This is a genomic window from Bowmanella dokdonensis (genome assembly GCF_017254865.1).
GTDB classification, from domain to species: domain Bacteria; phylum Pseudomonadota; class Gammaproteobacteria; order Enterobacterales; family Alteromonadaceae; genus Bowmanella; species Bowmanella dokdonensis.
This window is the reverse complement of the sequence record NZ_JAFKCV010000008.1, coordinates 1-57,671: the sequence shown is the minus strand read 5'-3', so window position 1 is coordinate 57,671 and position 57,671 is coordinate 1. Positions and strand designations below refer to the sequence as shown.

Below are 57,671 nucleotides of genomic sequence, written 5' to 3'. Positions count from 1 at the left end.
GGATAATGCGGCGGTCATGGAAGGCTCCTTCGCCGGCCGCTTCTTTCCCGAACATAGTTCTGCCGAGTATCGGTACCATCAGGAAAATATCGATATCCTGATGAAGGTGGAAACCCACAATCACCCCACAGCGATTTCTCCCTTTCCCGGAGCCGCGACCGGGTCGGGAGGAGAAATCCGTGATGAAGGGGCCACCGGCAGAGGCGCTAAGCCCAAGGCGGGGTTGGTGGGCTTTTCCGTCTCCAACCTGAAAATTCCCGGCTATACCCAGCCCTGGGAGCAGGAGCACGGCAAACCGGCCCATATCGCCAGTGCCCTGGACATCATGCTTGAAGGCCCTTTGGGAGGCGCCGCGTTTAATAACGAGTTCGGCAGACCGGCTATTCTCGGTTACTTCCGCACCTATGAACAACAGGTCAGCAGTTTCAACGGCATGGAGGTTCGTGGCTACCACAAGCCTATTATGCTGGCGGGCGGTATCGGCAATATCCGGGCTGATCATACGCAAAAGGCCGAGATTCCGGTGGGTGCCAAGCTGATCGCTCTGGGAGGGCCGGCCATGAATATCGGCCTCGGTGGCGGGGCCGCTTCTTCCATGGCCTCCGGCCAGTCCAGCGAAGCACTGGATTTTGCCTCGGTGCAAAGGGATAACCCGGAAATTGAACGTCGCTGCCAGGAAGTGATCGACCGCTGCTGGGCGCTGGGTGACAAGAACCCCATCCAGTTTATCCATGATGTGGGGGCAGGCGGCCTGTCCAATGCCTTCCCTGAATTGGTCAATGACGGTGGTCGTGGTGGTAAGTTTGATTTGCGCGCTATTCCTAATGATGAGCCGGGCATGTCGCCCATGCAATTGTGGTGCAATGAATCACAGGAACGTTATGTGCTCGCCGTTGCGCCGGAAAACCTCGAACTGTTTGCTTCTATCTGTCACCGGGAGCGGGCGCCCTTTGCTGTAGTGGGAGAGGCCACGGCCGAACCGCACCTGACCCTGAGTGACGAGCATTTCGGCAACAAGCCGGTGGACATGCCCCTCGAAGTGCTGCTGGGCAAGCCGCCCAAGATGCACCGTGATGTGACGTCCAGCAAGGCAACTGGAGAAATGCTGCACACCGACGCCATCCGCCTGGATGAAGCAGCCGAGCGACTGTTGGTTTTACCGGCCATTGCCGAAAAGACCTTTTTGATTACCATTGGTGATCGCACGGTTACCGGGCTGGTTAACCGGGATCAGATGGTGGGCCCCTGGCAGGTTCCGGTAGCGGACGTCGCGGTCACGGCTGCCGGATACGATACCTACCATGGTGAAGCCATGGCCATGGGTGAACGCACGCCCATCGCCCTGCTCAGTCACGGGGCTTCAGCGCGAATGGCGGTGGCCGAAGCAGTCACTAATATTATGGCGGCCGATATCGGTGAACTTAAACGTATCAAGCTGTCCGCCAACTGGATGGCTGCAGCCGGTCATCCTGGTGAAGATGCGGGGTTATATGAAGCGGTAAAAGCCGTCGGCGAAGAGTTATGTCCGGCACTGGAACTGACGATTCCTGTGGGCAAGGACTCCATGTCCATGAAGACCCGCTGGCAGGATGAAGGCCAGGACAAAGCGGTCACTTCCCCCTTATCCCTGGTAATCTCCGCATTTGCCAGGGTGGAGGATGTGCGTCGCACCCTGACGCCGCAGTTGCGACTGGATAAGGGCGAGTCTCGCTTGTTGCTGGTGGATCTGGGCGCCGGTAAGAACCGTCTTGGCGCTTCCTGCCTGGCTCAGGTTTATGGGCAGCTTGGACAGCAGGCACCAGACCTTGATGATCCTTCGTTGCTGCGTGGAATGTTCAATGCTGTGCAGGCGTTGAATCGCCTCGGTCTTATCTGGGCTTACCATGACAGATCCGACGGCGGCCTGTTCACCACCCTGGCCGAGATGGCGTTTGCCGGTCAGTGCGGAGTCGATGTGCAACTGGATGGCCTGGGTGAGCCCCTGTCGGCTTTGTACAGCGAAGAGTTGGGTGCAGTACTGCAGGTCCCGGCCGCCAATCTGGTGCAGATAGAGCAGATTTTTGCCGACCAGGGGCTGTCAGCCCTGGTGCATGAGATTGGCCTGCCGGTTGCTGAGGACAAACTGAGCTTCAAACTGGCTGGCAAAGCTGTGCTGGAAAACAGTCGCAGTCATTACCGGGCCTTGTGGGCGCAAACCACTCATAGGATGCAGTCCATGCGTGATAACCCTGAGTGCGCCGAAGAAGAGCTCAAGATCAAGACCGACAGTCACAACCCGGGCCTGCACGCCAGTCTCAGCTTCGATAGCAATCAAGATGTGGCGGCCCCTTATATTGCCAGGGGCATCCGACCGCAGGTGGCTATCCTGCGTGAGCAGGGGGTCAACTCTCATATGGAAATGGCGGCGGCTTTCAGCCGGGCCGGCTTCAGCGCCATCGATGTGCATATGAGCGATATCCTGTCCGGTCGCGTCAGTCTGGATGGCTTTAAAGGGTTGGTAGCCTGTGGCGGTTTTTCCTATGGCGACGTACTGGGGGCTGGCGAAGGCTGGGCCAAGTCCATACTCTTTAACGAGAAGGCCAGGACACAGTTTCAGCAATTCTTCCATCGCCAGGACACATTCTCCCTGGGGGTCTGCAACGGCTGCCAGATGATGTCCAATCTTAAGAGCCTGATCCCCGGCGCGGACTTGTGGCCACACTTTGTTACCAATCGTAGCGAACGCTTTGAGGCGCGCTTTTCAATGGTGGAAGTGACAGAGTCAAAATCGGTGCTGTTGCAGGGCATGGCGGGTTCCAGAATGCCGGTGGCGGTGTCTCATGGTGAAGGTCGGGCAGAATTTGGCAGTGACGCCAGTGAGGTTCTGCAAAAGCAGGCGGTTACCCTGCGATACGTGGATAACTACGGCCAGGTCACGGAGCAATATCCTGCCAATCCCAATGGTTCTCCACTTGGGATTACCGGTCTTACCAGCCTCGACGGTCGCGCCACTATCATGATGCCGCATCCGGAACGGGTGTTCCGCACAGTATCTAACTCCTGGCATCCTGATGAGTGGCAGGAAGACAGTCCCTGGATGCGCCTGTTCCGTAATGCCAGGGTATTTGTTGCTTAGAACGGCCCCTGAGGGCCGTTTTACTTTTGTTGCTGATTTAGCGGGCCGTTACGCCTTGCAGAACCCGCCCCGCTGTCTCGGCGCTCAGATGCTGAGCCAGGTCGCCGATTGAAATGACCCCTACCAGACGTTTGTTATCACTGACGACCGGCATGCGGCGAACTTGCTGTTCACTCATGTTGCGGGCTACTTCACTGGCATCCTGATCTTCCCGGCAATACAAGACCTTGTCGGTGAGGATATCGCTGACCCGCGTATTTCTTATATCGCGTCCTTCGGCGACCACACGAATGACAATGTCCCGGTCAGTCAGGGTGCCTTTGAGCCGGTCGTTCTCACCGACCAACAGAAAGCCAATGCCCTGTTCACGCATGCTTTCTGCAGCCTGGTGGATACTGGTCTCCGGACTGACCAGTCTGGCTTGTGGGTTCATGATGTCCTTGATGTTCATACTTCACCTCCTGATTTGATTCGGATTCTACCTGTGTTGGTACGGTCGCCGGCACAGGCTCGCACCTTAGTCTGACCGGCTGGATTTGATGCGGCCAAACTCCCTGGCCACATCAGCCATGTCCTGATACTGTTTTTCGCGAAATTGCTGCAGCATTTGTTTGTCCTTATCCGTAGCCTGCTGTTGCGCATAGTTGCGCAGCTTTTGTGCAGAAGCGGGAAATTTGAGCCCCCCAAACAAACTGGCAATATGGCTGGCTGAGCCACGTTTAAGGGCCTCCTTCCCGCCTTTTTTACTGGGTTGGACATCTGCCTTAGCTTTATGGCTTTTAAGCTCGCCCAAGGAACGGGCCACCTCGGCGGCGTCGCGAAAGTGATTATCCGGCAACCTGGTCAAAAGGGAGGCAATGCCATCGCTGTGCCGCTGTCTGGCTTGCTCTACCAGAGTTTGTCTTGAACAGGGAAATTCAATTCCCGAGATTTGCTCTTCCAGGTCGGCTGCCGAGATGGCACGAGGCGGATGAGCGGTCTGCAGGTGTTTTTCATATCGGGACCGTTGCTCAAACTCCTGACCGCAATGTTCGCAGGTAAACTGTGCCATATCAGCGCACCTCCCCAAGCGCCTTTTCCACTTCTGCCATCGAACGGAACTCTCTGTCCGGCAAGGCTTTAAGGGTTTCAATGATCTCATCAGGCGCCTGATTACTTCTTGCCTGCCGAATCAACTTAACCGCATCTCCGGGCAGCTTGACCCCTTTCAGCGCTTTGGCAATACCTGCTGCTGAAGGTGCTTTCAGGGCCTGTTGGCCGCCGGCCTTACCTCCCTTGCTTCGATCAGAGGCCGGCGAGAGGTTATCCAGCTTGCCTTTGGGACCGCTCCACTGTCCTTTTTCAAGTGCTTCACATGGCCAGTCTTCCCGCCTGAGTTTTAGTCTACCGAACAGATCTGCCTGCCCCTTAATCTTGACGTCTGATTCCTGCAGATCCTTGTGAGCCCCTATCAGTACCATCTGGGCATCCTCATAGGCAAGTAACCCCAGGTCGGTGATACGCAGCCAGCGCTCTTCGGCAAACTGGTTTTTGAGTTTGGCCGGATAATTCGGTTTGGCATCGGGAAAACCCGGCACTTCCAAGTCAGGATTCCTGACTGAAATCACATAGCTGCCCGCTTCAAGAATACCCAGGGCCTTTTGTACATTGCCGAGCTTGTCAGGCTGGCTCAGTCGATAGGCAAGGCGACTGCTCTGGTCTTTCTCCAGCAACTGATAGCGGCCGGCCGCTGCCGGAATGGCCTCCGACTCTTCCTGTTTACCGCGGGTTTCAGTCTGGTATTGTTTGGGATGCAGGGCATTGGTAATGGCCTGTGCATCACCGACCAGATCGAGCAGTATCCAGCCGCGCTCGTCCTCTTCTGCCTTGTCAGGTTTAATCTCAGGCAGGCGTTTCTTACCTACCACAAACAGCCGGCCCTGCTGGCTTTCATCTGGCATCAGAATCAGATAAAAGCGCTGTACCTCACCAAGGCTGGCCGGATTGGGACTGTCCAGTTTGGGACGATAGAAAAAATAGATATCGCCATTTTCCAGAATATTTGCCATTTTTTCCTCCTTGTCGATATTCGATTCCAGCGTCATGCAGAAGTTAAGGTTGTGCCGGTACCGGCCGCAGTCTTTCAAACAAGTGATACCACCACTTACCATAAGGCTAGCAGTCGCAATGACTGTGGCCAGCGATTAGATATTGCGAACTGTAAAGGCTGGCTTTCCACGCAGATAAAGGAATTTGCCTGAATTGGAGGCACTGAATCGACAAAACAGACAAATTTTGCCTGTATCTGCCAATTTTTTGACATTTTTTTACCTAAGCTGTTGTTAAATAAAAAAACTGTGTTTAGTATTTGAACGGATCGTCAAATTGTAACAATTTGCACCCTATGCCTGATTCCCATGAGTCTTCGGACACAGCAGGGATGTCTCGTCCAAATGGAATCAGGCTGAGCAGGGATTTGTAGACCCAGAAAATAATAACAGAGACAGTTTATGAATCGCTCTTCGAGAGGTTTTGGCTTAGCCGGCGTATTGTTCGCCGTCATTGTCATGGTATTAACCGCATTTTTTGGCGCCAGGGCAGAAGCGACGCACACAGAGTCTGTGCAATCTAGCGCTTCTGATGTCTTTCCCGGTTAGCCAGTCGTTGCTGTTCACTTTTTCGCAGCAACACATAGGTGGCCGCCAGACCGCCATGGGCTTTTAGCGCCGAATGAAAAGCCAGGACTTCTGGGATCTGTCGAAGCCACTGGTTAACATAACTCTTCACTAAGGCCGGAAAAGGCTTGCTCTTCAGCCCCAGCCCATGCCGGACAAGGAGGGTTCGAATTCCTCTTTTATGACTTTCCATGAGCGTATTGAACAGCAGCGTTCTGGCCTGCTCGATTTTCATCATCTGCAAATTCAGAACTTCGTCTATCTGATACTGGCCCAGGCGAAGCTTCTTGTACACGCCTTCCTGCACCCCGTCCTTCTTGTATTCGAGAAAGTCATAGGGGTCCAGTGGATCGACGCGCTCCACACTCAGGTAATTGCTGTCCTGTTGCAGGGTTTCTTCGACGGCCTGACGTTTGAGTTTTTGTGCCAATGTCAGTTGTGATGGGCCGGTAAGATCGACTTTGTCAGAAGGGGTCAGGGGTTTAACGTCCTGCATTTCCTGTAAAAAGCTTAATTCTTCGGCTGAAAAAGACATGCCTTTCCCCTTAACTGGCTGATCCTCACTTATATGGGGCAGGGTGTCACTATCACAAGCCTTGGCCTGATGTTTCCAAAGTGGACAACTGAGCCTGAATATCCCGGCTCAGGATCGCAACGGCCTCACGCATCTTCGCAACGGCATGGCCGTAGCCGTCCTCTTCCAACGGCAGACTGCTCTGGACGGCACCGGTGCGGAGTGTTTTTGACTCATTGCTGTCCAGCAGCCAGTACCTGGCTTCCAGCTGGATATTGGATTGTTGGTCAATCAACAGGTGCAGTATCTGAACCTTCAACTGATAAGGGGCCTCTGCCGTCCCAGGCTCAGCCAGATTGCGCAGAACATATTGGCTGTCGCTGCCATTGACATCCCTCAGCAACGCCATGGACAGACTGGATGCCAGGCTCTGCGCCCAGAGATGCCGCCTTGAAACATGCAACTTATGGGGAGCGACCTGCATCACCAGGCCATCCTGCCTTAGATAATCTGGCAGCAGCAAGGGCAAAAGACTGACGGCTGTGCGGTTGGCGTTGACCGGTAAAGCCTGAGCGGCCCCTGTGTTGTCCAACAGATAATACTCAAGGGAAGGCGGTGCACTGCCGCATCCTGCCAGAGCTAACAGCAACAGTCCGGTCCAGCATCTAGTCATTGGAATTTCCTTTGGCTTGGGGTTCCCGCTCCTTTACCGCGCCACCGAAGATCAGACGGTTGGGGTTTTGATTAAGCTGTTGCAGTAAGGGCTGCAGTTGCAGCATGGTTTGTTCGAAACGGCGCATCATTTGCCTCAATTCGCCATAACCTGTGGAGTCGGAGGCATAGTCGGCACTCAAGCCTTCCAGACCTGCCAGGGTATGGGTCAACTGGTTGATCAGCTGTTTGTCCTCCACGTCGGTCAGCAGGCTGTTGAGCTTGCTCAGAGTGGTTTGCAGTCCTTCCATGGTATTGTTCGCACTATTCATCATTTGGCCGGTATCCGTGCTCAACTGCTCCAGCGGCAGGTCATTGAACTTATCCAGCAATGCCGTCAGTTTCTGGGTCAGTTGCGAAAAATCTCCCGGTATAGTCGGAATCACCCGATAATCCGAGAGGCTGACGAGCTGTTCCGGGGCCAGTCTAGGATGATACTGAAGGTCCACAAATTGCTTGCCAGTCAGTAAGTTACCCATTGAAAGAGTGGCCCTTAAGCCCTGACTTATCCAGTTATCCATTTGCGTCGTGAGTTGTTCTCTGCCTTCCGTACTGTCCTTGAGGCCCATTTCTCCGGGATACAGGGCGAGCAACACAGGAATATGATAGCTCCTGTCCAGAAAAGCTGGCATATCCTGCATGGGCATATTCACTGCCAGCACTTCACCGATAACCAGGCCGCGATGCTCAACCGGGGCACCAACCTGCAGACCTTTTACCGAGTCCTCCATCAACACCAGATAGTCCTGGCTGAACTCCCTGTGAGGCGCTGAGGCTTTCTCGGCGTTAGGATAGATGTGAAAAAATGAACGTTCCGTGATCATATCACCTGCTGGAAGATGGTCAGGTACACCGAAAGTCACGCCGTTGGTGAGCAAAGTCTGCAGGGTGCCCGTGTGCATGCTGATACCCTCAGCTCCCAGGTCCAGCTTGATGCCGCTGGCATTCCAGAACCTGGTGTTGCGGGTGATCAGCAAGTGATAGGGGGCATGGATAAAAGCATTGTAGTAGACCATACGCTCTGCATAGTTGAAGTAAACATTTTCGAACTTGCCCACAGTCAGACCTTTGTAAATAATCGGATCCCCTTCCGAGAAGGCGAACTCCTCGCCGCTGCTCAGGGTCAGGTGCAGACCTGGCGCACCGGCAGGGGTCAGCGGAGGATCGTCCAACCCCCTGAACTGGGTGGCGGTCTGACCGCTGGAACCGGGGGAAAGCTCGATATAGGCGCCAGATAAGAGCGTGGACAGACCTGACACGCCGCTCAGGCTGACCTTTGGAGAAACCACCCAGAAGCTGGCATCTTCGGTTAACAGGGATTCTGCTTCTTGTGACATACGCGCGGTCACCAGTACTCCCTCCGATCCCGGGGCCAGCTTAATTTCCTTGACGGTGCCCACATCCACGTCCCGGGTCTTGATGCGTGTCTTGCCTGCCTCCAGACCCTCGGCGGACTGGAATTCAATGGTGATCATCGGCCCCTGCTGGCTAAGTTCCAGATAGACCATCCAGATACCTATCCCCAGTGCGACCATCGGCACTAACCAGACCTTTGACCAGGAGGAAACTGGCTCAACCCGGGCTTGTAAAGGTTCGTTATCATTTCTCATCAAGTTTGGGATTCCATATCATTCTTGCATCGAAGCTGTTGGCCGCCAGCATAGTAATAATCACCACTGCCGCAAAGGCTATTGCGGCCGGACCTGGATAGACGGCCATGGTATTACCCATCTGTACCAGGCTGACCAGGATAGCCACAACGAAGACATCCAGCATCGACCACCTTCCGATAAAATCGGTAATACGATACAAATGTGTGCGCCATTTCTTCAACATCCGGCTTTGTCTCTGGATGCTGTAAGTCAGCCAGCCCAGTACCAGTAATTTACTCACCGGTACCAACAGGCTGGCAACAAAGATGATAACGGCAATGGGATAGGAGCCGTTTTGCCATAGCTTGACCACGCCACTCAGGATGGTGCTGGGGTCGTCCCTACCCAGTAACCGGGTATTCATGATAGGTAACAGGTTAGCCGGAATATACAGGATGGTGGCGGCCAGCAACAGTGCCCAGGTTCGCTGGATCATTCTGCCGGGCGGCTTGGGTTGGCGCTGTGCTTTTTGCCAGCGTTCCTGCCCCGAGTGGCGCAGCTGCTCAACAAGCTGATGCTCATCCAGATAGTAGAGAACGGCAATAAAGCACAGGGTAAAGATCAGGTAGGCGTAGAAGGACATGCCCAGGTGTATTTCTGCAATATCGTTCATCTTGATCAGGCTGATCAGGGCGCCAACCAGAAAAATTTCCGCCATGCTCCAGGGCAACATGGCATAGATCAGACGTTTGACCCAGGCTCCCCGTGGAGGATATCTGTCCCGGCGGAGAAACAGACAAAGGTAAATCAGGCCAAGCAGAATACAGGCCGGTAACAGGTAGATGGCCATTATCTGCACGGCAGCCAGCAGCAGATAGTCCTGCTCCATCAGAGTACTGATGCTCAGGGGGATACTGATGGTCTGGAACTGGCCTCTTGAACTGAAAATCATGAAGTCGAAGGGCAGGGAGGCGCCAAGGAAACATAAGGCAGCAAGACTGTAAGCCAGCACTTTGTCCAGTGCCTGATTGCGGTACTGGGTCAGTTGATAGCCGCAGCGTGGGCACAGGGCTTTCTGCCTGTGCGCAAGGGGGGGCAATGTCAGTGCAAGCGTGCATTCCGGGCAGCGCATATGGTTTACCTGATCAGTCTTCACCTAGGCTCCCTTGTTGATCCTGTCAGCCGTCAGTTTAATCAGGCCGGCATGCGTTGCGCAAGCTCGCCCCGATGGTCGAACCGGCCCAGTGCACCTGGCCCGCTTTTCCTGCTGCAGGTCGTATACAGACTTGTCGAAGATAACAATTATCCCTATGGTTTCAATATTTTATCCTTAAGTGACAGGAAAACATAATGACGGCAAAAACCTTGTGCTGGGCCCTGATGGCAACAGCTATGCATTACAGCCTTTTTGCAGCCGAAACAGGCAAGTTCACCTCACAGGATATCTTCGATCTGGAATATGTCAGTGAGGTAAGGATAGCCAGAGACGGAAAGCGGGTTGCTTATGTGCGCAGCAGCCATGACATCATGACAGACGGCAAGCGCAACAATCTGTGGCTGTATGATCTGAATACGGATTCCCATTACCCCCTGTTGGCCGACCAGCACAATTACAGTCAGCCCAGGTGGTCGCCGGACGGCAACCACCTGGCCTACCTGTCCAACCGAAGTGGTCGCCAGCAATTGCATCTGTATTGGCTTTTCGAAGACAAACACGCTGTCCTCACTCAGGTCAATGAGTCCATTGGTGATATTACCTGGTCACCCGATGGCCAGTGGCTGGCCTTCACCATGCAGGTGCCCCAGGAAAAATCAGAGTTTGCCCGGGGGGTGAAAAAGCCTGTCAAACCCGAAGGGGCCAAATGGGCGGAGGAGCCGATCATTATTGACAAGGTTAGATACCAGGCTGATGGCAGCGGCATCCTGGAGCCGGCCTTCAAGCATGTTTTTGTGTTACCGGTTTCCGGCGGGACGCCAAGACAACTCACCCAGGGAGAATTCCAGCATCAGGGGCCGCTGACCTGGCGTCCGGATAATCAGGCCGTGCTGTTCAGCTCAAACTTTGCGCCGGACTGGGAGTATCAGGTGGCCGAATCGGATCTCTACCAGGTGTCGGTGGCAACGGGGGAAGTGAGCCAGATAAGCAAGCTGCCGGGTCGCGAATCGGATCCGCAGTTTTCTTCTGACGGCAGGCAACTGGCTTTCTTGTCTACCGGCCCCGAACCGGTCCCTTACCAGAATGCCCGGTTGTACCAGATGGACTGGCAAACCAAGCAACTGGAAAACCTGACCCCTGAACTGGACAGATCGGTAGAAGCCTTCGCCTGGCAGGATAACAACAGTTGGGTGATTCAGTACGATGAGCGGGGCAAGCGCCTGCTGGCCAGATTAACGGAAAAAGGCAAGCTGACCAGTCTGACCGACAGCCTGTCGGGTACCACGCTTGGACGCCCCTATGTCAGCGGTAGCTTTGATCTGGCCGGTGATGGCACTTTGGTCTTTACTCATGGCAACAGCCAGCGTCCCGCCGATATGGCCCTGTGGAGAAAGGGAAAGACCCGGCAACTGACCCGGTTGAATGAGGATCTGCTCGGCCACAAACAGCTGGGCCAGGTGCATGAGATTACTTATGCATCATCATTTGACGGCGAGCCGATCCATGGATGGTACATTACCCCGCCGGACTTCGATCCCGTGAAAAAATATCCCTTGCTGCTGGAAATCCATGGTGGACCGCATCTGGCCTACGGGCCGCATTTCAGCGCCGAGCTGCAGCGCTACGCAGCCGAGGGTTATGTGGTGTTCTATGACAATCACCGGGGCAGCACCTCATACGGGGAACGATTTGCCCTGCTGCTGGATGGCAAGTACAGCTCCAAAGAGGACTTTGCCGATCACGACTCGGGTGTGGATGCCATGATTGCAAAGGGCTTCATCGATCCCAACAACCTGTTTATTGCCGGCGGTTCGGCAGGTGGCATCGCGGCGGCCTATGCCATTGGCCTGACAAACAGATTCAACGCGGCGGCCATCACCAAACCTGTGATCAACTGGGTCAGCAAGGTCCTGACAGCTGACAGTTCGCTGGGGCAGATCAGTCACCAGTTTCCCGGGATGCCCTGGGAGCACCTGGATCATTACTGGCAGCGCTCGCCATTGTCGCTGGTGGGCAATGTGACCACGCCAGCCATGATCATGACGGGTGAAGCGGACCGGCGGACCCCTATCTCAGAGTCTGAACAGTACTACCAGGCCCTGAAGCTCAGGAAAGTCGACAGTATGCTGGTTCGTGTGCCCGGGGCCCCCCACGGGATAGCCGGTAAGCCCTCAAGAATGATTGCCAAGATAGAGCATACACTGGCCTGGTTTGAACGTTATCGGAGGTAAAAGCGAAAGGGGCCCTATTCGCAGGCAGGGCTGCCCTTGTCAAATACCACCCGCCACTGACCGTCCTGCTCCAGTCGCCAGATGGAGTTGAAAGTGGCAATGCATTTACCGTCCTTGTCCAGTACCGGCCCGCTGCTGTGGGCCAGATCCCCTGAAGCCAGTACTTCTACCTGCCTGGGGAGCCAGGAAAACGGGGCCTCTTCGCCCTGATAGTATTGCTGCCAACCCTCAGCTACCTGCTGTTTGCCACGCAGTACTGCCGGACCTGCATAGAAAATGGCATCTTCGGACAGGAAGCGCTGGAACTGTTCGAAATCCCGGTTGGCCATGCTGTCGGCAAAGGCCTGTTCCCGGGCGCTGACCAGACTGGCCAGTACCGTTGTGTCCTGAGCCAGGGCCGGTTGGCTGATCAGGCAGGCAAGTGACAATAACAAACTGGTGGTTCTGGATAAGGACATCGTTGATTGCTCCGGGAATTTTTTGACACTTTAGCGGTCCGCCGATTCAGCCGCCAGATTCTGTTTGTAACAGATTGATAAAACGACATAAACAGATGACGGGGAGTCGGATTGGCGGGATAGACTTGTTATGATATCCAAGCTAACTTTCTGGAATAAACCAGAAATTACCATTAGCTGGCGAGTGTTGGCAGGGAGGTAAGGGGCAATGAACAACGTGGATCGTTTGAGTGGGGCAGCTCGTCTGCTAGCTGGTTTGGCATGGTTTATCCCCTGTCTGTACAGTAGTGCCCCGGCCGCCGCTGAATTGATGCTGTACCAGGGCCGCACCCTGTTTGCAAACCAGGACACCCGGGTTTCGTCTGTTTTACTGCACTATGCTATACAGGGAAACGAATGGCTGGATGGGGTTTTGTTGTCCTACGGTCAATTCGATGGTGTTTATCGACGATCCGATAATCAGTGGTACAGTGTCGGCGCTTACTGGCAATTCTGGCAACAGGGACAAGGTTACTTTGAATTCGAATTTGCCCCCACCTACCTCCGGCACAGGTTTATGGCGGGGCACTTTGTTGGAAGTAACTGGCACTTTACCTCGGCTCTGAGCTACAACTACCGTCTGGAATCAATTCCTCTTACCCTCGCTCTTCGATATCAGCATACATCCAATGGCGGAGTCTCTCATCCCAACCCGGGCATCGATGCTCTGGGGATCTCAGCCCGCTATCGTTTCTAGGCGGGGAAGGTAAGTAACTGTGAAATGGCGTCCCCAACTGGGTGAAGAGTGATTGCCGAAGGCAAAGTTTAGTGATTTAACATCACTAAATTAGCGATGAACGATGCATCGTGGATGATGCAACTGGCACCAGGCTACAGGATGTGTTGTTTGGAAACTGCTTGGAATATCAGCAAAATGGCGTCCCCACCAGGAATCGAACCTAGATCTAGCCCTTAGGAGGGGCTCGTTTTATCCATTAAACTATGGGGACGGGGCTGGCATGGCCGGACCAAAGGGTCAGGCCGGGGCATTATTACCCATGCCCGCTTCGATTTAAACCCTTAGCGTCTGGCAACGAAGTCGTTTGGTTGAATATTGGTCAAAGGTTCACCGCCGATGGACTCGACGATAGCGGAGTTTTCCAGCGCCCGGGTGACCTGGACTTCCACCGGATGGAGAAAATACTGATAGTGATTGTTGCCTCTGGGATCCTGAAACTGTTTGAGTTTGAACACCCTTAGCCGGTCGCCCTGACTAATGCCCTGCTGGCTGCCCATGTCGATGGTCAGTTGTTCGAAACCGCTCTGTAGTACCCGCCCATAAGCTGGCAGGCAGGCAATTTCCTCGTCGATTCGCTGGGCCAGTTCCTGGAGCTGATTCTGGATGGCCAGACCATAGCTGGACTGCCAGAATGCCAGACTGTGGGGGTCGATGCTGGCGTGGCGGTCAAACTGCCAGGGCGCGGACGTCAGAAGTTGTTCATGCATCAGCAGTTCGCCGGTCATGCCGTTAAAAAGGTGAACTTCCAGGCCAAAACTGCGATTGGTAACCGGCTCTTTCCAGAAGGTCAGCATGCTGCCTTTGTCCTCAACATCGCTAAGGTCAGTGATTTCGCCAATCAATACCAATTGTCCGCCGCCACGGCGGACCATGCCCATGGCCTGGGCGACCCGGTCTTCATTGGGACGCTGATAAAAGTTCTGAACGGACTGCACCTGAGCATGCCTGCTGGCCAATTCGAACTCCTGGCGCAGTTTCTGCGGCAAGGCTTTGCCCAAGTCAAAAATCTGACCCATGGTGGCCTGGCGTTTATTACGGATAGGATACCAGGCGGTGGTAATGGTCTTCTGATAGCTGGAGGCCGGGCACTGGCTGCCCTGAGGGAATATATCGGCGCGGATGGACACGGTAACGATATCGTCCTGGTAGGTCTCATGTAACAGTTCGACCCGGTCAACTTCACCACTGGCGCGAATTTCCAGCCGATCGTCCTGCAACAGTCCATTGGCCAGTCGCTGCACACTGCTGACTCTGGCGCCGGCAAAGAGCAGGGCCTGCTTGATGGCTTCCTGGGTGGCCATCTGCCTGGCTTGCTGCTGGTCGCCATTGACCACAACTGCCTGGCCGCTGGCTTCAAACCAGGTGGCCTGGGATGTACCCGTTAGCAGGGCAAGGACTAATATGACTATTGGTTTCACTGAACTTCACCTCCGAATGACCCGTTGGCTTAAGCATAAAATGTACCGACATTTGCAAATCGCTGCTGTGCTTTGCGGGTCTGACCCACACTCTGGTGAAAAAAGTGGGCGCTGATAAAATTCAGCATAATATTTTGCACAGATCTTGCAAAGTAGCAGACAGAACACTTGTAGAAGAATCACGCGGTTTGCGCCGCTGGCGGCCGAACGACTCCGGGTGGAAGGCTCCCCCGGGATTAACTGAATGGCGAGGTATCAGAATGAAAGTATTGTATCCCTGTTTGCTCCTGCTGGGATTATCAGGTTGCTCCACTTTTTATGACAAGCATGTGGAATGGGAATACGTGGAGCCGGACAGTTACCCTGTGCTTAAGGCAGTGGGCTATGCACCGATTCAGGAGCAGCAGGGTAGTACAGAGAACATCAGAATGTTGCAGGCAGTGAAGGCCTCCAAACTGGATGCTTACAGGGAATTGGCCGAACAAGTCTACGGGCAGCGCATCGAGGGCCAGCAAGTGCTGTCCAACCTGGTATTGGAAGATAACAGCCTGAAGTCGTCAGTGGATGGAGTAATCCGTGGCGCCAGGGTAGTTAAATCCTATGCGGTGGGCACCGGCACCTACGCCACAGAACTGGAGCTGGATATGAAAGAGGTGTATGACATCTATCTGTCGGTGGCCAAGCCGCGTCGTATCCGGGAAGTGAAATATTACTAGTGACGAGTGACAAAAAAGCACCGCAAGGTGCTTATTGAGTTCGGAATCAGGCCGGTATGTGTCTGGCACAAGTGCTTGGGGTCAGGCGCTGATCCCGCCGCCTTTCTGGCCTGCATGTTTCTTGCCTGCCTTATCGTAGGTCAGGCTCTCCTTGGCGCGTGACTCCATGATCAGACTGCGCAGATGCTCCAGTCTGAGCTGGCCCTGTTCGACGGCAGTGGCATTAATACGGGTGCGGTATTTGCAGTCCTCCACCCATTTGAAGATTTCCTGTTTCAGACTTTCGGTTTCATCGTCGGTGGAGGTGGCAGAGGTTAACAGGGCGCCTATTTTCTGATCCTGCAGTTGGATTTCATCCAACAAGATCTCTTTTTCTTTTACCAGCTTTATCAGAGCTTCCGCGTCGCGGGTACTGATTAAATGCAGTTCGTTATCCAGTATCTGTTGCAATTGCTGCAGAAAACCGAGCTGTGTTTTCAGTGCCTCAGATACCTGATTCATGGATTAGGATTTGACTCCGAACAGCTCAGCTTCCAGCTTAGCAATCTTGTTGGCCAGGACTTCGGGGTTAACCCTGTACTCGCCCGACTGGACGGCTCTTTTCAGACGGTCCACTTTTTCCTGGTTTACCGGGGCGTCATTGCCTTTCTTCTGCACCTGAGACAACTGCTGGGCAGACTGGGTCAGTGACACGGAGTCCTGCCGGGGCGCAGTCGATTGCGCCTTGGCATTGCTGGCCTGAGTGGCCGCCTGGTTATTAGCCTGTTGCTGTTGATTCAGCTTCTGGCTGTCAACCTGGGGTTTACCCAGATTGCTGTTGATATTGTTAATTGACATAGATTACGTCCACTACCTGTTAAACCTCTGCTTAAGTTATCGGCAGTTCTGTTGGCTACTTTAGCAAAATTTATTGTGATACTCACTATTTAACTAACGGCCGTCCTGTTAACTGTATCGTCTCGTCCTGTCTGGAATTTACTCTGTGGCAGAAAAAATTTATTGCCAGATAAACTCTAATTCTTTCATATATTTACTGAGACTTCGCTGCTGCTGATTACCCGAGCATCGATGTTTTTGTTCGATGAGGTGTTTTTTACCATGATGTTATCGCCCAGGTTGCCATCCTGCTCGGCCACACCTGAAGCCTGGATTTGCAAGCCGCCGACGCTGGCATTGATCACCACATTGTCACCCTTGCAGACAAAGCACAACTGGGAGGGTACCAGGGGTTGGCCGGCGCGCAGACGCCGCTTGACCCGCACTCCTACCAGCTCGTCGATGGCGGTGTAGGTGGTGCCCCGCAACTGGTTTATCTCCAGGTTGACCACTTCCAACTGATCGCGGTCCAGCAGGGTTCCCGGTGACAAGGGAACACTGGTCACTACCACGGGCTGCATCTGGCGGACCCTGGCCATCACATAGAGGAACCAGCCGGTATCGGCGCAGCTCACCCTGACGGTGACATTGGCCTGACTGAGACTATTACTGCTGGCACTGGCGTCAAGGGGCGCTGCACATTGGGGTACCTGAATACGTTCATCGATAGGGGACACGTCCACCTCAATGCTGGCAGCGCTGCCAGTCTGGCCTGAGACCTGAGCTAACACATAAGCCCTGGCGGCGTCACTGACCATCTGATGGGCGACGTTGCTGGCCAGCACCGGCAAGGCGGCTGTGGCGAGGCTGAAAAAGGTCAATGTTCTCAGGATGCTAGCTAAATTATTCATATTCACTTACTGTCAGTTTGACTATGCTTAAGGGCAAAATCTTGTAACATAGGGGCCGGCCACAAGCGCGGTCCTCGGGGGCGGCGGGCACCTGGCGGTCTTAAGTTCCTGCCGGGATAACAAAGGCGCTTCGCCTATTTGCAGACGCCGGAGCCATGCTTCGGCAGTCCACAAGCGTTGTTGGTGTTGCTGTCAAAAATCAGGCAGTACACGAAACTACAATCTCTTACGGCAAGTATTGTGCCTAAGTTGATTCAGGGGTGGTGATATGGCAGGAATCCTGGACTCGGTAAACCAGCGTACGCAACTGGTGGGGCAGAACAGGCTTGAGCTATTGTTGTTCAAGCTCAGGGGCAGGCAAAAATTTGGGATCAATGTGTTCAAGGTCCGGGAAGTACTGCAGTGCCCACCGTTAACCGCAATGCCCAAATTGAACCCATTCGTTCGTGGTATCGCCCATATCCGCGGCCAGACAATTTCGGTCATCGATCTCAGTCTGGCCACAGGCGGTAAACGTATCGAGGACCCCGGCAAGTGTTTTATCATCATTGCAGAATACAATCGCTCGGTGCAGGGGTTTCTGGTTGACTCGGTGGAGAGAATCATCAATATCAACTGGGATTCCATCATGCCACCGCCAAAGGGCTCCGGCCGCGCCAGCTATTTGACGGCGGTGACGGAAGTCGACAAGGAACTGGTGGAAATCCTCGATGTGGAGAAGATCCTCAACGAAATCTCCCCACTGAAAACCGATGTGAGCGCCGAGGTGACGGCAGGCCTGGACGTGTCGGCCATCAAGGACAAAATTATCTTTATTGCCGATGATTCCTCCGTGGCCCGTAACCAGGTTATTAAGGCGCTGACCAGTCTGGGCTTGCAGATTGAAGCGGCCAAGAACGGCATGGAGGCGCTGGTCAGGCTCAGGGAACTGGCCGAGGACACCGGGGATGTGACCGATAAAGTGGGCGTGCTCGTTTCGGATATTGAAATGCCTGAAATGGACGGCTATACCCTGACGGCAGAGATCAAGAATTCGCCCGAACTGAAAAATCTGCATGTGGTGCTGCACACTTCATTAAGCGGAGTATTCAACCAGGCGATGGTGAAGAAAGTCGGCGCTGATGATTTTATCGCCAAATTCCATCCGGATGAGCTGGCCAATTCAGTTAAGAAGTGGCTGGGCCTTGAGTAATTAATAGAGTGCAATTCGTGCCTGACAAAGACATAGGAAGCCAGGACTACAGTCTGTTCCGCAATTATCTGGAGAAACAGTGCGGTATCGTGCTGGGTGACAACAAACAATATCTTGTTCGCAGTCGCCTCTCCCCCCTGTTGAGACGCTTTGGCATTGCCGATCTGTCGCAACTGGTCAATAAGGTGGTCAACGGCTCAGACAGAAATCTGCGTGAGGCCGTTATCGACGCCATGACCACTAACGAGACCCTGTGGTTTCGCGACACCTATCCCTTTGAATTGTTGAAAAACGATCTGTTCGGCAAGTTCAAGGGCAAGAGCGGACCGTTGCGGATCTGGTCGGCAGCCTGTTCGTCCGGGCAGGAACCTTATTCCATTGCGATTTGTATTCTCGAATACCTGCAACGTAATCCTGGCGCCTTTCCCGGCGGCGTGCAGATTATCGGCACGGATATCTCCACCGACATGCTGACCCGCTGCAAAACAGCCGAGTATGACAACCTGTCCCTCTCCAGGGGATTGTCGGAAGAAAGAAAGCGCCAATTTTTCGAATCCACCGCCACCGGCACAATGAGGCTCAAGCCCCAGGTGACAGAGATGGTCTCCTTCCGGCCCATTAACCTGCTCGAATCCTATGCTTCGCTGGGCCGTTTTGACCTGGTGTTCTGCCGTAACGTACTGATTTACTTTTCCGGTCCCATCAAGACGCAGATACTGCAACAGATTGCCGCCGGGCTGCAAAGTCAGGGGATTTTATTCCTCGGCGCGTCAGAATCCATGTCCGGGCTGTCCGATGCCTTTACTATGGTACGCTGCAATCCCGGCCTCTATTACGTTAAAAAACAATAGTTTTCCACCCTTTCTGTTCCCCTTGGTCAGTTAGAACTGTCTGACTGGCACATCAATTGCTAAGTTTTTGCCAAGACAACTCCATGACAGGAGCAATTCATGGCAATCAGCTTAGATAAACTCGTCGGCCTCCATCACAGCGCTATGCAGGTGCGTGATCAGACCATGGAGGTAATCGCCAATAATCTGGCCAATGCCAATACCCCGGGTTACAAGGCCAGGGGGGTGGATTTTCAGGCCGCCATGCAGGCCGCCCAGACAGAACGTACCCACAGTCTGAGTCGCACTCATGAGAAGCATTTTGCCGTGGAGGTGAAGAATCCCGGCGAGCTGATGTACAAGATCCCGACCCAACCCGATACCGGCGACGGCAATACGGTAGAGGTCCAGGCCGAGCGTAACGCCTTCCTGGATACCGGTATGCGCTATCAGGCCGGCATTGAATTCCTGAACGGCAAGTTCAAGGGTATGAAAAAAGCACTTAGCGGAGGGCAAGCCTGATGAGCCTGTTTAATATTATGAATGTTGCCAGCACCGGTATGCACGCCGAAGGGGTTCGCCTGAACACCACGGCCAGCAATATCGCCAACGCCAACAGTGTCAGCAGCAGTATTGATGAGACCTACCGGGCACGCAAGCCGGTATTTGCCGCCGAGATGCAGCGGGCCATCAATGATCAGAACGAAAACCAGGGCGTTAAAGTGCTGGGCATAGTCGAGAGCGACAAGCCCCTGCAGGTGGAATACAGCCCCGGTCATCCCATGGCCGATGAGAACGGCTATATCTACAAGCCCAACGTCAACATAGTCGAAGAGATGGCAGACATGATGTCTGCCTCCAAAGCCTATGAAACCAATGTCCAGGTTGCCGATACCACCAAGCGTATTTTCCGCCGGGTACTGCAACTGGGTCAGGGCCAGTAAGGTCCGGATAAACTGAGGAATTAGCCATGGTGGACAGTGTAAACACCCAGAGCTTTAAAGACCTGTACTGGGGAGAAGAGTCCAAAGTACCGGAGAACAAAAACGGTGAATTGACCCAGGAGGATTTTTTCTCCCTGCTGACCGAACAGCTCTCCATGCAGGATCCCACCAAGCCGGTGGATAACGATCAGATGATTGCGCAGATGACCAGCTTCACCATGGCTGACAGTCTCAGCAAGCTTAACAGCAATTTTGAAAGCTTCGCCTCGTCCATGACCTCAAACCAGGCCCTGCAGGCGTCCAGCCTGATTGGCCAGAATGTACTGGTAATCGGCGATCAGGCCCAGCTCGGTGCGGATGGCAAGGTATCCGGAGTGATAGTCAACGAGAAAGCCTCTCATGAGATGAAGATCACCATCGAGGACCAATACGGGCAGACGGTACGGGTAATGGAACTGGGATCCAAGACCCCGGGCAATATCGAATTTAACTGGGACGGCACCGACGGCAAGGGCAATGTTTTGCCGCCCGGCAATTATACGGTAACCGCCAGTGCCAAAGTGGGTGGCGAAGTCAAGGAACTGCCCACCGCCGTGACCCGTCATGTTAACAGCGTCAGCCTGGCTTCGAGCAGTCAGGGTGTCATCCTCAATCTGGCAGGCGACGAGAGTATCAAGCTCACCGATGTCCTGCAGATTGGCGGTTAAACAAAGAGAGAGTGAAAGATGTCCTTTAATATCGCATTAAGCGGTGTCAACGCCGCACAAAAAGACCTGGATACCACAGCCAACAACATTGCCAACGTGAATACGGTGGGCTTTAAGGAATCCCGCGCCGAATTTGGTGACGTCTATGCGGCCTCTTTGCTGGCAGGCGCCAAAACCAAGGTGGGTGACGGTGTACTGACGGCCGAAGTAGCCCAGCAGTTTACCCAGGGCAGTCTGCAATTTACCAACAACGCTCTGGATCTGGCCATTACCGGCAACGGCTTTTTCGCTACCATCCCTGAAACCACTTCCCGGGACTTTTCCTTTACCCGGGCAGGGATGTTTAAGTTGAACTCGGAAAACTTTGTCGTCAATTCCAATGGTGATCACTTGTTGGGTTTCCCGGTCAACCCTGACGGTTCATCTGCATCGGTAGCATTGAGTACAGCCCAACCGATTCGAATTCCAGACTCCTCCGGTACTCCTCAGCAAACCCGCGAAGTAGATCTGAAAATGAATTTGCCGGCTAATGACACCGGACTGGATCCCGCCGATTTTGATCCTACCGACCCATTGACTTATAACGCCGCGACGTCGGTAACCGTGTATGACTCGCTAGGCGATAGCCACGTCCAGACCTTTTACTTTATCAAGGATTCAACCATAGTACCGCCAGCGGCTAACGAATGGGTGATGGTTACAGCTGTCGATGATGTGTTGGTGGATATCACCAACAATGACGGCTCTACAGTAACTGCACCAGGCGCATCGCCCAACTCGGCCGGTACCAATACAGGTAATGCAGTCACAGGTTCGCGCCTACAGTTCAGTTCGGGTGGCGACTTTATCGGCATTCAGTCTGGTAATGGCCTCGCTCAGCCAGACAGCAAGCTTATTACTGAGGCATTGGGCAATACCATTCTTTCTAATGGTTCAGATCCTCTTCAAACATTAACCATAGATTTTAATCTAAATGCGGCCACGGCTACTCCAGATGAACCCACACAGTTTGCCTCGGCCTTTGAGGTAACGGCGCTGGATCAGGATGGCTTGCCGGTGGGCCGCCTGACGGGCATCGATATCGGCCCTGATGGTCTGGTGCGAGCCACTTATTCCAACGGCACTTCAGAGCCGCTGAGCCGGGTAACCCTGGTGCGCTTCGCCAATGAGCAGGGCCTGACCCAGAAGGGCAATACCCAGTGGCAGGAAAGTATTCTGTCCGGCGAAGCCCTGGCCGGAGAGGCCACAACCGGAACATTTGGCACCATCAATTCATCCGCACTGGAGCAGGCCAACGTTAACCTGACTTCGGAGCTGATCGATATGATTATCGCCCAGCGTAACTTCCAGGCCAACTCCCGCGCTCTGGAAGTGAATAACCAGTTGAATCAGACGGTATTGAATATCAGGTAATTCAGTTAGGGGAGATGAGTGAGGGGTGAGGTGTACTTAGCTTCACCCCTTCTTTTTGAGATGGCCCGTCAACTGAACACCAAGCTTTCCTCTACCTAACTCCTTGCTCCTCCTTACTTGTTACCCGTCACCTGTCACGTTTCACCCACTTGGCACCCAAATTGCTTTAGTACCTGTAAGGTTTAATCAGTCAAGAAAGTGTCATGGATAAATTGCTCTATATCGCGGCCAGCGGTGCCAAGCAGGATCTGCTGGCCACGTCTGTGCGGGCCAATAACCTGGCCAATGCCCAGACGACGGGGTTCAAAGCCCAGCTTGAGCAGGCCAGGGCCATGCCGGCCTTTGGTGAAGGCTTGCCGACGCGGGTGTTTTCCATGACCGAAACCCCGTCCAACAATTATGAAGGCGGGGCCATGATCCAGACGGACCGGGAACTGGATGTGGCCATTCAGGGGCCAGGTTGGTTGTCGGTGCAGGATGCGCAGGGCAATGAAGCCTATACCCGTGCGGGCAACCTGCAGGTAGGCGCCGACGGCCTGCTTGAAGATGGCCATGGCAACCTGATCCTGGGTGACGCCGGCCCCATTGCGCTGCCGCTGCCTTTGTCGAAGATCAATATCGCCACCGACGGCACGATTTCCATCCGCCCCCAGGGGGCGCCGGTGGAAGTACTGGCCGAGGTGGGTCAACTGAAGCTGGTTAACCCCGATACCAGACAAATGGAGCGGGGGGATGACGGTCTGTTCCGCATGAAGGACGGCACCGTCGCCGATGAGGACATCAACGTCAGATTAATGACGGGCATGCTGGAAGGCAGCAATGTCAATCCCATAGAGGAAATGGTCAGCCTGATCAGCCTGCAGCGGCATTATGAAATGCAGGTGAAGCTGATGAAGCAGGCTGACGACATAGATTTGCGCGCCAACAGGTTGCTGCAGATCCTGTAAGTAATTGAATTTAAACCATCAGGTGGAGGTGATGTATGCACCCAGCATTATGGATCAGTAAGACCGGCCTGGATGCGGCCCAAACCGATGTCTCGGTGATTTCCAACAACCTGGCCAACGCCAGCACTGTGGGTTTCAAGAAAAGCCGCGCCATCTTTGAAGATCTGCTTTATCAGAACATCAATCAGCCCGGCGGTCGCTCCTCGGCCGATACAGAGCTGCCTTCTGGCCTGATGCTCGGTGCCGGTTCCAAAGTGGTGGCCACGCAAAAAGCCTTTACTCAGGGCAACATGCTGACCACAGACAATGCGCTGGATATCTCCATTCAAGGTCGTGGCTTTTTCGAAATCCTTCAGCCTGACGGTACCATTGCCTATACCCGTAATGGGCAGTTTACCCTCAATGAAGATGGCGAGATGGTCACTCCGGGCGCCGGTTTTCAGCTCCAGCCGGTGATCGCCGTTCCCGAGGATGCCCAGCAGATCACCATCTCCCAGGATGGTGAAGTGTCAGCCACTATCCGCGGTCAGGCAGAGCCAGTGGTGCTGGGCCAATTGACCATTTCAGATTTTATTAACCCCACCGGCCTGCAGCCCATCGGGCAGAACCTGTTTGTGGAAACGGCTGTCAGCGGTGCGCCGCTGCAAGGTGTGCCTGGGTTGGAAGGTCTGGGCACCATCATGCAGGGATCACTGGAAACCTCTAACGTGAATGTGACCGAAGAGCTGGTCAACCTGATTGAGAGCCAACGCCTGTATGAGATGAACTCAAAGGTGATCTCATCGGTGGACCAGATGCTCGGTCAGGTGATTCAGCAGCTATAACGGGTTGATGTGATGAAAGTACCCTTCTGTTTACTCTTTATCCTGGCCTTGTCCGGTTGCATGAGCACGGCGCATCGGGGGCCGGCCCCCAATGATCCCTTCTTTGCACCGGTGATGCCGGATATGCCTGAGCAGCGGGTGAATGATGACGGCTCAATATTCCAGCAGGAGTTTGCCAGCAGTCTGTATTCGGACGTCAAAGCCAGGCGGGTAGGAGATATTATCACTATCGTCCTGCGTGAAAACACCAGCGCTTCAAAGAGTGCCGGCACCAATACCAGTCGTGAGACAGCGGTAGACCTGCAACCCATCGCCGGGTTGGGAGGGAATGCCGTGAATATTGGTAATGAATCCATACAACTGGGCATCAATTCGGCGAATGAATTCGATGGAAACGCGGCCGCCAACCAGAGCAACAGCCTCAATGGCAATATTTCGGTCACGGTTACCCAGGTGATGCCCAACCAGAATCTGGTGGTGCGGGGCGAGAAATGGCTGACGCTCAATAACGGCGATGAATATATCCGTCTGACCGGTATTGTCCGGGCAGCCGATATCAGCCCCGACAACGAAGTGGTCTCCTCCAAGGTCGCCAATGCCCGTATCCAGTACAGCGGCACGGGCACCTTTGCCAAGGCGCAGCAGCAAGGCTGGCTGACCAAGTTCTTTTCATCCGAATGGTGGCCCTTCTAGGAGGCGATATGCGTAGTATGGTTTCTCTCCTTATCTTGTGCCTGGGGTTGAGTGGGCCCCTGCAGGCCGCCCAGCGCATCAAGGACCTGGTGTCCATCCAGGGCGTGCGCAGCAATCAACTGGTGGGCTATGGCCTGGTGGTGGGCCTGCCCGGTACGGGTGAACAGAGTCCCTTTACCGAACAGAGTTTTCGTACCATGTTGTCCAATTTCGGCATCATGATGCCCAGCAGTCTCAAGCCCAAGATTAAGAATGTGGCGGCCGTGGCGGTGCATGCGGAATTGCCGGCCTTTATCAAGCCGGGCCAGACCATTGATGTGACTGTGTCCTCCATCGGCGAGGCCGACAGCCTACGTGGCGGCACCTTGCTGCAGACCTTCCTTAAGGGGCTGGACGGCAATGTTTATGCGGTGGCCCAGGGTAGTCTGGTGGTCAGCGGGTTTGGCGCAGAAGGGGCCGATGGTTCTCGCATTGTCTCCAATACCCCCACGGTCGGCTCCATTGTCAATGGCGCCATTGTTGAGCGCGCCGTGCCAAGCGGCCTGATGCAGAACGATTTTCTGACCCTGAACCTGCACTATCCGGATTTTTCCACGGCGAAGATTCTTGCCGAAACCATCAACCAGCGACTGGGTGCCGACCCGGCCAACGGCTATGTGATAGCGACCCCTATCGACGCTGCCTCAGTCAGGGTCTCAGCCCCCCGTGAAGTAGGACAACGGGTGGGTTTTCTGGCCACCCTGGAAAATTTTGAATTCGAACCGGCCGATGCACCGGCCAAGGTCATCATCAACAGCCGGACCGGGACTATCGTCATCGGCAAGGATGTGAAATTGCTGCCTGCGGCCGTCACACACGGCGGCCTGACGGTGACCATTACTGAGAATCAACAGGTCTCCCAGCCCAATGCCCTGGCCGAAGGGGAGACAGTGGTGACTACTCAGTCCGTCGTCGATGTGAACCTGGATGACAGCCGCATGTTCAAGTTCGATCCTGGGGTTACCCTGGACCAATTGGTACGGGCCGTTAACGAAGTGGGTGCCGCACCCGGCGATCTGATGGCCATCCTCGAAGCCCTGCGCGCCGCCGGCGCCCTGCAGGGCCAACTGATTATCATCTGAGTAGGTTATGGAATCGCGTTTTTCCCTTGATCAGCTTGAACAGTCGCGCAACACCCATGACCTGAAGGGGCTGGATACGCTGCGTAAGGCGGCTGTGTCCGGGGATAAGCAGGCCCTTCAGGAAGCGGCCACCCAGTTTGAGGCCATTTTCGTGCGGATGATGCTGAAATCCATGCGGGATGCTCAGGACGTGCTGGCGGATGAGAACAGTCCGTTTAACTCTGAGCAGGTGAAGTTCTACCGGGACATGCATGACCAGCAATTGGCCACGCATCTGGCCGCCAGTGGTTCTATTGGTCTGTCCAAGATCATCATGCAGCAACTGGGAGGCGATATGGAAAACTTCACGCCGGCCAGTGTCCTGCGGAACGACGGTAACCTGTCCAGTCTGAACCGGCCACAGGCCCAGGCCATAGACAACGCCCAGGAGCAGGTGCTGGGACCCGTCTCCTGGCCCGGCAACAAACTGCCGGCTTTTGACGATCCGCAGAGCTTTATTGCCGGTCTGATGCCCTATGCAGAACAGGTTGCCGGTGAACTGGGCCTGGATCCCCGTGCCCTGGTGGCCCAGGCGGCCGTTGAAACCGGTTGGGGAAGCCAGATGATTCATCTGTCATCCGGGCAAAACAGCCACAATTTATTCGGCATCAAGGCAGGCCGGGCCTGGCAGGGGGACAAGGCCCTGGTTAATACCCTGGAATACAAGGATGGCGTGGCGCACTCGGAAAAGGCTGCATTTCGCGCCTATGGATCCTTCTCCGACTCCCTGCAGGACTATGCAGATTTTATCCAGAGCAACCCCAGGTATGCCGAGGCCCTTGAGCAGACATCGGACAGCCGGGCTTACTTCAATGCCCTGCAACGGGCCGGCTATGCCACCGATCCTCACTACGCCGACAAGATCATGAAAGTACTCCACGGTGAGCAGTTTACCTCTGGGTTCCAGGCACAAGTCTTGCAAAGCAAAGCCATGCAGGAAAACGAGATGGCACTCACGCCCGTCGCCAAACAAGCTGGCGGCCAGTAACCCAACCGGACTCAAAGCATGGCTATACGTACGGCAGATCTTTTCTCCATCGCAACCAGCGGTATCAATGCGCAAAATACCCTGCTGCGCACCACCAGCCATAATATCGCCAACGTTAATACCGAAGGCTTTGTGCGTGAACGCACCACGTTTGTTGCCGAGCTGACTGGGGGCGTGGGGCAGGGCACGACTGAGCGAATCCTCAACGTCTTTGCGCAGAATCAACTGCGTCGTGACACCTCCAAACTGGGAGAGGCACAGGCTTTTTATGAACGTATTGCCCAGATGGACAATATCCTCGCCAGCGAAGCCAACAGTATCTCCGGCAGCCTGAGCCGTTTTTTCGGGTCGTTGCAGACGGCTATCGACGAGCCGGATAATGTGTCTGCCCGTGGGTTGGTGCTGGGGGAAGGCAAATCCCTGATGGAGCGCATTTCCAGTTTGTCTGAGTATATGAACCGCTCTGAGATCGAGCTGAACCAGGAACTGGACTCCCTGACCAAGGAGGCCAATGACCTGATCCGGAATATCTCTGATCTCAACAGCCAGATTCGCGATGTACAGACGGGTAACCGGTTCGAAGAAGCTGGCGTACTGAAGAACGAGCGGGATCTGGCCATCAGGAATCTGGCTGAACTGGTGTCCATCGAAACCCGTGTGCAGGACGATGGCTCCACTCTGGTTAACCTCACTACGGGTCAGTCGCTGGTAATGGAAGCGGGGGTGTTCAATGTGTTCCAGACTGCCGGCGATCCTGATATCACCCGGCGTAACCTGCAACTGTCCAGCAATGGCAAACCCACGGTACTGAATGTGGCCGAGACCGATCTTGGCGGTAAGCTGGGCGGTATTTTTTCTTTCCGTGACGAGGTTCTGGCGCCTGCACAGCGGGAGCTGGGACAACTGGCGCTGGCGTTTGCCGATGCCATGAACGAGCAGAATAATCTGGGCATGGATTACGATGGCCAGTTAGGAGCCGATATCTTCAGCCTGCCTTCAGCACAGGCCCTCAATTACGCCGGTAACTCTGCGGCCAACCTGGTGATCAACGGGCGGGTTGCGGCAGGCGACGCGGAGATGCTCAGTACCTCTGACTATAAGATTACCATCGATGCGGTAAACGCAGGCCCCACCCTGGATATTACAGTGGAGCTGCTCAACCCGGATGGGTCGCCTTCACTGGACACCAGCGGTAATCCTATTACCCAGACCTTTACCGGCCTGAATGCGGCTGGCGGTACCTGGGAACCTATCATGGATGGCCTGGAGCTGGAGTTCCCCAGCGGTGGCACCTATGCGGTCGGCGACGAGTTCCTGTTGCAACCCACCCGCTATACCTCCTCGCAGATCACCATGGACATAGTGCGGGGCGAGGATCTGGCCTTCGCCTCGCCGATTAAGGCCGAGGGGGATATTGGCAATCTGGGTGCCGCCTCAGTCCTGTCCACTTCGGTGACCAACACCACAGTATCCGGCGGCACGGACGGCTCTGCCTTTGACGGGGCTGGCGGGTTACTTGGACCGGGTGCGGCCCCCGGTGGTGGTGTCGGTGCGCCTGCTGAGATCCTCTTTACCGGCCCCGACTCCTATCAGGTGCTGGACAGTGCCGGTACCGTGATCACCGTGGTAACCGGTGCCCCGGATCTGCGCAATCTGTTGGCCCAGGCTGAAACAAGCGGTGCCGGGCCGGCCTGGCCGGCAGCCTTTGCTGCCCAGGATGACTTTCCAGGCTATGATGTGAGCCTCGAAGGAGTTCCAAAGGCCGGGGATCGCTTCACTCTGAGTTATAATACCAATGGGGTGGACGACAATAGGAACGGCCTTGAGCTGGCCGGATTGCAGGAAGCCAACACCGTCAGGCGGGATGTGAGTACGCCCTTCAGTAACCAGAACGGCACCACTTTTCATGGCGCTTACGCACAAACCGTCAGTTCCGTTGGTGAAAAAGCAGCGACGGCCGATATCAAGTTAAAGGCAGCCACCGCCATGGAACAACAGTCCAGTGACTGGTATGAGTCTGTTTCCGGGGTGAGCCTGGATGAAGAAGCGGCCAACCTGGTGCGTTTCCAGCAGGCCTATGCGGCTTCGGCCAGGATCTTGTCCACGGCCCAGTCGCTGTTTGATACTATTTTAAGTTCGGTCAGATAAGGTAAGAGTGCAGGGGCAAATATGCGCATATCAACCAACCAGCTTTATGATCGCAGTATTCAGAATATTCTGAACAACCAGGGTGATCTGGCCGATATCCAGCAGCAACTGGCGACAGGTAAAAAGCTGTTGCGCCCCTCTGACGATCCGGTTGGCGCTTCCAAGGTCATACGGCTGACCGAAGAACTGGAGCAACTGGAGCAATTTCAGCGTAACAACAACTTCCTGACCAGTGCCCTGGAAGAACAGGAAGCGGTCATGCGCAATATTAACGATGCGGTGCTCAGGGCTCGCCAACTGGCCATTCAGTCAGGCAGTGGGGCGGTGGCGCCGGAAGACCGATTGGCCATCTCTGTGGAGATTGCCGAGATCCGCGACCAGGTATTTGATGCCATGAATACCCGAAATGCGGCGGGCGATTATATCTTTGCCGGTTACCAGTCCCAGTCACCGGCCTTTGTCTATGACCCGGCTGCCACCGGCAACAAGTACCAGTTCCAGGGGGATGAAGGGGTCAACAACATCCAGCTTTCCCCCTCGGTTCGTGTGCAGTCCACCGATTCAGGCAAGACGGTCTTTGAGGATGTGCTGGCCAGGCTGACGTCGACTATTACCGGCGGTTCGGCAGCCGACTCGGCACTGAAAATCACTCCTCAGTCGGATTTCGATCGTTTCCATCAACAGAATTATGACGCGGTGACGCCAGCCAACAATCAGTTCCAGATCCAGATTAACGGCGCAGGCACCCAGGCCACCATTACCAATACAGGGACCGGCGCCAACCTGGGCACGGTCAATTTCACCTCTGAGGAGCCTTTTACCTTTAACGGCATGCAATTTACTATTGAAGGCGGTCCCGGGGACACGGTGAACTTCCAGTTGGATGCGCCACAGAAGAAGAATCTGGCCCAGACCCTGGACGATTTTTTTCATGCGTTAAGCGATCCCAGCCTGACCGGCGAAGCTTTTACAAGAAAGTTGGACGATGCCCTGATCGGCATTGACAACGGGATGAACAAGCTGGGAGCGGCGACAGCCGGAGTGGGTGGGCGACTGAATGTGGCCCAGTCTATTTTCGAGTCCAACCTGGATTTGGAAATAGCCGCCAAATCGACCCGCTCTGATATTGAAGATGTGGATTACGCTAAGGCCGTGTCAGATCTAAGCCGGCAGGAAACCGCCCTGCAGGCCGCCCAGGCCACCTTTGGTCGGGTAACGGGCCTGTCCCTGTTTGACTATATCTAAATCTGGATCATCAACGAATCCAGCCTGAAATGATGAAGGTAAATACAGGCTTTGTGTTGCAGATGACTGGAGTAATAGCTCACATACAAGTCCCCGTTATCCAGCACCAGACCGGGGTAACTGTTGTCTCCTGCTGACGGCAACACCTTCAGAAGTTTCGCTTTTTTCGAGTGTAAGTCCAGTGAGACCAGCGCCGTTTTCGGTCCTCTTTTCTGCCAGATCCTACCTGCCAGCAACGCTGTCTTGTCATCCAGTTGTTTCATGGCCGGCCCCCCCAGGTAGAAACCCAAATCCTGCCACTGCCAGCGCCGGTAAGGTGGCTTGGCTATTCCCAACTGGGCCGTGCAACTGTCCGCATCTCGTCTGAGCAATACCAACAGGGTGCCGTCTTGCTGAAACAGCAGATCCGATTCATTTGGGTAGCCCTTGCCCCGGGTTTTCAGGCTGAATAAGTCCGGTTCGATACAATCGAAAGTGGCTCTTGGGTTGCCGGCATAGAGTCTGACCTGCTGGGCAGACCTGTTGTAAGCGACTCCATATGCCCGTCCGGCATGCCAGGTCAGTCTCCACAGCCACCAATTCTTGTCGGCAAAGGCTTTGGCACTGGACCAGCTTTGTCCGTCCTGTGACAACCAGGTGGTGGGTTGGCCGTATAATGTCTTGTTGTCCTTTGTGGCATAACGGGCATAAGCCAGCAACAGCAATTTCCCATCAGGAGTGACGGAGAGTTTGGGATCGCGCAGATCGACCCCCGGAACAGACACTTTCTGCTGTCTCAGCAATCCGCCATTTTTCGCCAGACAAAGAATCCGCACCGTCCCGTCGGCACTGATATGGTTGCCTGCTTCGCGAAAGCAACAAAACAACTGATTCCGAAACAGACAAAGATCGGTAAAGGCATTGTGGGGAGCTTTTTGCCAGAGCGGTGGGTTCTGCATGTCGAACATTTTTCAGTCTGTTTTTTCGGATTTAAAAGACATTGAAACTCAAGTGGTTAGCTATTGCAAAGGCGGCAATTTATGACCGCCCGGCAATGCCGGCGGCAAAATTTTTCTAAAGGCTTTTGCGGGGACGTCGATAACCTTAAGCGAGAGAGCCAGTAACAGTAATTTCCATCAGAAGTTATTGTTTCTAAAATGTTTTTTAGAACTATTCGGCGTAAGCCGGATGCCAGCACCCGCTGGACTGAGAGTGTAGGAGAAGTCCATGTCCTTGTATGTAAATACCAACGTTTCGTCGTTGAATGCACAACGTCAGTTGTCCAACGTCGGAAATCAATTGTCCACTTCGTTTGAGCGTCTGTCATCCGGTTTCCGTATCAACCGCGCCGCCGATGATGCTGCCGGTTTGCAGATCACTGACCGTATGACCTCGCAAATCCAGGGCCTGAACCAGGCCGTACGGAATGCCAACGACGGTATCTCCCTGGCACAGACCGCTGAAGGGTCAATGCAGGAGATCACCAGCTCGCTGCAACGTATCCGTCAGTTGGCCGTTCAGTCACAAAACGGTATTAATACCAGTGCTGACCGCGCCGCTCTGCAAAAAGAAGTATCAGCCCTGAAAACTGAGATCAGCCGTATCGGCTCGACTACGCAGTTTGGTGGGGTGGATCTGCTGACAGGTAACTATTCAGCGGCCTTCCTGGTGGGCGCCAATGGCGGCCAGACTATCTCCGTCAACCTGTCCAGAACAGGTGGATTCGGTGCCTCTGGTCTGAGCATTGGAAGCCTTAGTGTGGCCACTGCAGCAGATGCTTCTGCGGCACTGACCTCGATCGATGCGGCCATCTCCAGTATTGGTGGGGCCAGAGCCGATTTGGGTGCGCTGCAAAACCGCTTCCAGTCCACTATCCGTAACCTGAGCAACATCTCGGAAAACGTATCCGGTGCACGCTCCAGGATCCGTGATACCGACTTTGCGGCAGAAACTGCGGAACTGACCCGTAATCAGATTATCCAGCAGGCCAGCAGCACGGTTCTCAGCCAGGCGAACCAGCGCCCTCAGGCTGCACTGCAGTTGCTGGGTTAATGACTCTTACCGTTTGAAAATGACGCCAGGAGGTAATGTGAGAGGTTTCATCGTCAAACGGAAGGGAGCTTCGCTCACTCTCTCCTAACGAAAGAGCGGTTGGCCGGGGGAAACCCCGGCCATTTTTACACCACTAAAGCCATTTGTATCCCCCGGGAAATTGTTGAATTTCATCGGGTTTTTTTGTTTGAAAAAATTTCTCTAAAGCTTTTCTCTGAATGGTTCGATAACTAGTACAAAGGCACCGAGCATTAATAATAACAACAAGCCGGTGAACCTGGGTCAGGCCGACAATAACAATAAAATGGCCGGCTCTCGCCAAGATAACTGACAAAAATAATAAGTCTGGCGTATTTATCGATCAAGTTAGGAGAAAATCATGAGTTTGTACGTCAATACTAATGTGTCGTCGTTAAACGCGACCAGACAACTGTTCACTTCCAATAACCAACTGAGCACCTCTTTCGAACGCCTGTCCTCAGGTTTTCGAATTAACAGTGCCAAGGACGATGCGGCCGGCCTGCAGATTTCTGACCGGATGACGGCGCAGATCCAGGGCCTGGATATGGCCGTAAGAAACGCCAATGACGGGATATCCCTGGCCCAGACGGCCGAAGGCGCCATGCAGGAAATTACCAATGCCCTGCAACGTATCCGGGTTTTGGCCGTCCAGTCGCAAAACGGTATCAACAGTTCCTCTGACCGTCTGGCCCTGCAAAAAGAAGTCTCGGCGTTGAAACAGGAAATCAGCCGTATTGCCTCAACTTCGCAGTTTGGTGGGGTGAATATCCTCGATGGTACCTATTCGGCCGTGTTCCTGGTCGGTGCCAATGCGGGACAGTCCATCAGCGTAAATATCTCCCGGACCGGCGGATTCGGCGCGTCGGGTCTGTTCAACGGCGTCAATGTCTCGGTCGCCACAGCCCAGGAAGCTTCAAGAGCCTTGTCTCTGGTAGATACCGCAATTTCCACTATCGGTGGTGCCCGGGCGGATCTGGGTGCGATTCAAAACCGCTTCCAGTCCACCATCCGTAACCTGAGCAATATCTCGCAGAACGTGTCGGCGGCAAGATCGCGCATCCGGGATACAGACTTTGCCGTCGAAACGGCAGAACTGACCCGCTGGCAGATTATCCAGCAAGCGAGTATCACAGTTCTGGGACAGGCCAATCAACGTCCACAGGCGGCCCTGTCACTGCTGCAGGGATAATAAGTAAGCATTACACGGATAAAACTGTCAGATGACATGGGTGCGGGGGCAAGCATTGACACCTGAATGCAGACTCTCAAACGCTTAAGTAAGTGACGGGAGCAGAGAAAAGGTCGGAATACAGGATTGTGGGGGCAAGCTGTAACCGACCCGAAGACAGACAAATTACCGGATAACTTGATCAGACCAGGGATGAAAAAGACTTACAGGCAGGATAGCCATTTTTGTAAGCGGTCGACCGGCGGGAATGACGCCAGGAGGTAGTGAGAGGTTTGAGGTTTGGCCATCAAACCCGCCCAGTCGACCAGAGCTTGCGCTCACTTTTACATTACAGGCTTTGACACCGGCAATTGCCAGTCGGAAAACCGACAGGCAAAAAAATAAAAGCACTTTATGTGCCAACCTTTAAATTGTCGATGCGCCCATCAGGGCTGGTGACGATAACAACAATAAAACCAGTCTGGCGTTAGGAGAGAGAAATGAGCTTATATGTTAATACCAACGTCTCGTCGCTGAATGCGACCAGACAACTTTTTACCTCAAACAATCAGTTGAGTACCTCATTCGAGCGTTTGTCGTCCGGATTCAGGATCAACAGTGCCAAGGATGATGCCGCCGGTTTGCAAATATCCGATCGTATGACGTCACAGATCCAGGGCCTGGACATGGCCGTGCGAAATGCTAATGACGGGATATCCCTGGCCCAGACGGCCGAAGGCGCCATGCAGGAGATCACCGGTGCCTTGCAGCGCATCAGGGTACTGGCCGTGCAGTCGCAAAACGGTATCAACAGTTCCTCTGACCGTCTGGCTTTGCAGAAAGAAGTGTCGGCCCTGAAACAGGAAATCAGTCGTATCGCCAGTACCTCTCAGTTTGGTGGTGTGAATATACTGGACGGCACTTATTCGGCAGTCTTCCTGGTCGGCGCCAATGCAGGCCAGTCCATCAGCGTGAATATTTCCCGGCAGGGCGGCTTCGGTGCTTCAGGCTTGTTTGGTGGCGTGAACCTGACGGTTGCCACAGCGGCCGAGGCTTCCGGCGCAATGGCCCTTGTTGATGCAGCCATCTCCACCATAGGCGGGGCCAGGGCGGATCTGGGTGCGATACAAAACCGTTTCCAGTCAACTATCCGCAACCTGAGCAATATCTCGCAGAACGTGTCAGCGGCAAGATCGCGCATCCGGGACACAGACTTTGCCGTCGAAACGGCAGAACTGACCCGCTGGCAGATCATCCAGCAGGCCAGCATCACAGTGCTTGGTCAGGCAAACCAAAGACCTCAGTCAGCCTTGTCGCTGCTGCAGGGTTAACAGAACTCGTAAGAGAGGGTAGGAAATGAGAGGCCGCCCGGGCGACAAGCCAACCCCAGGTTGATTGTTGCCGCAAGGAAGCAGAGCTCTCCGCCTGGAGAGTGGTGTCCGGCAGCATTGCTGCCGGACCCTGGGAAGAAAACGCCGACTGACGGGACTGAGAGTGTAGGTGGTTGAGAGGCCAGTTTTCATTCTCAAACCCGCAGCCGGAGCGAAACCAGATTTGCTCGTTCTCCTAACTTGAGCAAGTTGGCCGGGTCCCTGACCCGGCCTTTTTTATTTTGTTGGCGTTGCCGGCTTAATGACCTCGGCATTGCAACTTTCTGTCAAAATTCTTTCTATCAAAACTCTAAGCACGTAGCGTGCCAGTTCAAAAATCTCTTCCTGCAGATTAGCAGCCCGCCAACTTGCGCTGCAAGTGAAGACTTGCCGGCAGTCTTGTGAACACTTGCCCTTAACGCTTCTCATGACTCGATTGAACGACTTTCTATTTGAAAATATCCAAGTAAAAACAAATGCATAGCATCAGGTTAAAGTTTTTTTGTTTTTTTTTCCTAAAGAAGCTCAAAGGTCGGCCGATACCTAAAGTCGAGGGGTATTTTAAGTTTTGGATTTTGGCTCTGGCCATTGTTCAAGTGTGAGGCAACTCAGTAATGAGTTGATTTGAGGCAAGCTGACTTTGGTACGAACCGGAGAAGGCTTTCAGGAGGTAACTTCATGAGTTTATATGTAAACACCAACGTGTCATCGTTGAATGCTCAACGTCAGTTGTTCAGCACGGGTAATGCATTGTCTACATCCTATGAGCGTCTGTCATCTGGCTTTCGTATCAACCGGGCTGCCGATGATGCGGCCGGTTTGCAGATCTCTGACCGGATGACGTCGCAGATCCAGGGCCTGAACCAGGCTGTGCGTAACGCCAATGACGCCATCTCCCTGGCGCAGACCGCTGAAGGGGCAATGCAGGAGATTACCAGCTCACTGCAACGTATCCGTCAGTTGGCTGTTCAGTCGCAAAATGGTATCAACACCTCTGCTGACAGAACCGCACTGCAAAAAGAAGTGTCGGCGTTGAAACAGGAAATCAGCCGTATCGGAACTGATACTCAGTTCGGTGGTGTCGATTTGTTGACGGGCAGCTACTCCGCAGCATTCCTTGTTGGCGCCAATGGTGGTCAGACGATTTCTGTCAACCTCAGCCGCAGCGGTGGTTATGGCGCCTCTGGTCTGAGCATTGGTAGTTTGAGCGTGGCGACGGCTGCAGATGCATCTGCTGCACTGACGTCAATCGATACTGCCATTTCGACTATCGGTGCCGCCCGGGCGGATTTGGGTGCGTTGCAAAACCGCTTCCAGTCCACCATCCGTAACCTGAGCAATATCGCCGAAAACGTAACGGGTGCCCGTTCACGTATTCGTGATACTGACTTTGCGGCGGAAACGGCCGAGCTGACCCGTAACCAGATTATCCAGCAGGCTTCAGTCTCTGTACTGAGCCAGGCAAATCAGCGCCCTCAGGCTGCTTTGTCCCTGTTGGGCTAATCATCATCGGCCACTATACTGATGTATGGTGGCCTTTTTCTCGCATTGCTGCGAGTGGAGGTGAAAAATGGACGTTAATTTTTCACAAACTGGTCAGAGTCTTGCTTTAGAATCCCTGACGTCCAGACAGGATTTGAAGACTTCCCGGGAGGGGAACACCGACCCGGCTGTCAAGAACGAACAGCAACAGTCTGAGACTGAAGTTCTTAAAGCCGAAGAGGCTAAAGCAAAGGCCCAATCAGCCGATAAAGAATCGAGCGTGGAATCCGCCATTGAGGAAATTCGTGACTTTGTGCAGACACAGAGGCGCGACCTGAATTTCTCCTATGACGAAGGCAGTCGGCGCTCTGTGATTAAAGTGACGGATGCGGAATCCGGCGACGTGATTCGGCAAATACCATCTGAAGAAGTGTTAAAACTGGCTGAAAGGATTCGCAATCTCCAATCAGAAGTTGGAGCCGCAGTTGGAGTACTGTTTAACAAGTCAGTTTGATTAATTGAGGTAAATCATGGCTATCCAGTCGTTAGGTGTAGGTTCAGGTCTGGCTTTGGACGACCTGGTCAAACAACTTTTAGAGGTCGAGCGTCAGCCCAAGATCGCTCGTCTGGATAAAAGAGAAGAGACGCTGGATGCCGTGATCTCCGGTATCGGCACCCTTAAGTCCAAAATGGACGAATTCAAGACCTCCGTCGATGCCCTGCGCAGAGATACGCAACTATCCAAACGTTCCGCCGTGGTTTCCCATCCTGGTGTGACCGAAGAAGGCGCAAAAGGCCCGTTTACCGCTGAGGCCTCCAGCAGCGCCGTTACAGGTTCTTATCAGATAGCTGTTACCCAGCTTGCCAGTGGCAGCCGGGTGGAAACGGCCGATGCATCCCTGGGGGGCTTCTCGAGCAAATCCGATTCTGTCAGCGGCACCGCCGGATCCCTGACGTTCAAGGTGGGCAGTGACAGTTTTGATATCAGTGTTACGGCCGGCATGACTCTTGAGCAATTGCGCAATAAGGTTAATGCTAACACCAGCAACTTTGGCGTGACCGCCAGCATAGTGAATACCGGTACCGTTGACGGTGGCGTCAAACTGGTTTTTACCTCAGAAAAAACCGGTACCGGCAATGATCTGCAGATCGTCAACAATAATGATATTGCCGATCTGCAGCGGGTATCCACCACTGACTCCAGCGAAACCGCCTCCTATCTGGGTTACGCCAAGACGGCCCAAAACGCTCAGGCCACCATCGATGGTATCCTGGTGGAAAGCACCACCAATCGTTTTGAAAACGTTATAGAAAGTGTGGCCTTTGATGCCACCACAGTATCAACTAAGGATGCCTTGGGTGAATTCCAGACCTCGACACTGGAAATAGGCTATGACAAGGATGGGGTAGAGAAGAAAATCCGCGATTTCGTCGACAACTATAATTCACTGATGTCCGAAATCACTAAGCTGACCCGTTATGGTGTCTCAGAGCTTGAAGAAGATGGCGCTCTGGCAGGTGATTTTATGGCCAGAGGCATTCAAAGCGGCTTGTCTAACATTGTATCAGGTAGCGTGCCTTCATCGGCTTTGGGCACTTTGTTCCAGATGGGAATTTCCTTTGGCGAGGACGGTAAGCTGGAAATCTCCGAATTTGATGAATTCGGCCTTGGCAGTGGCGAAGACAAATTGAGTGACGCCCTGGCAGACAACTTCGATGAAATTGCCAAGCTTTTTACCGACGACAAGAATGGTATCGCATCGAGAGCCTACGAGTTCGTGCATGAATATACCACTTTTGGCGGCTTGCTCAGAACAAGAGAACAATCCTACAAGGACCAAAAGGATCTGTTGTCCGATGAGCGTGAACGGGTAGAACTGCAAATGATGAATTACGAACAGATTCTGCGCGACAAATATCTGGCGCTCGACCAGACCGTATCCAAATTGAATCAAACCGGCAGTGCTTTGATGGCGGCACTGGCCAATACCGGCTTCTAAGGGGAATTACTGATGTCTTTAAAAGGTATTAATGCCTATAAAAAGGGTAACCTCAAACAGGATATCGCCCAGGCTGATCCGCACAAGTTGACCCTGATGCTGATGCAGGGAGCATTGGATCGTATGGCTATCGCCAAAGGCTGTATGGAGCGTAAGGAGTACGAAGGCAAATCCCAGCACTTGTCCCGCGCGACGGCCATTGTTATGAATCTGCGGGACACCTTGGATATGGATGTGGAGGGTGACGTTTCCAACAACCTCTATGCCCTCTACGACTACATTATTCAACGGCTGGTGGATGCCAATGTGCAGAACAGCTTGAAGATAATGGATGAAGCCATTAGTCTGATGCTACCCATTAAGACTGCCTGGGCCGAGATCCCCGAACAGGCCAAGCAAGAGGCCTACGAAGCCAGGCGGCAGAAACAACAAGCGGCAGTGTGAATAAGCTAGATCTGAATCACGCCCATTCCTTCCCTGAATTGCTGGTCAATAATGAAGCCCTTACCGGGCTTCTTTGCCATGAAGAGCCCGATACCCAGGAGTTGCTGCGCCTGGTCAGTGAGCGGGACGAACTCGTTATGACTCATCTTGCCTCACTTGAAGATTCCCAAAAAAAAGCCTTTATAGAAGCGGAGTTGGCATGCAATCGGCTTATCAAGGAACGAATCCAGCCCTTGTTAGCCAGCACTGAAGCCACTCTGACCAGCTTTGTCAGGAGCAAAAAGGCCATCAAGAAGTACAAGAGATAAGATGCTGAAGAATATTCGCCTGCATATAGAAAGAGATGAAGAGCGCCAGGCACAACTGGAAGAACAACTGGCTGCCCATATCGCCAAAACCAGTCACGAAAGTATCAATGCCTTTCAGCGTAATATCCCCTCCCTGCTGAAATATATCAATCAGCCTTCGCAGAATATTTCCCTGTTCTGCAACAAGTATGGGGAATACAACCTGGTTGATTACGGCTCGGGAAGGACGTTTTACGGCTTTCACCCTGAAGCGGAAATCACTGCGCACCTGGACGCTTTCAGGACACATGCGCTTAGCATCGATTTCGAATCAGCGGATAAAGAGCAACATGTTCAGTTGCGGGAGGTTACACGACTGGGGGAACTGCCCGCCTGTAAAAAACTCCTGGCTGCAGACCCGCTTTCAGACTATCCCGAGGTGCTGGTGGTACTTGGGCTGGGTTTAGGGGCTCACCTCCACCGACTGGTGGCGGAGCATAATATCAAACATTTGATTGTCTATGAGCCTGAGCCACAGTATTTCAAATGTTCAACCATGGCCTCGGACTGGAAGGCAACACTTGAGCTGGCAAAACAAAAGGGTACGGCAATCTATCTGCAAATTGAGAAGGATGGCAGGGATATCGTTGCAGACCTGACTGAACTCAGACAGCATGTACCGGTAAGCAAAGCCTATATTTACCAGCACTATAATCATCCTGTGTTCAATTCCATCGCCAGCCAGCTTCAGCAAAGCAATTGGTCTGAGTTAACTGAAAAAGGGCTGCGATTTCATTTCTTTGAGTCTTCAGATGAGTATTGTCCGCCCTGGACAGCCCCCGCCACACCAGAGCTTTGGTCAGATGTGTCCCATGGAGATGCCCTTTATCAGGCCAATCTGGATGCCTTTGCCAGGTATTTTCCGGCCATTCACAAGGAGTTCCAGCACTACAAGCCAGTACTTTGGTTGCCCATCCGAAACGCGGAAGGGCAAATCAATCTGATTGACAAGAAACGCCTGATTCCCTGGTATGGCAACAGCCCCAAGATTGAAGGGGAAGTAAATTTTCAGGGATTTGCTGAGTTTCCCCATAAAGACGGGCTGGTACTTGGCTACACTGGAACCAAGCTTAAACACTACCTTCACTACCAGTTCGTGGCAAAGACAGAGGAGATACTTAAAGAGCTGGAAGAGGAGCAGGGTAGCCTGCCGGAAACCATCAAGTCAGTGATTATGTTTGGCTTGGGCTGTGGTTATCAGCTTGAAAGTATGATGACGGCTCATCAGGTGGAGAAGATATTCCTTTGTGAACCCAACCGGGATTTTTTCTATGCCTCACTTTTTGCAATTGATTGGGCTAACCTTCTGCAACGGATTGATGCTTCCAATGCGAGAGTTTATATCAATATTGGTGATGATGGCTCACACTTGTTTAGAGACCTACTGAATCAATTTTATGCAATCGGTCCTTATGTTCTTAATAGCACTTATTTTTATCAAACCTACTACAATAGCGCTCTGAATCAGGCTATAGCGCAGCTACGGGAACAGCTTCAGGTGGTGATATCAATGGGAGAGTATTTCGATCACGCCTATTATGGGATTGCCCACACTAAAGAAGTGTTTAGGAAAAAGTATCCGTTTCTAAAGCGTTCTCCGGAACAATATCTGAGTCAGAAAACCAAAGATATACCGATTTTTTTGGTGGGAAATGGTCCCTCTCTGGATTTTTCTATTGCAGCAATTAAGGAATGGCAAGATAGAGCTATCGTGGTTTCCTGCGGTACAGCCCTGCAGGTGTTGCATCGTAATGGAATAGTTCCTGATTTTCATGCTGAAATTGAACAGAATCGTTCAACTTATGACTGGGCATGTCGTGTTGGAGACTTGGAGTATCTTAAGAAAGTTAGTCTGATTTCCTGTAATGGTGTCCATCCTGACACTTGTGAATTATATAAAGATACATTTCTAGCGTTCAAGGAGGGTGAATCTTCCACTGTTTCAACACTTCAGGTACTAGGTGAGGAAAATTATCATCTGCTTAAATTCGCATTTCCCACGGTAACCAACTTTGCTATGAATTTTTTTGTAAGCTTGGGTATGCAGCAAATATATCTGCTCGGTGTCGATTTGGGATTCTCAGATAAGAAATATCACCATTCTAAGCAGTCTGGGTACTATAAAAATAGTGGTGAGGAACAATATGACTACTCTGAAAAGAATAATATGGCTAGTCAAGTTGCAGGTAATTTTAGACCCATTGTTTATACCAAGCATGAATTCAAAGTTTCTAGAATGATCTTAGAGCAGTCTTTGCTGTTAAGAAAGGTAGAGTGTTACAATTGTTCCGATGGGGCTAGAATAAAAAACGCTAAAGCATTGGATATTAGGGATGTATTGATAATTTGTACTGCTGATGAGAAAGAAAAGTGCCTTGCCCAGTTGAAGACGGAACCATTTCTCTTTAATGAACCGAAGAAAGTTAAAACTTTATACGAGAAAAAATTTAGTTATAAAGTATTGATGAGAGAACTTGCAGTTTTTTGCGACCTATCAAGCGCCGATATTACTTCGATTAAAGAGGGTGAGGAGTTAGTAGAGCAACAAAAAAGACTTCTGTTCTTATCCTATCAAAATGGAAGCTCTTTGCTTTTCTATTTACTTTATGGAACTGTAAATTACACTAACTCTTTATTTATAAAAATTCTATATTCTTCATCCGTAGAGAGTAAAGTCGTCAGGGAGTTTAATAAGGCGTTAGTATGGTGGAGGGAATGTCTGATAAAAATATCAGATCGATTAGTAAACCAGTCAATGCGTTTTGATGTATCTGCAACTTTTGCCAATCAACGGTATGATGTAAGTATACGGAAAGTAAGTCAAGAACAGGATGTTTTGATATTCTCTAACTCCAAACGTTTCGTGCGCTCAATCCAATTTTTCAACAAAAACAGAGAACTAGGTTTAAATTTGAGGTGTGAGCCATTCAAAGCAAACTTTGTGCATAATGATACTTATTTTAAATCTAGTGAAATTACTCTCATTTATTATAGTCCAAGGCTGGGATCGAAGTTAGAGCTTAACGAGCTTTATAATTGGTCTAATGAAACGAGTTTGGTGGTTTTTGTAAATGAAATATGTAATTGCATAAGCGCTTGTGATATTCCAGAGAATGTAACACTTATCTATCTTCCTGGAGATATGAATTTAGTGGGGGGGTTCGGTCAGGCTAATGAGATCAAAAGATTTTATACTTTTTGCTGTTACCTTGGTAATCTGCATGACATGAGGCTGATTGTGCCTAAGTTAATTGTGGACGATTCGGAATCTCTAAAGCCTATTTGTGCTAGTGTTTCTGCATCCGGTCTTTATTCTTATGATTGTCACGATGCGATTTGTTTCAGTAATCGTAGTCAAGATAAGATTCAGTTGACTATGACTTCGGGTAATCGAGCAGATTATTTCGGTGGGAAACTTACTCCTGAAATGCTAGTGCTTAGAAAGGAAACCACTGAGAATATATCTAAGTTAAAGCGACAGGTGTTAAATAAGTTTCCGATTCTGGGAGAGGAAGATAGTCTTTATGTTTGATAATAAAAATATCTTGATTACAGGTGGAACAGGTTCTTTCGGTCAGCGGTTTATTACCAATGTATTGAAGAGTAGCTTTCCAAAGAAATTGATCATTTATTCTCGTGACGAGCTCAAACAATTTGAAATGCAGCAAAAGTTCGATCATCCCTGTATGCGGTACTTTTTGGGTGATGTCAGAGACAAGCATCGCTTGAAAACAGCCATGCGGGACGTTGATTATGTGATCCATGCAGCTGCCCTCAAACAGGTTCCCGCTGCCGAATACAATCCCATGGAATGTATCAAGACCAACATCATGGGCGCGCAGAATGTGATTGAGGCGGCCATTGAATCCAATGTAGCAAGAGTGATAGCTCTGTCCACGGACAAGGCGGCCAACCCGGTTAACCTTTATGGTGCTACCAAACTGGCTTCTGACAAGTTGTTTGTGGCGGCCAATAATATTTCCGGCGCCAAAGGTACCCGGTTTGCGGTGGTCCGATACGGTAATGTTGTGGGCTCCCGTGGTTCAGTAGTGCCTTTTTATAAGAGCCTGATTGCCGAAGGCAAAACTAAACTTCCCGTCACTCACGAAGAAATGACCCGTTTCTGGATTACCCTGGATGATGGGGTGGAGTTTGTGGTGAAGAATTTTCAACGCATGCAGGGGGGAGAAATTTTCGTACCTAAGATCCCTTCGGTGCGTATTGTCGATTTGGTGGAGTCCATTAGTGGCAAGCGTGACTACGAAGTCATCGGTATACGGCCGGGCGAAAAACTGCATGAGGTGATGGTGCCGGAAGAAGTGGCACACCACACTCTGGAATTTAGTGATCATTATGTCATCGCCCCGCCCATTACTTTCTTCGAGAAAAACATCAATTATAAAAAGAACAAGTTGGGTGAGACCGGTCAGCCAGTGTCCGACAGGTTTGAGTACCATTCCGGCACTAACCCACATTTTCTGACCGTGGAAGAACTACGGCAGATGGACGCATCCTCCATATGACGATTCCCTATGGCAGGCATCAGATCGACAGAGCCGATTTGGATGCGGTGGTCGATGTACTGGAAAATCAGTTTCTGACCCAGGGCCAGCAGGTTCCCAGGTTTGAACAGGCTCTGAAGGAATATTGCGGCGCTGCACATACAGTGGCGGTTAATAGCGGCACCTCGGCCTTACATATTGCCTGTCTGGCACTTGGATTGGGGCCGGACGACTGGCTGTGGACCTCCCCCAATTCCTTTGTCGCCTCGGCCAACTGCGGCCTTTATTGCGGTGCCCGGGTCGATTTTGTCGATATTGATGTTAAAACGGGCAACCTTTGTCTCAATGCCCTGGCCGAAAAGCTGCTTCAGGCCGCCAGATCCAATCGTCTTCCAAAGGTTATGGTGGTGGTGCATTTTGCCGGTCTGAGTTGCGATATGCAGGCAATTCAAAGGCTCACTGAACCTTATGGCATTAAGTTAATTGAGGATGCCAGCCATGCCCTGGGTGGGACTTATCGGGATAAACCGGTAGGTAGTTGTGTTTATTCGGACGCCTGTGTGCTGAGCTTTCACCCGGTCAAATCCATCACCACGGCCGAGGGCGGAGCGGTGCTGACCAATGCTCCTGAGATTGCCCGCCAACTCAGGCAGTTTGCCAGCCATGGCATTACCCGTGATCCTGACCATATGGAAGGTGAGTCAGACGGTCCCTGGTACTATCAGCAGGTGACGCTGGGCTACAATTACCGCCTGAGTGATCTGCATGCGGCACTGGGCTTGTCGCAACTGAGCAGGCTGAATGCCTTTATCGAGTCCCGCAGTGAGCGTGCGCAAAGATACACTGAGGCGCTGGCCGGCTTGTCGCTCAGGCTGCCAGGGACATCCAGCCAGGCAAAAAGTGCCTGGCATTTGTACAGCATCGGTGTTGAAGAAAGCCTGCGGAGTCAGATTTTCGCTTCCTTGCAGGGTAAGGGGATTGGCGCCAATGTGCATTATATTCCCATCCATTTACAGCCTTATTACCGGCGGATGGGCTTTAAGCCAGGCGATTTTCCAAATGCCGAGACGTTTTACCGGCAGGCCATTACTTTACCTTTATTTCCCGGACTTACTGCCGATGAACAAACCAGGGTTATCCAAGCAGTTAAAGAGAGCCTGAATTGAAGATCGCCGTAATCCCGGCCAGAGGTGGCAGTAAACGTATCCCTGGCAAGAATATTAAGCCCTTTTGTGGCAAACCTCTCATAGCCTACTCCATTGAAGTGGCCAGACAGACCGGGCTGTTCGACCGTGTTCTGGTGTCCACCGATAGTGAAGCGGTGGCCGAGATCGCCCGGCAATATGGTGCCGAAGTACCTTTTGTCAGGCCCACAGAGCTGGCTGATGATCATACAGGCACCAGCCCGGTGGTGCGCCATGCAATCCGCTATTGTCAGGAACAGGGGCAGGCAATTGAGCTGACCTGTTGTCTCTATGCCACGGCGCCGCTGTTGCAACCCTTCTCCCTGCTGGAGGGGCTTCAGAAACTTGAGCAATATCCCGACAAGGCTTTTGCCTTCTCGGTCAGCAGCTTTGCCTTTCCTATTCAGCGTGCCCTGCGAGAAATACCTCGTGGGGGAGTGGAGCCAATCTACCCAGAACACATAGGCAAGCGTTCCCAGGATCTGGAAGAGGCCTACCATGATGCCGGGCAGTTTTACTGGGGCAGAACAGAGGCCTGGCTGTCCGCCAAGCCGATGTTTGCAGAGCACAGCATGCCGGTTGTACTACCCCGCTATCTGGTTCAGGATATTGATACCCCTGAGGATTGGCAGCGCGCCGAGCTGTTGTATAAAGCCTTCATCAAAGAGAAGAATCTGTGAGCCAAGAAAAGATATTACTTATCCGTATGCTGGGCTTAGGCGATGTGACCTGTATTGGCATCCCGGCCCTTCGACATTTTAAGAAAGAGTTTCCACAGGCCAGATTCAGCTTCCTGACCTTTGCTGCTGGCCAGGAAATGATACGTCTGGCGGAGCCGGATACCCATGTCTGGGGGCTGGAAAAGGATCAGTGGCCGGAGAATATTATCCCGGCCATGGAGACCTTTCTGGGACTGGCTGAGCAGATTATCGCCGAAGGCTATACCCATATCGTCAATCTGGACACCTGGTTTATGCCCTGCTTTTTGGCTCGCTTCCTTAAGGATGCCGGTGAGCCGGTGACGGGCAATACCATGAGCGTGTCGGTGCAGAGCCTTATCGATCAATTTCAGTCCCAGCAGCTCAAAGCCGAATACGTTAATGACCCGGTCAGCTATATGCAAAGCAGCTTTTTCAGTATGCACCGCTGGCACACTCCCTGGTGGCAAAGCAGCTTGCTGCCGGACAATGGCTATCCGGAATTTTACCTGCGTACCTGTTGCGGTTTCGATGAGCTGGAGATGGACTGGTCGGTAGATGTGCCAGCAGATCAGCGACTGAAAAAAATCGGTAAACAGAAAAAGATCATTGCCCTGGCACCACAGGCCAGAACGGCCGAGCGCAGCTATCCATTTGCCCAAGCCCTGCAAGGTATTTTGCAAGATATGGGCTATCACGTATGGACGGGATTCGATGGCAAAATCCCCCTGCGTCAGACGTTGATGCAATTAAAAGCCACCGATTTACTGGTAACGGCCCCCTCAGCGCCTCAGTGGCTGGCCAGTACCGTGGGCTGTCCGTCTCTGGTGGTATGTGGCGATGTGGATCCCCGCACCCTGATGCCGGACTATGCCACCGACCCCCATGACGGCCCCATACCCGCTGAACAACTGGCTGAGAGTATCCATTCCATCTTTGAGGATGAGCAAAGTGAAGCCCATCAGAATCGCTGAGCGTGTTATCGGGCCGGAGCGGCCTCCCTTAATCATCGCCGAACTGTCAGGTAACCATGGTCAGGATCTTGGTTTGGCGCTGGAAATGGTAGAGGCTGCCGCCAAGGCGGGTGCCCACGCAATCAAATTGCAGACATTTACGGCCGATTCGATGACCCTGGATGTGGATGCGCCGGGATTTGTGATCCAGGAAAAAGACAGTCTATGGCACGGCGAAAAGTTACATGCTTTGTATCAAAAGGCAGCCACGCCCTATGAATGGCATGAAATCCTCTTCAAGCGGGCTAAAGAACTGGGCATACTGGCCTTCAGTTCGCCCTTTGATGAAAAAGCGGTGGATTTCCTTGATGAACTCGATGTGTCCTGTTTTAAGATCGCTTCGTTCGAGCTAACCGATATTCCCCTTGTTCGTAAGGCGGCAAGCAAAGGCAAGCCGCTGATTATGTCTACAGGCATGGCCAGTCTTGCCGAGATTGAAGAGGCAGTGAGCACAGCCAGGGCGGCAGGATGCAAGGATATCATCCTGCTTAAATGTACCAGCACCTATCCGGCCGAGCCGCTCAATACCAACCTGGCCACTATCCCTCATATGCGTGAGGCTTTTTCCTGTCAGGTCGGGCTGTCTGATCATACGGGTGGTATTGGTGTATCGGTAGCGGCGGTAGCCTTAGGCGCTACCTTGATTGAAAAGCATTTTGTACTCGATCGCAGTGCCGGCGGTGTGGATGCGGCTTTTTCACTTGAACCGCACGAACTTAAGGCATTAGTGGTGGAAACCGAAAGAGCCTGGCAGGCAATGGGCAAGGTCACCTACGGAGGCAGCCAGGCTGAGGAAAAATCAAGGCAGTATCGCCGTTCTATCTATGTCAGCCGTGATATCAGGGCCGGAGACTCGTTAAGCCCCGACAATCTGCGTATTGTGCGCCCGGCTTTTGGCTTGGCTCCTAAGCATTGGGATTCTGTGCTTGGACGAAAGGCGAAAGTCGCTATCGGCAAAGGGACGCCGCTTAGCTGGGAAGTGCTGGAGTAAGCCGTGCACCGTGTTCTTTTCAGGGTCGATGGCAACAGCCAGATAGGATTGGGACATTTAATGCGCTGCCTGGCTCTGGCTCAGCATCTTCAGGCCGAAGATATCGAAGTAACCTTCATTATTAGTCAGACTTCTTTACCATTTTGCCAGAAACGTCATGACTGGGTCGGCAAGGTACAGGTTATCCCTGAGATGCCGATACTGGCTGAAATAGCATGGCTAAAGCAACGAACTGATTTCAGTCAAGCCAACTGGATAGTATTGGATGGTTATCAGTTTACTGAGCGGTATCGACGTTTACTTAAAGACAATACAGAGCACATGGCACTGTTTGATGACAATAATGACAGTGGTCCCTTGTACGCCGATCTGGTGATAAATGGGGCCGGCAATGCACAAGACCTTGGCTATCAGTACAGTGCACCGGAAGCCAGGCTCTGTGTGGGTCAACGGTATCGGGTATTGCGCCGGGAATTTCTTTTCCAGTCGCAGCAGCCCTGGCAGTCGCGAAAGGATCTGGTCGTGACCCTGGGAGGCAGCGACCCGCTCGATTTGACCCTTGGGATTCTTAGTGCTTTACAAAAGCATCGGGCCCGCATGCCAATACGCGTCATTACCGGTGCGGCTTATCCGCATCTGACCTCACTCAGGCAGTTTGTCAGTCAAACAAACTTATTGGTTCAACACCTTCATGACTGTCAACAGATGGCTGATGTATTCAGCCGGGCGCGATTGGTTATCTCTGCAGCAGGGGGCAGCCAATATGAACTCCAGGCATGTGCCACTCCCAGTGTTTTGCTGGTGGTAGCAGACAACCAGCAAAATGCCACGGAGCAGGCCAGAGTGCAGGGGTGGTGTGAAACCCACGATGGGCGTGAGCTGGATTGCGGCAAACTGGCAGAGCAGGTGATGCAGTTATGGAAGAATGATGCGCGCCTGCAGACAATGCATAAACATGCCGCACAATCTGCCGATACACAGGGGGCAGAGCGGGTCGTTACCGCCATGCTGGAGGAACTCAGGCCTGGAGTAAGTTTTGCGTAAGCAATATCCTAACAGTCTGTTTCGTCGGTTGGATGAGCAACATCTCAAACGGGTCTGGGAGTGGCGGAATGCTCCCAGGGTGAGGGATTTTATGCACAATGATCAACCCATCAGTTGGCAGCAACATCTGGACTGGTTTGAGCGATTGGCAAAAGATGCCAGCCGAAGTTTCTGGGTGTTTTATCAAAATGAACGACCAGTTGGAGTGTTGAATTTCAGCGGGCTGGATAGCTTGACCCCTGAGTGGGGTTGTTATCTCGGCGAGACCGACATATGGCCCGGCAGCGGTCTGCTACTTGAAGTGGCAGCGCTGGACTATGCCGCCACCTGGCCTGAAGAAAAGTTTCTGCTGGCCGAGGTACTGAGCTTTAATCAAAGCATGGTAAAACTGCACAGGCTGTTTCAATACGAAGAATTGCCTTCCAGGCCAGGAGGAACACGTCAGGGTTTATCTTATGATGTGCTCCGTTTCCGTTACCCAGTCAAACACTGGCCTGGGCAGAGAAACAGTGTCCTGGCCAGGCTTCCAGGTCAAATCCGCCAAGCGAGCCAGTTAATTGAGTTTGTTTAATTCCAGGAGCAGTAGTGAATACTGAACAAATAATTCGAGAGGCCATGTATCAGGTGGCAGAAATAAGTGACTGCCAATTGATGGAGCCCATCCGTGAAGATACAGTGTTGTTGCAAAGCGGACTTGACTCCCTTGGGTTTGCCATGCTGGTGGCGCAACTGGAAGAAGATTTGGGCATTGACCCGTTTACAGAGATGGCTATCCCTGTTTATCCGAACACCTTCGGCGAGTTTGTGCGTATTTACCAACAGTATGCTGAACAATCTCAGGATGGGCAGTGACACTTTCAGGTGCGCTTGCACAATTCCTCTCAAATATTAAGACTGGTGCTTTGCTGGTTGTTCCACCTGAAAGTAACAACCAGCAGCCCGAATCGGTGGGTTTGACCGAAGTCCATTACGCACAGTTGCTCGAATCCGCCACTCAACTCCGCGCCCAACACAAGGGACTAAAAGGCAAAACCCTGTCAATCAGGTATAACAATCTTTGTGATTTTGTGACGGAACTGCTGGCATTTGATGGCTGGTGCGCTGAGCTTTATCTTTTACCCGATGGCGATAGTCCGGCGCTGCCAGAAGATTGTGTAGACCGGCCGGATATGGATGGGGGTAGTGAACTGAAGAGTACTGATCCTGTGGAACCTGTTCAGACCCGCTGGTACCTCGCCACATCCGGCACTACAGACAGACCTAAATGGATTGGTCATAGTCTTGTCGGTCTAACTCATTCCATTAAATATAGCGAACGTCTTAGTTGTCTGATCTGGGGACTGGTGTACCAACCTTTTCGTTTTGCCGGTTTACAGGTGGTATTGCAGGCGCTTTTAACCGGAGCCAAGCTGGTGGACGCCAGTTCGGGTGATATTGCCGTACGTTTGCAACGCTTAAAACAAGGGGAGGTGACGGCAATTTCTGCTACCCCGACCCTGTGGCGCCAGTTTCTAATGAGCGGGCAATTGCACTCTATGCAGTTGAGCCAGTTGACCTTGGGCGGCGAGGTTGCCGATCAAGGGATCCTGGACGCACTGGCGACTGTTTTTTCAAAAGCCAGCATACGGCATATTTATGCCTCAACCGAAGCCGGTGTGGGTTTTGCTGTCAGTGATCGTCGGGCAGGTTTTCCTAGAATCTGGTTAGAGCAGGGATATGACAACATCAGATTTAAGGTGGATGAACACCAGCATCTGTGGATAAAACCGGCAACTCTGGCACAAGAAGGCATCGTCGGACGAGTAGATAAGCAAGGCTATCTGGACACTGAAGATTTGGTAGAACTGAAGGGAGACAGAGCACTGTTTCTGGGCCGTGCTTCCGGGGCCATCAATGTGGGCGGCAATAAGGTGCATCCTCAGCAGGTGGAACAGGTGTTGCTGGACCTCCCCGAGGTGATGCAGGCCAGAGTATACGGACACACCAGCAGTGTGATGGGGCAGTTGGTGGCGGCTCAGATTGTTGCCACCCAGAGGGTAGATGTCATTGTCCTGAAAAAGCAGATACTCAAACATTGTATGAGTAAGTTGCTGCGTCATCAGGTCCCACTGCTACTTGAATTTGTTGAGCAAATTGACAGCAATGCCGCAGGTAAGATCGGCAGGGGTAATGTAAATGAATAAATTGGTGGTGCTGACCGGTGCCAGCAGAGGGCTGGGACTGGCTATCGCTGAGCAATTGTTGCAACAGAACTATCAGGTCCTGGCCATCGCCAGAAGCCAGTCAGAGGCATTGAAACAGCTAGCGCAAAGTTGTTCTGAACGATTGGACTTCATGCCGGCAGATTTGGGCCAGTTAGATGCATTACCGGATCTTTGCCATGCCATTATCAAACAGTATGGTCGCCCCTATGCACTGATAAATAACGCTGCAGTGGGTCATGATGGTGTGCTGGCCACCCTGCATAACAGCCAGATCAGCGAATTACTCAACCTTAACCTGCAGGCGCCGATATTAATGAGTAAGTATTTGCTGCGCTCTATGCTGTTAAATCGTGCGGGTCGTATTGTGAATATTTCCTCTATTGTGGCCAAAACGGGTTTTAACGGTTTGAGTGTCTACGCAGCCAGCAAGGCGGGACTGGAAGGTTTCAGCCGATCACTGGCACGGGAAGCAGGCAAAGGAGGAGTGACAGTAAATTGCGTGGCGCCGGGTTATATGGAAACCGAAATGACCAGTGCCTTAAAGGGCGAAAAGCTCGAAAGCGTTAAACGTCGCAGTGCCATAGGTAGACTGGCAACCCCTGAGGATGCGGCGGCCATGGTGGCTTATTTGCTCAGTGAACAGGCCAGTGCTATCACAGGCACGGTGATGACTGTGGATGGTGGCAGTACGGCCTGATTGGTTTCTACAAGGGGTAACGCCCTGCCAATGATGTTATTAAAGGTGAGAGTGGGTGTCACAGGATCTGGAAACCGTACAGAATAAAGCCTTGTATGTGGCGCCTGCCAATCCAGCCGGCAGAGCACTTCAGGGCAGCTTGTCTGATGCCGGCGCCCGTGTGTTGGGGCTGGTCGATAACCTTAAGCTAGGTGCGGGTATTATTAATCACGCTAAGCAGGCACGGCCTTATGATGCCATCGTTGTAGCCAAGGGACCGTTCCAGAATGCCATATGCCAGGGCTTGCTGGCCCGTGGATTTGCCGCCAACTCAATTTACTGTCAGCAAGAAAATCACCAACAGATAAAGCGCTTCAACGTGACCATTGGTATGCGGGTGCAAAGGTTCAGAGATCAGCTTGTATCTTTTGGTATCCGCGTAGGTTGCGCACTGTTACCCAAGGGAAAGGTGATTTATTACGCAGAAGATTTTATCGATACTAATGTGTTACTGGCCTGGTCTGAGCATGCTCAGACCAGGCCTGATGAGGCGCTGCTGGTGGGTATGTCACTGAAGCGACAGCCGATAGGCACCCTGCCCGCAAAGACTCTGATCAATTCGTCCTGGCGAGCCTGGTGGCAACTATTGCGGGCTAAGGTTTTGGTTCTGGATCATGAATACACCGGCTTCGCCTTTAGTGAGCTTCGTAAGCATAAGAAGGTAGTGCAACTCTGGCATGGTCTGCCCTACAAGGCTCTGTCCGGAAACCATCATTTTGTGGAGATTTGTGATCAGGCTTTTATTTCCAGCTCAGAATGGTTCAATCAGCATATTTTCCCGGCTATATTCAGGGCCGGCGCATACCTGAACCTGGGGTATCCCCGTTGTGATGCCTTATTGCAACAGCCTGCACAAAGGGTGTGGCTGAATAGCGCGGAGCCTGAGAAATTAACACAACTGCTTAATGAAGTGGGGCCAATATGGATCTATATGCCCACATACAGAGATGATGGTGACAACAGCTATCAGCTTGATCTGAAAGAACTCAATGCCTTTTGCCGACAGGCGGGACGGGCGCTGGTGCTGAAATTCCATCCTTTCATTTCGCGTAAATTCAGTGATGCTATGGGCTTGAGCGCCAATTCCGCAGAATTACAGCCCTTGCCTCAGTTGCCTCATCTTTTTCTCTTTCCGAGCGCTATGAATATCTACCCCTGGCTGGCGGATGCTGAAGCGCTGATCACCGATTATTCCTCCGTTGCTTTTGATTTTCTGGTCACCGATAAGCCGATAGTTTATTACCAGTATGACAAAACCCGCTATCAGGCTATCAGGGGCAATGCACTGGTAGAAGATACGGACTTTATCGCCGGGCCACTGGTGCAAAACCAGCAACAACTGCATCAGGCATTGCAGCAGGTGGCAGAGGGTAAAGACGAGTATGCCCAGAAGCGTAAACAACTGGTGGATAAGTTTGCTATTTGTCGGCAACCGGCAGCTCCGGCTATCACCGATTATGTAAGGAGCCTGGCATGAAAACAGTGATCACTTACGGTACTTTTGATTTGTTTCACGTAGGTCACGTCAATATATTGGAGCGACTTCGGGCCATGGGTGATCGCCTGATAGTGGGAGTGTCCAGTGATGAGTTTAATCAGGTTAAGGGAAAACAAAGCATATTCTGTTATGAGGAGCGGGCACGTATTATTTCTTCACTTAGATCTGTTGATATGGTTATCCCTGAAGTCTGTTGGCAGCAAAAAGAGCATGATATTCAAAAGTATGAAGTATCGGTGTTTGGTATTGGCGAAGACTGGAAAGGCAAGTTTGATGATCTGAAACCTCATTGTGAGGTAGTTTATCTTCCAAGAAGTCCCAGTATATCAACAACCCAAGTTAAGCGTGCCTTATCCAAGCTTGATTCTGAAAAAATCCAACAGATAAAGGAAGGATTAGACAACATGCTGAACATAGTCAGAGCAATGGAATAGTATTTATGACGAAGCCCTTAACTCAGATGAATGTTGCTCTTTCACCAGATGAGAGTCCTTATGGTTGAATCAAGTCATAACCCTATAGATATAGTACTCACATGGGTTGATGGCAACGACCCGGCATGGCTTACTGAAAAAGCGCGACATCACCCTCGGAATTGTTTGATGAATGGCACGGATCGGTTTCGCGATTGGGATAACTTACAATATCTTTTTCGGGGAATAGAAAAATTTTGCCCTTGGGTAAATCGGATTTTTTTTGTCACTTGGGGCCACCTACCTGCTTGGCTCAACCGGGCTAATCCAAAATTGACAGTTGTCCGCCATGAAGAGTTTTTGGAAAAAAAGAACTTGCCGGTGTTTAATAGCCATCCGATAGAAATAAACTTCCATCGAATAGCTGGCTTGGCAGAGCAATTCATCTATTTTAACGATGACTGTTTTCTGTTGCAACCAATGCGGCCCCAGCATTTTTTTCGAGATGGGTTGCCGGTGAATGTGGCACTTTCCAACATCATGCATGAAGGAGTAATCGCGCCAATCGTGCTGAATAACCTGGAATTAATTAACAAGAATTTCAACCGACATAAAGGCGAAAGGTTGACGAAGAGAGGAATTATCCTAAAGAACTGGTGGAAGTGGTTTTATCCAAGATATGGCCTGCGAATGTTGGACACTCTCTTATTATTACGCTGGAAAACATTCAGCGGCTTCGTCAATTACCATCAGCCTCAGCCATTTCTAAAAAGTACTTACGAGGAAGTCTGGGAAAAAGAGCCAGAGGTTATGGAGAGAGTGTCAGGCTCAAAGTTCAGAGATAACATGGATGTTAGTCAGTACCTGTTTCGCTACTGGCAGTTCGCTTCAGGAAAATTCTACCCCGACAGTGTGAAAAACGCGTTCATGCGTAGACGCTATGTGGAGTTGAGGACGGTAGGGCAGGTTGAGAGCGCAGCACAGGAGATTGAAAGTAATCGTTTTCAAATGATTTGTTTGAATGATTCCATGTCGAAGGGCAGGTTTACTGAACGGGACGTCACGACTGAAGAATTCAACTACTGTAAAAAGCGGATTAAGCGAGCATTGCATTCAATTCTTCCTGTACCGTGCAGTTTTGAGCTGCAGTAGAAGGCTAGTTCTGGGAGGTTACTTGTGTCTCGAGTTACAGTATTAATGCCTTGTTATAATGCAGAAGAATTTCTGCAAGAGTCGATTGGCAGCTTGCTGTCCCAGTCTATGGCTGATTTCGTCCTGCTCATAGTAGATGATGGCTCAACCGATTGCAGTGCTGACATTATTCAGTCCTTTGCCGTACAGGACCAGCGGATCAGGTATATCAGAGAGAGCAACAACAAAGGCATTATCTTCCGACGCAATCAGTTGCTAACACTGTGTGATACACCGATTGCATGTTGGGCCGATGCAGACGATTATTATTTTCCGGAGCGACTGGAGAAACAACTCACATTTTTGGATAAAAACCTAGATGTAGGTGTATGCAGCTGCGACTTTATTCGAATGAAAGATGGTAAAGAAGAATATGTTTCTATTGATCCAGCGCGTCTCAGCAGGGAGTTTATGCTGTTTTACAATGCTTTGTTCAATCCCGGAGCCATGTTTCGTATGGAGCATGTGAGAAAGCATCGAGTCGGATTTTCTCAGGAGGTAAGCGGAGCGTCTGACTATCACTTTTGGTGCTCGTTGATGCCAGTAACCTCTTTCGCTCAGATCAACTTACCTCTGGTGAAGTACCGAATCCACCCAGGACAGGAAAGTATAGCCAACAGAAGCCGACAGATGAAAGGTCATTGCGAGGCAGTAGTGAAAAACCTGTCAGTCTACGGAGTTGATATGTCAGAGCATGAAGTAGCGATTCTGTTGATTTACCCAATTGAATCCTGTGGAGGTAAGCTTTCAGTCCGTGACCACAAGCAAGCACTTGCGACATTGCATAAATTAAAAAACACACTACCTGTCGCCGATAATCCAAACATGGAAAAAGTTCTACTAAATATCGCCAGAGCGCATTGTAGGAGATTGGGTATTGGAGCAATTGGTAATCTTTTTAAGCTATTTGGTATAAGGTGGTTGAACTACTCAAGATGTTACGGCGCTGAGTTGACTAAGAAAATGTTAATAACTTCGCTCTATCGTTCCAGACAAGCAAGCGAGGCTATTAAGTGAGATCTGAATGTGAGCAGGTGAACCAATCAGTTTCACAAACAGACATAGAGTGTTATTGCTTCTGGGGTTTTTGGTTGTACTTAAATTATTGCAAACATTGCGCCAGCCGACAGTTATATAAAAGCTACAAACGGGTATGATAAGGTAATATGGACACTAAACAAGCTTACGAAACAATGTGTGCTTTGGAGAGGCGGCTGCCGGTTAACGAGTACTGTTATAGAGGTTTGCAGGTCTGGCCTTATATTAAGACCTCACTATATATCAAGATGTTAGGGAAAATAAGTCCTAAAGTCAGTAGTGTCCACGCGCGTACAGCTAGAGGTATAGCAAAAAACTGGTGGCGAAATCTGAAACGTCTGCTCATTACCGCCGCAGCAAGCTGGGGTAGGAATAACGTTTGTGTGCTCTGTCCGGGGGCACACACCAATGTAGAGATACAGGGGGTATTATTTAATCGGTCTACCTACGCTGTAAATAAGTATTTATCCGAAAAAGAAGGGAAGCCTGCTTTTAATATTGAATACACAAATAATGAAGATTACTTCAAAAAAAAGAAAAAGTTTCCCGCCACAGATTTGAGTTTTTTTTTGCCATTCTGAACGACATCATTATCTTTCTGATTAATATTACCCGAGCTAACGGGTCAAAGGCATTGCCCTTTATAGAAGATATTAATCGGGAGCTAACAGCTCTAAACGTCCCAATAAAAATGAACGATCATAGTTTGCTGTGGGAGATAAGGCGTCTTTTCTTACTATCAGTTTTCTTTAAGTTGATTCTCAAATTTAAAGGGACAAAAAAGCTGATAGTGATCTGCTACTACAACCATATTTCGCTTGCCGCTTGCAAGGCTGCTAACGAGATGGGTATCGAAACTATTGAATATCAGCATGGTATGCAGAACAAATATCAACCAATGTACAACACTTGGTTCAATGTTCCCAGGGAAGGTTACGTTCTGTTGCCTAAAGTGTTTGCAGTTTGGTCACAATATAACATTGAAAATCTGAATTCCTGGATCTTAAAGTCAGATTTTCACTCAGCTCGTCTAGTCGGTAACGGATTCTCAACGTTCTATGCAAATGAAATAATAACAACTAAATCATATACAGATGTCTTCGGAAATTATTCAAAGAAAATTCTAATTACACTTCAAAGTGAAAGATACTTCCCGCGCTTCCTTCCTGACGTCATTCAGAACTCACCAAAGGATTGGTTGTGGATTTTAAAAGAGCATCCGAATCATAAAATTCTAAATGTGCCAGGTATTGATCTGGAGAAATTAAAATGCCGACATAACGTGATTTGGGAGACCAAGCTCCATCTTTATGCACTACTACCGGAAGTGGATCTCCATGCGACGGCATTTTCGACAGCTGCATTTGAAGCTCTTGAATTCAATGTGCCCACTATTTTCTTTGATCCAGTAGCTGAAAGTTGTTTCGGAAGCTTGGTTCAGGACAATGAATATTTCTCTTGTGCCTCTAGCGAAGAAGAATTTGTAACTTTTATTAGGTTTTTCATGAGGCTGAATATTAGGGAAAGTAAATCAGTATTTCATTCATTTGACGGAGAGGCCATTGCTTCTCCTTCTTCGGCATTGTGAGAGGTCGAATTTAGCTACGATGTTCTGTACTTTATCTTCCGAGTACAATTGTGATTTTTCTCTTATTGGTATATGTTCTACCACTGCTCAATGGTAGAGTATATAGTTGTGAGCTTATATTTTAATAAAGGTTTGAAAATGAAAAGTTTTAATTCTTCTCTTCTCTTCTCTTCTCTTCTCTTCTCTTCTCTTCTCTCTCATCATCAGCATTGGCTTCAACGGAGTTTATCCACAAGTGGGAGGCTGTAGGAACTGCTAATTGGCGTACATCTATTGATCTTTCAAATACATGCCACAACGAAGCGGCTGAGATAGTGCTACAATTCTGGAATGCTGATGGCTCGTTATTAACCAGTAAGCAAGTTCCGATTAATGTATCTACTACAATGACTACGGATTCAGATGGGCATATTTTTTGAGCTGACCTTTCCCCGAGATTAGTACCAATCCCTCAATGAGATTTTCCTGCTTAAGCTGCCTGTTTTGCATACTCAACAGGCGACATGTAATTCAGTGAGCTATGCGGGCGAACATGGTTGTAATGCTC

The 57,671-nt window shown here is 51.7% G+C and carries 56 protein-coding genes and 1 tRNA gene (1 of these 57 running past the window's edge); 42 read left to right on the top strand and 15 right to left on the bottom strand.

The window, feature by feature from the left end:
- Positions 1 to 3,115: the 3' portion of a phosphoribosylformylglycinamidine synthase gene (purL, locus tag J0A66_RS14260; RefSeq protein ID WP_206574508.1), read on the top strand. 761 nt of this gene lie to the left of the window's left edge; only the last 3,115 of its 3,876 coding nucleotides appear in the window; the start codon falls outside the window, past its left edge; it ends in the stop codon at positions 3,113 to 3,115.
- A gap of 37 nt (positions 3,116 to 3,152) precedes the next feature.
- On the opposite strand, the gene J0A66_RS14255 is transcribed toward purL, so the two are convergent.
- The 7 genes from J0A66_RS14255 to J0A66_RS14225 form a co-directional block, all read right to left on the bottom strand.
- Positions 3,153 to 3,566, bottom strand: coding sequence for a CBS domain-containing protein (locus J0A66_RS14255; protein ID WP_206574507.1), 414 nt, complete (start codon positions 3,564 to 3,566; stop codon positions 3,153 to 3,155).
- 66 nt (positions 3,567 to 3,632) lie between these two features.
- Positions 3,633 to 4,166 (bottom strand): DUF2795 domain-containing protein, encoded by a 534-nt coding sequence (locus J0A66_RS14250; RefSeq protein ID WP_206574506.1) that lies wholly within the window; start codon positions 4,164 to 4,166, stop codon positions 3,633 to 3,635.
- 1 nt (position 4,167) lies between these two features.
- A complete protein-coding gene (locus J0A66_RS14245; RefSeq protein ID WP_206574505.1) occupies positions 4,168 to 5,163 on the bottom strand; it encodes a DUF2795 domain-containing protein in 996 nt (331 codons plus the stop codon).
- Positions 5,164 to 5,722: 559 nt separating this feature from the next.
- On the bottom strand, positions 5,723 to 6,304 hold the full coding sequence (smrA, locus tag J0A66_RS14240) for a DNA endonuclease SmrA (RefSeq protein WP_206574504.1): 582 nt from the start codon (positions 6,302 to 6,304) through the stop codon (positions 5,723 to 5,725).
- 52 nt (positions 6,305 to 6,356) lie between these two features.
- Complete coding sequence (locus tag J0A66_RS14235; RefSeq protein ID WP_206574503.1) at positions 6,357 to 6,956, bottom strand: PqiC family protein; 600 nt, start codon at positions 6,954 to 6,956, stop codon at positions 6,357 to 6,359.
- Complete coding sequence (gene pqiB / locus J0A66_RS14230; RefSeq protein WP_206574502.1) at positions 6,949 to 8,604, bottom strand: intermembrane transport protein PqiB; 1,656 nt, start codon at positions 8,602 to 8,604, stop codon at positions 6,949 to 6,951. The genes J0A66_RS14235 and pqiB overlap by 8 nt, the downstream gene beginning before the upstream one ends.
- Positions 8,594 to 9,742, bottom strand: coding sequence for a paraquat-inducible protein A (locus tag J0A66_RS14225; protein ID WP_338143899.1), 1,149 nt, complete (start codon positions 9,740 to 9,742; stop codon positions 8,594 to 8,596). Before J0A66_RS14225 ends, pqiB begins: the two co-directional genes overlap by 11 nt.
- Before the next feature lie 194 nt (positions 9,743 to 9,936).
- On the opposite strand from J0A66_RS14225, the gene J0A66_RS14220 reads away from it, so the two are divergent.
- Positions 9,937 to 11,973 (top strand): S9 family peptidase, encoded by a 2,037-nt coding sequence (locus J0A66_RS14220; protein ID WP_206574501.1) that lies wholly within the window; start codon positions 9,937 to 9,939, stop codon positions 11,971 to 11,973.
- Positions 11,974 to 11,987: 14 nt separating this feature from the next.
- Here J0A66_RS14220 and J0A66_RS14215 read toward each other — a convergent pair whose 3' ends face one another.
- Complete coding sequence (locus tag J0A66_RS14215; RefSeq protein ID WP_206574500.1) at positions 11,988 to 12,431, bottom strand: YybH family protein; 444 nt, start codon at positions 12,429 to 12,431, stop codon at positions 11,988 to 11,990.
- A gap of 208 nt (positions 12,432 to 12,639) precedes the next feature.
- Between J0A66_RS14215 and J0A66_RS14210 the strand changes: the two genes are divergently transcribed.
- Positions 12,640 to 13,167 (top strand): acyloxyacyl hydrolase, encoded by a 528-nt coding sequence (locus J0A66_RS14210; RefSeq protein ID WP_206574499.1) that lies wholly within the window; start codon positions 12,640 to 12,642, stop codon positions 13,165 to 13,167.
- Positions 13,168 to 13,345: 178 nt separating this feature from the next.
- Here the strand turns inward: J0A66_RS14210 and J0A66_RS14205 are convergent.
- Together J0A66_RS14205 and J0A66_RS14200 are read right to left on the bottom strand one after the other, a co-directional pair.
- Positions 13,346 to 13,420, bottom strand: a tRNA-Arg gene (locus J0A66_RS14205).
- A gap of 70 nt (positions 13,421 to 13,490) precedes the next feature.
- Positions 13,491 to 14,627, bottom strand: coding sequence for a flagellar assembly protein T N-terminal domain-containing protein (locus J0A66_RS14200; RefSeq protein ID WP_206574498.1), 1,137 nt, complete (start codon positions 14,625 to 14,627; stop codon positions 13,491 to 13,493).
- 260 nt (positions 14,628 to 14,887) lie between these two features.
- Between J0A66_RS14200 and J0A66_RS14195 the strand changes: the two genes are divergently transcribed.
- Positions 14,888 to 15,343, top strand: a complete 456-nt coding sequence (locus J0A66_RS14195; RefSeq protein ID WP_206574497.1) for an LPP20 family lipoprotein — start codon at positions 14,888 to 14,890, stop codon at positions 15,341 to 15,343.
- Positions 15,344 to 15,424: 81 nt separating this feature from the next.
- Here J0A66_RS14195 and flgN read toward each other — a convergent pair whose 3' ends face one another.
- The 3 genes from flgN to flgA form a co-directional block, all read right to left on the bottom strand.
- Entirely contained in the window at positions 15,425 to 15,844 is a 420-nt protein-coding gene (flgN, locus tag J0A66_RS14190) for a flagellar export chaperone FlgN (protein ID WP_206574496.1), read from the bottom strand.
- A gap of 3 nt (positions 15,845 to 15,847) precedes the next feature.
- Positions 15,848 to 16,180: a flagellar biosynthesis anti-sigma factor FlgM gene (flgM, locus tag J0A66_RS14185; RefSeq protein WP_206574495.1), complete on the bottom strand. Its 333-nt coding sequence runs from the start codon at positions 16,178 to 16,180 to the stop codon at positions 15,848 to 15,850.
- 185 nt (positions 16,181 to 16,365) lie between these two features.
- Positions 16,366 to 17,070 (bottom strand): flagellar basal body P-ring formation chaperone FlgA, encoded by a 705-nt coding sequence (gene flgA / locus J0A66_RS14180; protein WP_206574494.1) that lies wholly within the window; start codon positions 17,068 to 17,070, stop codon positions 16,366 to 16,368.
- A 268-nt stretch (positions 17,071 to 17,338) separates the two neighbouring features.
- Between flgA and J0A66_RS14175 the strand changes: the two genes are divergently transcribed.
- From J0A66_RS14175 to flgL, 13 genes are all read left to right on the top strand, one after another.
- Positions 17,339 to 18,262 (top strand): chemotaxis protein CheV, encoded by a 924-nt coding sequence (locus J0A66_RS14175; RefSeq protein WP_206574493.1) that lies wholly within the window; start codon positions 17,339 to 17,341, stop codon positions 18,260 to 18,262.
- A 17-nt stretch (positions 18,263 to 18,279) separates the two neighbouring features.
- Positions 18,280 to 19,113, top strand: a complete 834-nt coding sequence (locus J0A66_RS14170) for a CheR family methyltransferase (protein WP_206574492.1) — start codon at positions 18,280 to 18,282, stop codon at positions 19,111 to 19,113.
- A 99-nt stretch (positions 19,114 to 19,212) separates the two neighbouring features.
- On the top strand, positions 19,213 to 19,614 hold the full coding sequence (flgB, locus tag J0A66_RS14165) for a flagellar basal body rod protein FlgB (RefSeq protein WP_206574491.1): 402 nt from the start codon (positions 19,213 to 19,215) through the stop codon (positions 19,612 to 19,614).
- A complete protein-coding gene (flgC, locus tag J0A66_RS14160) occupies positions 19,614 to 20,036 on the top strand; it encodes a flagellar basal body rod protein FlgC (RefSeq protein ID WP_206574490.1) in 423 nt (140 codons plus the stop codon). Before flgB ends, flgC begins: the two co-directional genes overlap by 1 nt.
- A 26-nt stretch (positions 20,037 to 20,062) precedes the next feature.
- A complete protein-coding gene (locus tag J0A66_RS14155) occupies positions 20,063 to 20,743 on the top strand; it encodes a flagellar hook assembly protein FlgD (protein ID WP_206574489.1) in 681 nt (226 codons plus the stop codon).
- An 18-nt stretch (positions 20,744 to 20,761) separates the two neighbouring features.
- The gene (gene flgE / locus J0A66_RS14150; protein ID WP_206574488.1) at positions 20,762 to 22,156 is read left to right on the top strand and encodes a flagellar hook protein FlgE; all 1,395 of its coding nucleotides are present in this window, start codon (positions 20,762 to 20,764) and stop codon (positions 22,154 to 22,156) included.
- Positions 22,157 to 22,359: 203 nt separating this feature from the next.
- On the top strand, positions 22,360 to 23,103 hold the full coding sequence (locus tag J0A66_RS14145; protein WP_206574487.1) for a flagellar basal body rod protein FlgF: 744 nt from the start codon (positions 22,360 to 22,362) through the stop codon (positions 23,101 to 23,103).
- 35 nt (positions 23,104 to 23,138) lie between these two features.
- The gene (gene flgG, locus J0A66_RS14140) at positions 23,139 to 23,927 is read left to right on the top strand and encodes a flagellar basal-body rod protein FlgG (RefSeq protein ID WP_206574486.1); all 789 of its coding nucleotides are present in this window, start codon (positions 23,139 to 23,141) and stop codon (positions 23,925 to 23,927) included.
- A gap of 12 nt (positions 23,928 to 23,939) precedes the next feature.
- Positions 23,940 to 24,620 (top strand): flagellar basal body L-ring protein FlgH, encoded by a 681-nt coding sequence (gene flgH / locus J0A66_RS14135; protein WP_206574485.1) that lies wholly within the window; start codon positions 23,940 to 23,942, stop codon positions 24,618 to 24,620.
- An 8-nt stretch (positions 24,621 to 24,628) separates the two neighbouring features.
- Entirely contained in the window at positions 24,629 to 25,741 is a 1,113-nt protein-coding gene (locus J0A66_RS14130; protein ID WP_206574484.1) for a flagellar basal body P-ring protein FlgI, read from the top strand.
- 7 nt (positions 25,742 to 25,748) lie between these two features.
- On the top strand, positions 25,749 to 26,768 hold the full coding sequence (flgJ, locus tag J0A66_RS14125; protein ID WP_206574483.1) for a flagellar assembly peptidoglycan hydrolase FlgJ: 1,020 nt from the start codon (positions 25,749 to 25,751) through the stop codon (positions 26,766 to 26,768).
- 18 nt (positions 26,769 to 26,786) lie between these two features.
- On the top strand, positions 26,787 to 28,916 hold the full coding sequence (flgK, locus tag J0A66_RS14120) for a flagellar hook-associated protein FlgK (RefSeq protein ID WP_206574482.1): 2,130 nt from the start codon (positions 26,787 to 26,789) through the stop codon (positions 28,914 to 28,916).
- Between the two features lie 21 nt (positions 28,917 to 28,937).
- A complete protein-coding gene (flgL, locus tag J0A66_RS14115) occupies positions 28,938 to 30,161 on the top strand; it encodes a flagellar hook-associated protein FlgL (protein WP_206574481.1) in 1,224 nt (407 codons plus the stop codon).
- Here the strand turns inward: flgL and J0A66_RS14110 are convergent.
- The gene (locus tag J0A66_RS14110) at positions 30,158 to 31,108 is read right to left on the bottom strand and encodes a hypothetical protein (RefSeq protein WP_206574480.1); all 951 of its coding nucleotides are present in this window, start codon (positions 31,106 to 31,108) and stop codon (positions 30,158 to 30,160) included. The two genes, flgL and J0A66_RS14110, sit on opposite strands and share 4 nt — an antisense overlap.
- Before the next feature lie 259 nt (positions 31,109 to 31,367).
- Here J0A66_RS14110 and J0A66_RS14105 point away from each other — a divergent pair, with 259 nt between their 5' ends.
- The 25 genes from J0A66_RS14105 to J0A66_RS13985 all read left to right on the top strand — a co-directional run bounded on the left by J0A66_RS14105 (position 31,368) and on the right by J0A66_RS13985 (position 57,124).
- Positions 31,368 to 32,192 carry a flagellin N-terminal helical domain-containing protein gene (locus tag J0A66_RS14105; protein WP_206574479.1) on the top strand — a complete coding sequence of 275 codons (825 nt, stop codon included), beginning with the start codon at positions 31,368 to 31,370 and terminating at the stop codon, positions 32,190 to 32,192.
- A 379-nt stretch (positions 32,193 to 32,571) separates the two neighbouring features.
- On the top strand, positions 32,572 to 33,402 hold the full coding sequence (locus J0A66_RS14100) for a flagellin N-terminal helical domain-containing protein (protein ID WP_206574478.1): 831 nt from the start codon (positions 32,572 to 32,574) through the stop codon (positions 33,400 to 33,402).
- 479 nt (positions 33,403 to 33,881) lie between these two features.
- Positions 33,882 to 34,712, top strand: coding sequence for a flagellin N-terminal helical domain-containing protein (locus J0A66_RS14095; RefSeq protein ID WP_206574477.1), 831 nt, complete (start codon positions 33,882 to 33,884; stop codon positions 34,710 to 34,712).
- A gap of 717 nt (positions 34,713 to 35,429) precedes the next feature.
- Positions 35,430 to 36,254, top strand: coding sequence for a flagellin N-terminal helical domain-containing protein (locus tag J0A66_RS14090; RefSeq protein ID WP_206574476.1), 825 nt, complete (start codon positions 35,430 to 35,432; stop codon positions 36,252 to 36,254).
- Positions 36,255 to 36,321: 67 nt separating this feature from the next.
- On the top strand, positions 36,322 to 36,747 hold the full coding sequence (locus tag J0A66_RS14085; RefSeq protein ID WP_206574475.1) for a flagellar protein FlaG: 426 nt from the start codon (positions 36,322 to 36,324) through the stop codon (positions 36,745 to 36,747).
- Positions 36,748 to 36,763: 16 nt separating this feature from the next.
- Positions 36,764 to 38,233, top strand: a complete 1,470-nt coding sequence (gene fliD / locus J0A66_RS14080) for a flagellar filament capping protein FliD (protein ID WP_206574474.1) — start codon at positions 36,764 to 36,766, stop codon at positions 38,231 to 38,233.
- A gap of 12 nt (positions 38,234 to 38,245) precedes the next feature.
- Positions 38,246 to 38,677, top strand: a complete 432-nt coding sequence (fliS, locus tag J0A66_RS14075) for a flagellar export chaperone FliS (protein WP_206574473.1) — start codon at positions 38,246 to 38,248, stop codon at positions 38,675 to 38,677.
- Positions 38,674 to 38,985, top strand: coding sequence for a flagellar protein FliT (locus J0A66_RS14070; RefSeq protein ID WP_206574472.1), 312 nt, complete (start codon positions 38,674 to 38,676; stop codon positions 38,983 to 38,985). Before fliS ends, J0A66_RS14070 begins: the two co-directional genes overlap by 4 nt.
- A gap of 1 nt (position 38,986) precedes the next feature.
- Positions 38,987 to 42,556, top strand: a complete 3,570-nt coding sequence (locus tag J0A66_RS14065; protein ID WP_206574471.1) for a motility associated factor glycosyltransferase family protein — start codon at positions 38,987 to 38,989, stop codon at positions 42,554 to 42,556.
- A complete protein-coding gene (pseB, locus tag J0A66_RS14060) occupies positions 42,549 to 43,547 on the top strand; it encodes a UDP-N-acetylglucosamine 4,6-dehydratase (inverting) (protein WP_206574470.1) in 999 nt (332 codons plus the stop codon). Before J0A66_RS14065 ends, pseB begins: the two co-directional genes overlap by 8 nt.
- Positions 43,544 to 44,692, top strand: a complete 1,149-nt coding sequence (pseC, locus tag J0A66_RS14055; RefSeq protein WP_206574469.1) for a UDP-4-amino-4,6-dideoxy-N-acetyl-beta-L-altrosamine transaminase — start codon at positions 43,544 to 43,546, stop codon at positions 44,690 to 44,692. Before pseB ends, pseC begins: the two co-directional genes overlap by 4 nt.
- Complete coding sequence (gene pseF, locus J0A66_RS14050) at positions 44,689 to 45,390, top strand: pseudaminic acid cytidylyltransferase (RefSeq protein ID WP_206574468.1); 702 nt, start codon at positions 44,689 to 44,691, stop codon at positions 45,388 to 45,390. The genes pseC and pseF overlap by 4 nt, the downstream gene beginning before the upstream one ends.
- Positions 45,387 to 46,382: a glycosyltransferase family 9 protein gene (locus J0A66_RS14045; protein ID WP_338143898.1), complete on the top strand. Its 996-nt coding sequence runs from the start codon at positions 45,387 to 45,389 to the stop codon at positions 46,380 to 46,382. The genes pseF and J0A66_RS14045 overlap by 4 nt, the downstream gene beginning before the upstream one ends.
- Positions 46,360 to 47,412: a pseudaminic acid synthase gene (gene pseI / locus J0A66_RS14040; RefSeq protein ID WP_439098873.1), complete on the top strand. Its 1,053-nt coding sequence runs from the start codon at positions 46,360 to 46,362 to the stop codon at positions 47,410 to 47,412. Before J0A66_RS14045 ends, pseI begins: the two co-directional genes overlap by 23 nt.
- Before the next feature lie 3 nt (positions 47,413 to 47,415).
- The gene (gene pseG, locus J0A66_RS14035) at positions 47,416 to 48,456 is read left to right on the top strand and encodes a UDP-2,4-diacetamido-2,4,6-trideoxy-beta-L-altropyranose hydrolase (RefSeq protein ID WP_206574466.1); all 1,041 of its coding nucleotides are present in this window, start codon (positions 47,416 to 47,418) and stop codon (positions 48,454 to 48,456) included.
- Positions 48,449 to 49,027 (top strand): UDP-4-amino-4,6-dideoxy-N-acetyl-beta-L-altrosamine N-acetyltransferase, encoded by a 579-nt coding sequence (gene pseH / locus J0A66_RS14030; protein ID WP_206574465.1) that lies wholly within the window; start codon positions 48,449 to 48,451, stop codon positions 49,025 to 49,027. The genes pseG and pseH overlap by 8 nt, the downstream gene beginning before the upstream one ends.
- A gap of 14 nt (positions 49,028 to 49,041) precedes the next feature.
- Complete coding sequence (locus J0A66_RS14025) at positions 49,042 to 49,308, top strand: phosphopantetheine-binding protein (RefSeq protein WP_206574464.1); 267 nt, start codon at positions 49,042 to 49,044, stop codon at positions 49,306 to 49,308.
- A 50-nt stretch (positions 49,309 to 49,358) separates the two neighbouring features.
- The gene (locus tag J0A66_RS14020) at positions 49,359 to 50,639 is read left to right on the top strand and encodes an AMP-binding protein (protein WP_206574463.1); all 1,281 of its coding nucleotides are present in this window, start codon (positions 49,359 to 49,361) and stop codon (positions 50,637 to 50,639) included.
- Positions 50,632 to 51,357: an SDR family NAD(P)-dependent oxidoreductase gene (locus J0A66_RS14015; RefSeq protein ID WP_206574462.1), complete on the top strand. Its 726-nt coding sequence runs from the start codon at positions 50,632 to 50,634 to the stop codon at positions 51,355 to 51,357. Before J0A66_RS14020 ends, J0A66_RS14015 begins: the two co-directional genes overlap by 8 nt.
- A 55-nt stretch (positions 51,358 to 51,412) precedes the next feature.
- On the top strand, positions 51,413 to 52,873 hold the full coding sequence (locus tag J0A66_RS14010) for a CDP-glycerol glycerophosphotransferase family protein (protein ID WP_206574461.1): 1,461 nt from the start codon (positions 51,413 to 51,415) through the stop codon (positions 52,871 to 52,873).
- On the top strand, positions 52,870 to 53,328 hold the full coding sequence (locus J0A66_RS14005; protein WP_206574460.1) for an adenylyltransferase/cytidyltransferase family protein: 459 nt from the start codon (positions 52,870 to 52,872) through the stop codon (positions 53,326 to 53,328). The genes J0A66_RS14010 and J0A66_RS14005 overlap by 4 nt, the downstream gene beginning before the upstream one ends.
- Before the next feature lie 60 nt (positions 53,329 to 53,388).
- Positions 53,389 to 54,459 (top strand): stealth family protein, encoded by a 1,071-nt coding sequence (locus J0A66_RS14000; protein WP_206574459.1) that lies wholly within the window; start codon positions 53,389 to 53,391, stop codon positions 54,457 to 54,459.
- Between the two features lie 24 nt (positions 54,460 to 54,483).
- On the top strand, positions 54,484 to 55,515 hold the full coding sequence (locus tag J0A66_RS13995) for a glycosyltransferase (protein WP_206574458.1): 1,032 nt from the start codon (positions 54,484 to 54,486) through the stop codon (positions 55,513 to 55,515).
- 149 nt (positions 55,516 to 55,664) lie between these two features.
- Entirely contained in the window at positions 55,665 to 56,117 is a 453-nt protein-coding gene (locus J0A66_RS13990) for a hypothetical protein (RefSeq protein WP_206574457.1), read from the top strand.
- A 53-nt stretch (positions 56,118 to 56,170) separates the two neighbouring features.
- A complete protein-coding gene (locus J0A66_RS13985) occupies positions 56,171 to 57,124 on the top strand; it encodes a hypothetical protein (protein WP_206574456.1) in 954 nt (317 codons plus the stop codon).
- Between the two features lie 469 nt (positions 57,125 to 57,593).
- Here J0A66_RS13985 and J0A66_RS23825 read toward each other — a convergent pair.
- A partial coding sequence (locus tag J0A66_RS23825; RefSeq protein ID WP_144020606.1) for an integrase core domain-containing protein occupies positions 57,594 to 57,671 on the bottom strand: 78 nt, incomplete at its 5' end.

Coding starts and splice junctions, on each gene's coding strand:
- J0A66_RS14210 (WP_206574499.1), top strand. CDS start 12,640: ATGAACAACGTGGATCGTTTGAGTGGGGCAGCTCGTCTGCTAGCTGGT.
- J0A66_RS14245 (WP_206574505.1), bottom strand. CDS start 5,163: ATGGCAAATATTCTGGAAAATGGCGATATCTATTTTTTCTATCGTCCC.
- fliD (WP_206574474.1), top strand. CDS start 36,764: ATGGCTATCCAGTCGTTAGGTGTAGGTTCAGGTCTGGCTTTGGACGAC.
- J0A66_RS14155 (WP_206574489.1), top strand. CDS start 20,063: ATGGTGGACAGTGTAAACACCCAGAGCTTTAAAGACCTGTACTGGGGA.
- pqiB (WP_206574502.1), bottom strand. CDS start 8,604: ATGAGAAATGATAACGAACCTTTACAAGCCCGGGTTGAGCCAGTTTCC.
- J0A66_RS14085 (WP_206574475.1), top strand. CDS start 36,322: ATGGACGTTAATTTTTCACAAACTGGTCAGAGTCTTGCTTTAGAATCC.
- J0A66_RS14100 (WP_206574478.1), top strand. CDS start 32,572: ATGAGTTTGTACGTCAATACTAATGTGTCGTCGTTAAACGCGACCAGA.
- flgA (WP_206574494.1), bottom strand. CDS start 17,070: ATGAATAATTTAGCTAGCATCCTGAGAACATTGACCTTTTTCAGCCTC.
- J0A66_RS14145 (WP_206574487.1), top strand. CDS start 22,360: ATGGATAAATTGCTCTATATCGCGGCCAGCGGTGCCAAGCAGGATCTG.
- J0A66_RS13990 (WP_206574457.1), top strand. CDS start 55,665: ATGGACACTAAACAAGCTTACGAAACAATGTGTGCTTTGGAGAGGCGG.
- J0A66_RS14195 (WP_206574497.1), top strand. CDS start 14,888: ATGAAAGTATTGTATCCCTGTTTGCTCCTGCTGGGATTATCAGGTTGC.
- J0A66_RS14250 (WP_206574506.1), bottom strand. CDS start 4,166: ATGGCACAGTTTACCTGCGAACATTGCGGTCAGGAGTTTGAGCAACGG.
- flgN (WP_206574496.1), bottom strand. CDS start 15,844: ATGAATCAGGTATCTGAGGCACTGAAAACACAGCTCGGTTTTCTGCAG.
- J0A66_RS14005 (WP_206574460.1), top strand. CDS start 52,870: ATGAAAACAGTGATCACTTACGGTACTTTTGATTTGTTTCACGTAGGT.
- smrA (WP_206574504.1), bottom strand. CDS start 6,304: ATGTCTTTTTCAGCCGAAGAATTAAGCTTTTTACAGGAAATGCAGGAC.
- flgK (WP_206574482.1), top strand. CDS start 26,787: ATGGCTATACGTACGGCAGATCTTTTCTCCATCGCAACCAGCGGTATC.
- J0A66_RS14000 (WP_206574459.1), top strand. CDS start 53,389: ATGGTTGAATCAAGTCATAACCCTATAGATATAGTACTCACATGGGTT.
- J0A66_RS14235 (WP_206574503.1), bottom strand. CDS start 6,956: ATGACTAGATGCTGGACCGGACTGTTGCTGTTAGCTCTGGCAGGATGC.
- J0A66_RS14110 (WP_206574480.1), bottom strand. CDS start 31,108: ATGTTCGACATGCAGAACCCACCGCTCTGGCAAAAAGCTCCCCACAAT.
- J0A66_RS14130 (WP_206574484.1), top strand. CDS start 24,629: ATGCGTAGTATGGTTTCTCTCCTTATCTTGTGCCTGGGGTTGAGTGGG.
- J0A66_RS14175 (WP_206574493.1), top strand. CDS start 17,339: ATGGCAGGAATCCTGGACTCGGTAAACCAGCGTACGCAACTGGTGGGG.
- flgG (WP_206574486.1), top strand. CDS start 23,139: ATGCACCCAGCATTATGGATCAGTAAGACCGGCCTGGATGCGGCCCAA.
- J0A66_RS14220 (WP_206574501.1), top strand. CDS start 9,937: ATGACGGCAAAAACCTTGTGCTGGGCCCTGATGGCAACAGCTATGCAT.
- flgL (WP_206574481.1), top strand. CDS start 28,938: ATGCGCATATCAACCAACCAGCTTTATGATCGCAGTATTCAGAATATT.
- flgH (WP_206574485.1), top strand. CDS start 23,940: ATGAAAGTACCCTTCTGTTTACTCTTTATCCTGGCCTTGTCCGGTTGC.
- J0A66_RS14095 (WP_206574477.1), top strand. CDS start 33,882: ATGAGCTTATATGTTAATACCAACGTCTCGTCGCTGAATGCGACCAGA.
- fliS (WP_206574473.1), top strand. CDS start 38,246: ATGTCTTTAAAAGGTATTAATGCCTATAAAAAGGGTAACCTCAAACAG.
- flgB (WP_206574491.1), top strand. CDS start 19,213: ATGGCAATCAGCTTAGATAAACTCGTCGGCCTCCATCACAGCGCTATG.
- J0A66_RS14255 (WP_206574507.1), bottom strand. CDS start 3,566: ATGAACATCAAGGACATCATGAACCCACAAGCCAGACTGGTCAGTCCG.
- J0A66_RS14215 (WP_206574500.1), bottom strand. CDS start 12,431: ATGTCCTTATCCAGAACCACCAGTTTGTTATTGTCACTTGCCTGCCTG.
- flgM (WP_206574495.1), bottom strand. CDS start 16,180: ATGTCAATTAACAATATCAACAGCAATCTGGGTAAACCCCAGGTTGAC.
- flgJ (WP_206574483.1), top strand. CDS start 25,749: ATGGAATCGCGTTTTTCCCTTGATCAGCTTGAACAGTCGCGCAACACC.
- J0A66_RS14105 (WP_206574479.1), top strand. CDS start 31,368: ATGTCCTTGTATGTAAATACCAACGTTTCGTCGTTGAATGCACAACGT.
- flgC (WP_206574490.1), top strand. CDS start 19,614: ATGAGCCTGTTTAATATTATGAATGTTGCCAGCACCGGTATGCACGCC.
- J0A66_RS14090 (WP_206574476.1), top strand. CDS start 35,430: ATGAGTTTATATGTAAACACCAACGTGTCATCGTTGAATGCTCAACGT.
- J0A66_RS14015 (WP_206574462.1), top strand. CDS start 50,632: ATGAATAAATTGGTGGTGCTGACCGGTGCCAGCAGAGGGCTGGGACTG.
- J0A66_RS14065 (WP_206574471.1), top strand. CDS start 38,987: ATGCTGAAGAATATTCGCCTGCATATAGAAAGAGATGAAGAGCGCCAG.
- pseC (WP_206574469.1), top strand. CDS start 43,544: ATGACGATTCCCTATGGCAGGCATCAGATCGACAGAGCCGATTTGGAT.
- flgE (WP_206574488.1), top strand. CDS start 20,762: ATGTCCTTTAATATCGCATTAAGCGGTGTCAACGCCGCACAAAAAGAC.
- pseB (WP_206574470.1), top strand. CDS start 42,549: ATGTTTGATAATAAAAATATCTTGATTACAGGTGGAACAGGTTCTTTC.